The sequence below is a fragment of the Candidatus Poseidoniia archaeon genome, from assembly GCA_030748895.1.
Classification (GTDB): domain Archaea; phylum Thermoplasmatota; class Poseidoniia; order MGIII; family CG-Epi1; genus UBA8886.
In genome coordinates this window covers 1-53,072 of record JASMLC010000007.1, presented here as the reverse complement: position 1 = coordinate 53,072, position 53,072 = coordinate 1, and the positions used below count along the sequence as shown (strand labels likewise).

The following is a 53,072-nucleotide window of genomic DNA, read 5'->3' as shown; positions in this document are numbered from 1 at the left end:
TCGCGAAGGGCAAGCTCGGCAAGGAGGTCGTGATGGCCGACTTCGCCGAGGATGGCGAGATGCTCGATGCGATTGCGATTACGACCGGTAAAGGCTTTCAGGGCCACGTCAAGCGCTGGGGCGTCAAGCTGCTGACACACAAGAATTCCAAGCACCGCCGCATGATTGGTAACCTGGGGCCATTCAATCCCGGCTACGTCAAGCCGACCGTCCCGCAGGCGGGGCAGACCGGCTACCACCAGCGCACCGAGTTTAACAAGCGACTGCTGCGGGTCGGCGACAATCCTGACGATATCAACCCCAAGGGGGGCTTCCTGCACTACGGGCTGGTGCGAGGGCCGTATGCCCTGTTCCACGGCTCGCTCCCAGGACCGTCGAAACGACTGATACGCTTCCGCAAGGCAATTCGATTCCACGGCACCGCGGCCGACTCGAAGGTCGCCCCGGAAATCACGATGCTTTCGCAGGAATCTGCGCAGGGGGCCTGAAATGAAAGTCCCGGTTTACAGCATCAGTGGTAAGGCCGGGAAATCGAAGGCTGTGCTGCCGACCGTGTTTGACGGCCCGGTGCGCACCGACCTGATTCGCCGTGCGGTGCGAACCGCGCAGGCCAACCGCCGGCAGCCCTACGGGGCGATGATTGGCGCCGGTATGCGCCACTCGGCCGAGTGGCCCGGCAAGGGCCGTGGGATGGCGCGCACACCCAGAACCCCCGTCGGACGCGGAGCCGAGGCGCCCAACACCGTCGGCGGCCGCCGGGCGCATCCGCCCAAGCCATCGAAGGAGTGGGGGCTGAAGATGAACGCGCGCGAACGCCGTGTTGCGTTCCGCTCGGCGCTCGCAGCCACCGCCGACGCGACCGTAGTCGCCGGACGCGGTCACCGGCTGCCGGAGAAGGCGGCGACGCCTTTCGTCGTCAGCAAGGACATTGAATCTCTTGCAGCGAAGCACGAGGGCGAGTCGCTGACCCGCCGCGCGCAGAATCTGCTGGCGGCACTCGGGCTCGACGCCGAACTCGCGCGAGGCGCGGAGCGCAAGGTGCGCGCTGGTCGCGGCAAGCGGCGCGGTCGGCGCTACCGCCGCCCGAAGAGCACGCTGGTCGTGCTCTCCGAGTTCAACGGCAGCGAGCGTGCGTTCCGCAACCTTGGCGGAGTCGAAGTCACGACGACGGCGCAGCTCAATACCGAGATGCTCGCGCCGGGCGGCGACCCGGGTCGGCTGATGGTTATTTCGCAGCCCGCGCTCAAGGCGCTGGAGGCGCGACTGTGAGTTCGCATCGCGTTATCCTGAGCCCCCGTTCGAAGGAGCGCGCACTCTACATGCTCGATGACAACAAACTCGAGTTCTACGTTTCTCGCACTTCGACCAAGCCCGACATCCACGCTGCGGTGCAGGACCTGTTCCAGGTCGAGGCACTGAAAGTCAACACCCGCATCACGAAGGAAGGCAAGCTCGCCATCGTCACGCTGACAGCCGACCATTCGGCAGAAGACCTGAGCAACAGACTGGGGATTCTCTGATGGGCAAGCGCATCATGAACCGGCGGCGCGGGCGGGGTTTCCGCTATCGCGCGACCGACAGCCGCTTCAAGGGCAAGGTGCGCCACCCGCGCGCCAAGTCTTCCAGCGGCGTTGTCCAGAAGCTGCTCCACGACCCCGGGCGCTCGGCTCCCGTGGCGCAGGTGCGTGACGGCGATGGCGATTACATGATGCTGGCGCACGACGGGATGCGCGTGGGGCAGTCGGTGGATGCCGGCCACGGTGCCGAAGTCGCACGCGGCAACACCGTCTACATTGGCTCAATCCCCGAAGGGACACGCGTCTACAATGTCGAGCTGCAGCCGGGTGACGGCGGACGGCTGGCGCGCGCTGCAGGGCAGCGCGCGGTCGTCGTCTCGCACGGCAAACAGACGACTGTGCGACTCCCGTCGCGCAAGCACAAAACGCTCGATAACATGTGCCGTGCCACGATTGGCGCGGTCGCCGGCTCGGGCCGCGGCGAGAAGCCGATTGGCAAGGCTGGCAAGAATTTCCACCGCAACCGCTCACGCGCCCGCATCTGGCCCAAGGTCCGCGGCGTGGCGATGAACGCAGTTGACCACCCGCACGGCTCTGGCCGCAAGCAGACCATCGGCATCCCGTCGTCGGTCTCGCGCGACACGCCGCCCGGCCGCAAGGTCGGCCATATCGCGCCCAAGCGCACGGGGGCGAAGCGCTAATGGCCCGCCAGCGCAAGTCGGCGACGCCGAAGGCCGCGCGCAGGCGCGAGCGGAAGAGGCGCGCAGGCGTACAGGTCCGCCGCAAGAAGGAATACACCTACCGCGGGCTGACCGTCGACGCGCTGAAGGCGCTCTCGCTCGAGGAGTTCCTGGAGCTGATGCCGTCGCGCCAGCGCCGCTCGTTCACCCGCGGGCTGACGCGCGAGCAGGCGAAGATAATCTGGGATGCCGAAGCAGACCCCGACGCGGTAATCCGCACTCATCGCCGCGAAATGATTGTAATTCCCCAGTTCATCGGCCGCAAGTTTGCCATCTACGACGGGCATGAGTTCGTCGAGATAGAAGTGCAGCCGGAGATGGTAGGCCACTACTTCGGCGAGTTTGCGCAGACGCGCACACCGCCCACGCATACGGGGCCCGGCGTTGGGGCGACCCGTTCATCCAAGTTTATGCCACTCAAATGAAAGGCTATTCGTTCCCCTACGACCCCGAAATCCATGCCGCCGCGCGCGGCAAGGAGATGGCAATCTCCCCACGCCATGCGCGCGAAATCTGTCGCGCTATCCGCGGGATGGAACTCGAGCGCGCGCGCGGCTATCTCGGGCGCGTAATCGACATGCGCGAGCCGGTCCCGTTCACGCGACACGCCGGCAAGGTGGGGCACCGCAAGGGCAAGGGCCGCGCCGCAGGGCGCTACCCGCGCAAGGCGGCCGCCGCCATCCTGAAAGTCATCGAGTCGGCGCAGAGCAACGGCGAGACGATGCACCTTGACATTGACGAATGGCGCATCGTGCATGTCGCTACGTCGCGCGGACCCGCCTTCGAGGCACGTTTCCCGCGAGCGCGCGGCCGCGCCACACCCAAAATGCGCGAGACCGCCAACGTCGAAGTCGTGCTGGAGGGTATCGAATGACGACTATCGCGCGCGAGATGGTTGAGGAGCGCGTGCGGCGCATGCTGGTCCACGACTTCGTCCGCAAGGAGGTGGCGCGCGCCGGTTTCGGCGGGCTCTCCATCCAGCGCACCCCGCTGGGAACGCACGTCCGCATCCAGGCCGAGCGTCCTGGCATCGTCATCGGCCGCAAGGGCGTCGACATCAACCGGCTGACCGAGGAGATGGAGCGCACTTTCGGCTACGAAAACCTGCAGGTCGAGGCGGCCGAGGTGGAAACCTGGGCGCTGAACCCCGGCGTGATGGCGTCGAAGGTCGCCAACACGCTCGAGCGCGGCTGGAACTATCGCCGTGCGGGTAACTCAATGCTGCAGCGCATCATGGGCGCCGGCGCACGCGGCTGCCAGATTACGATTGCCGGCAAGCTGACCGGTCTGCGGCACCGCACCGAGAAGTTTATCGAAGGCCACATCAAGCACTGCGGCGAGCCCGCACTGGAGCTGATGAAGGTCGGCTACGCGCAGGCGAAGCTGAAGCCGGGCACCATCGGCGTCAAGGTCGTCATCATGCCGCCCGACGCGAAACTGCCGGCCGAAATCACCGTCGAGCCGGCCGCCGTGCCAGAGCCGCCCGCGGAAGCGGCGGACGCCGAAGCGGACGCAGAGGCCGCCCACGAAGGCGAGGCGCAGCCGGAAACGGACAAGGAAGCTGCGGAAGCCCCGGCCGAGGCAGCAGCCGAAGAGCCGCCCACGAAGGATGCCAAGGAGGATTCAAAGTGAGCCGCAAGGCCGCCGCACTGCGCGAGCTGGCGCCCGAGGAGCGCGTTGCGCGACTGGGCGAGCTGCGCAGCGAGCTGATGCACGAGCGCGGTGTCGCATCGATGGGCGGACAGCCCGCGTCGCCCGGCAAGATGCGTTCGCTGCGCAAGCAGGTGGCGCGACTGCAGACCGTGATGCGCGAACTGGGGGAACGCTATGGCTGACATCTGTTCCACCTGCGCACTGCCGGTCGAAATCTGCGTTTGCGAGGATATCGCGCGCGAGCAGCAGGAAATTCGCGTGCGCATCGAGAAGCGGCGCTACGGCAAGCTGATGACTGTACTCGAGGGGCTCGGCAGCGATATTGACATTCCCGACCTGCTCAAGACGTTGAAGACCAAGTGCGCCACCGGCGGCACCTACAAGGATGGTGCCATCGAGCTGCAGGGCAACCACACTCGCAACGTGAAGGTAATCCTGGGCGACATGGGCTTCCCGGTGGGTGACGCATGAGCATGGCTCAGCGCGAGTTCATCGGCCGCCGCGTCACCGTCGCGGAGCACAGCGACCCGTCGCTGCGTGGCCTTGCGGGGACGGTCGTCGACGAGACTCGTGAGACGTTACTGCTCGAGTCCGGCGGGGACCGCAAGCGCGTCGCCAAGCGCGGCGGCAGCTTCGACTTCGACGGCGAGACCGTTGCGGGCGACCGGATCGCGTTCCGGCCGCAGGACCGCACCCGGAGGTGCGCATGAGCAAGCCGCGCGACATCGGCGTCGACGTGCAGCCGCCCGCGCATGAGTGGGACGGCGACATGAACGACCCGTTCTACGGCACGCTCCCCGTACGGGGGCAGTTACTGCAGGGCGTCGTCGTCCGCGCGCGAGCGCAGCGCACGGTAGTGGTCAGGATTGAACGCCTGAAATACGATTCCAAGTACGAGCGTTACCAGCGCCGGTCGTCGCGCATCCAGGCTCACAGCCCGGCCAGCGTCGGCGCGCAGGAGGGGGATGCGGTGACTCTCATGGAGTGCCGCCCGCTCTCGAAGACCAAGTCGTTCGTGATTATCGAGCGGAGGGATGCATGAGGGCGGTCGCCGGCCGGCAGATGCGCGGTCTCCCGCAGGGGGCGCGTATCGACTGTGTCGATAACAGCGGCGCCAAGATAGTCGAAATCGTGACGGTCCTGAACTACAAGGGCGTCCACCGCCGCTCGCCATCGGCAGGCGTGGGAGACATGGTCATCGCGTCGGTCAAGAAAGGCACGCCGGAAATGCGGCGCCAGCTGGTGCGCGCAGTCATCGTGCGCAGCCGACGGCCGTTCCGCCGCCCCGACGGGACGATGGTGAAATTCGAGGATAACGCGGTCGTGCTGACCAACGAAATGGGCGAGACGCGCGGTTCCGGAATCAAGGGGCCCGTCGCCCGCGAAGCGGCCGAGAGGTGGCCGCGCATTGCCGCAACGGCATCTACTATCATATGAGCTCAAAACAACCCCGCAAACAGCGACTCGCCCGGCGTAACGCGCCACTCCACCGACGGCACCGCGAGATGGCGGCACCGCTCGACCGCGGGCTGCGCAAGCGGCAGGAAGAGCGCGGCTACATCTATCCCCGCTCGATTCCGGTCCGCACCGGCGACCGCGTGCTAATTGTGCGCGGCGAAGGGCGCGGCACCGATGGGCACCGCATCTCGCAAATCGACCGCCGCGCACGGAAGGTTTACGTCGACGGCTTTACTTACCACAAGTCGGACGGCACCGAGCTGCAGCGACCGATTGACCCGTCGAACCTGGTGGTAATCAACCCCGACTGGTCCGACGTGCGCCGGAGGCGCATCCTTGACCGCGTCAACGAAGGCGTCGAGTGGACCGAGGAGACTGTCGCCGCGCTGGAAGCGGCCGATGACGATTACGAAACCGAAGTTACCGGTGTCGACCCGCGCGCGGCGGAAGTCGACGACACGGAGGCCGACGCTGACGAAGAAGAGGCTGGCGACGACGAGGAAGCGCAGGACTGGAGCGCGCTCACCGTCCCCGAGCTCAAGGCAGCGCTGAAGGAGCGCAGCCTGCCCGTATCGGGCAAGAAAGCGGAACTGGTGGCGCGGCTGGAGGAATCCGCATGAGCGACCACCTGAAACGCATTACCGCGCCGCGTTCGTGGAACGTCGGCCGCAAGTCACACTTCTGGGCCACCAGACCAGCGCCGGGCCCCCACTCGCTAGAAGGGAGCGTCCCGCTGGTGATGGTTCTGCGCGACTACCTGCACGTCTGCGACAACGCACGTGAGGCGCGGCGGGTGCTCGCTGACGGCAAGGTGATGGTCGACCAGCGCGTCGTGCGCGACCCGAAGCGCAGTGTGGGGCTGATGGATGTTGTCTCGCTGCCCGCGGCCAAGGCCAATTTCCGTTGCCTGCTCGACCACCACGGCCGGCTGCATTTCTCCGAAATCAAGGCGACCGAGGCGAAGTGGAAGCTGCTGCGTGTCGAAGGCAAAACGACGGTGCGCGGCGGAAAGACGCAACTCAACCTGCACGACGGGAGCAACCTGCTCTCGGAGGACGCGGTTGCGACTGGCGACGTGCTGCAAGTGGCGTTGCCGGGCCGCAAGGTGAAGAAAATACTCAAGTTCGGCAAGGGCGCGCCGGCGCTCGTCACGGGCGGTGCTCACGTCGGCACGATTGCGCAGCTGGAAGAGGCTGTCGTAACGCGAAGCCCGCGGCCCAACATCGTCCACTTTGCCGAGTTCGAGACGCTGAAGCAGTATGCGTTCGTTGTCGGTGCCAAGAAGGCGCTCGTCACGGAGGTCTCCGCATGAACGCAATGCGCGAGCTGCGGATTGCCAAGGTCGTCCTGAACATCGGCGTCGGCGAGGCGGGCGACCGGCTCTCCAAGGCCGAGACTGTGCTGGGCAAGCTGACCGGCTGCCAGCCAGTACGCACGCTTTCGCGCACGCAGAACCGCGACCTGGGGCTGCGCAAGGGGATGCCCATCGGCTGCAAGGTGACGCTGCGCGGCGAGAACGCGCACCGCGTGCTGAAGAACGCGCTCTGGGTGCGCGAGAACCGGCTGCCGGCCTACTGCTTCTCCGCCGCAGGCGGACTCAACTTCGGTATTCCCGACTATACGGGCTTCGCCGACGAGAAATACGATCCTGACATTGGCATCTTCGGGCTGGACGTGGCGGTCGCGTTCGAGCGCCCCGGCTTCCGCATTGCACGCCGCAAGGTGGCGCGGCGCAAGGTTGGGCCCAACCACCGGCTGACGCGCGAGGAGTGCCAGGAATTCATGCAGCAGAACTTCAAGCTGGAGGTTATCGCGTGAAGACCAAGGAGCGCACTGTGTTCCGCGGGCGCATCAAGGGATGCCGTCGCTGCGGGCGCAAGCGCGGTATCGTGAGGCGCTACAAGCTACATCTCTGCCGGCAGTGCTTCCGCGACAAGGCGACCATACTGGGGTTCAAGAAATACTCATGAGACACGACCCATTATCCGATGCATTGGTGACCATCAAGAACGCTGAGCGCGTCGGCAAGCCCGATGCGCGTGTTCCCGCGTCCCGCCTGATTGGCGAAATCCTGCGGCTGCTGCAGGAGAAGGGCTACATCACCGGTTTCGAGCGGCTGGAGAACGGCCGCGGCGGTGAATTCCGGGTGCTGCTCAACGGCCGCATCAACAGCTGCGGGGCAATCCGGCCACGATTCTCGGTCAAGGTGCGCGAGATGGACCGCCACGAGGCGCGCTACCTGCCGGCCAAGGATTTCGGCATCCTGATTCTCACGACGCCGCAGGGCGTCATCAACAACGACCAGGCCAAGGCTGGCCACACCGGGGGGAGGCTGCTCGCGTATGCTTATTGAGGAACTGGTGCACACCATCCCGCTGCCGGAGGGCGTCAGCGCCAGCTACGACGGCGCTACGCTCGCGGTCGAAGGCCCGCGCGGCAAGCTTGAGCGCGACTTCAGCCACCCGCAACTCGGCATCCAGCCGGGCGACGGCGCGGTCGTCGTCTCCGGAAAGAAGCTGCGCAAGCGGCAGAAGGCGCTGCTCGGAACGTGGCGCGCGCACCTGTCGAACATGGTGAACGGCGTCGCATTCGGCTTCCGCTACCAGATGAAGGTGGTTTTCGCGCACTTCCCGATGAAGGTCTCCACCAAGGGCGACACCGTGGTAATCGACAACTTCCTGGGCGAGAAGGCGAGCCGGCACGCCGCGATTGTCGGCGACACGAAGGTAATCGCCAAGGGCGATTCCGTCACGATTGAGGGCAACGACCGCGAGGCGGTCGGCCAGACGGCAGCCAACCTGGAGCGCGCTACCATCGTCAAGGGGCGCGACATCCGCGTCTTCCAGGACGGCATCTATCTCGTCTCGAAAGGAGTAATGCATGACGCATAAGCCGAAGGCAAAGCCGAAGCTCGACGGAGAGGCCCGCAAGGCGCTCGCAAAACGCAACGCCGCCAGCCGCAAGCGGCCCGCCTTCAGGCGGCAGAACTGGTTCCGCTACAAGCGGCTCGGCATCGCCTGGCGCAAGCCGCGCGGGATGCACAGCAAAATGCGTACCCGCCGCAAGTATCGCCCGCCGGTGGTTTCGGCCGGCTATCGCGGCCCCGCCGCCGCGCGCGGGCTGCACCCATCCGGCTTCGTCGAAGTGCTGGTGCACCGGCCCGAGGAGCTGGAAGCGCTCGATGGCAAACTGGAAGCGGCGCGCATCGCCGCCACCGTCGGCGACCGCAAGCGCGAAGCGATTGAGGCGCGCGCAGGCGAGCTGGAAATTCGCGTGCTGAACAGCCGCGGCTACGAAAACGATTCTGAAGAGGAAGATGACGCGGATGAGGAGGAAGAGGAATGAATCTCGCCTACCAGCGCCGTGTTGCCGCCCGCCTGCTCAAGTGCGGGCTCGACCGGGTCTGGATTGACGACCGCACCGAAATCCAGGAGCGTATTGGCGAAGCAGTCACCCGCGATGACGTGCGCCACCTGATTGTCCAGAAGTTCATCCGCAAACACCAGAAGAAGGGCATCTCCCGCGGACGCGCACGCCATCGCGATGCGCAGCGTGCCAAGGGGCGGCAGCGCGGCCACGGCTCGCGCCGCGGCCACGGCAAGGCGCGCACGCCCAAGAAGGAGGCGTGGATGACGCGCATCCGTGCGCTACGCGACGAGCTGCGCACCCTGCGGGTAGCGGGCTCGCTCACCGCATCACAATATCGCCACTACTACCGTCGCGCCAAGGGTGGCATGTACAACTCGCGGGCGCACCTGCGCTCGCACATGCAGACCGACGGTGTCGAGGTGCAAAAATGAGGCAATTCCGCCGCCGCCGCGAAGGCGCAACCGATTACCGCAAGCGGCTGGCGCTACTCAAGTCGGGAGAGGCGCGCGCAGTCGTACGCGTCACCAACCGGCAGGTGCTCATCCAGCTGACCCGCTTCGCGAAGCAGGGCGACGAGGTTGTCGCCGCGGTCAGCTCGCAGCAGCTGGGCGCACTGGGCTGGAAAGGCTCCGGCACCAGCGTCCCCGCCGCCTACCTTGCGGGCTTGCTCGCAGCGCGCAACGCGCAAGCCGCGGGCGAGACGCGGGCGGTGCTCGACATCGGCCGCGTCACCCCCACCCCGGGCGGTCGCGTCTTCGCGGTGCTCAAAGGGCTCGTAGATGGCGGACTCGAAGTCCCGCACTCGAATACCCTTTACCCGGGCGAGGAGCGCATCCGCGGCGAACACATTTCCAAGGCGACCGCCAAGCAGGTCGAGAAGGTCTCTGCCGCTATCAAGGAGGCGAAGGCATGAGCCCGCCACCCGTGCGCAGGACCAGCACCAGCCCGCCACCGCGTGGCGGAGCCCGGACTGGCGGCCCCCAGCGCGGCGGTCCGCCCCGCCGGGGCGGACCGCCGCGTGACCGCGGACCGCGGCTGACGCCGGCGCAGCAGCGCCGCAAGGCGGCTTCCGAGCGCGTCGATACGTGGAAGACGAAGACCGAGCTGGGACGCAGGGTCGTCGCCGGCGAAATTACTACGATTCACGACGCTCTCACGGCGGGGCTGCCGCTGCGCGAGCCCGAAATCGTCGACATCCTGCTGCCCGACCTGAAGGAAGAAGTTATCGACATTCACATGGTCCAGCGCATGTCCGATTCGGGGCGCAGGGTGCGCTTCGCCGTGACGACTATGGTCGGCAACGGCGACGGCTGCGTCGGACTGGGTCGCGTCTCGGGCAAGCTGGTGCGGCCGACTATCCAGAAATCGCTCGACCGCGCCAAGCAGAACCTGATTGAAATCCGGCGCGGCAGCGGCTCCTGGGAGTGCTCGACCGCGGTCCCCAATTCACTGCCGTTCACCGTCGCGGGCCGCACCGGCTCGACACGTGTGACGCTCAAGCCGGCGCCGCCCGGCGTGGGGCTGGTGACCAACGACGTTGGCCGTATCATGCTCCGCATGGCGGGCGTCCAGGACATCTGGTCGTTCAGCAAAGGGCAGACGCAGACCATCTACAATTACGCCAGCGCAATGTTCAAGGCGCTCGAGAAGACCGCCAGCACGAAGCTGCTGCCGGGGCAGGAAGAGGCGCATAACATGCTGCTGGGGGCGGCGCCCGCATGACCTGGGCCGTCGTCCGCGTGCGCGGGCCGATTAACGTCAAACCCAAGGCGCGCGAAACGATGCGGTTGCTACGGCTGAACCGGGTCAACCACTGCGTGATGGTCCCCGAGGACGCCACCCATCTCGGGATGCTGCGACAGGTGAAGGATTACGTTACATGGGGCGAAGCCGATGCCGACACCGCCGAGCTACTGCTGGGCGACGCCGGGATGCTGGGCGGGCGCAAGCCGCTCGACAAGGCGGCGCTTAAGGAGGGCGGCTTCACGACGGTGAAGGCGTTCGCGAAGAAGGTTGCTGCCGGCAAGGCGCGGCTGCGCGACGTTCCCGGGCTGAAGCCGGTGCTGCGGCTCCACCCACCCCGCAGGGGCTGGGAGGGCATCAAGCGCTCTTTCACCGAAGGCGGCGCGCTCGGCTACCGCGGTGACGCCATCAACGCGCTGTTGAGGAGGATGACTCGTGGCGACGCGTAAGTCCATGCGGCGCGGCCGCACCCGCGGACGCGGCCACAAGAAAGGGCGCGGCGCCGGCCTGCGCGGCGGGCGCGGCAATGCTGGCGCGCACAAAACCAAGCGGGTGATGTACGAGCGCGTCGGACGCGTCTGGGGCCGTTCCGGCTTCACGCGGCCACCGGCGGTCGTCGCTGCCAGCGCGGTCCTGAACCTGAAGTTACTCGAGGAATCGCTCGACCACTGGGTCGCCGACGGCAGCGCGACGCAGAAAGGGAAGCTGTTCTCCGTCGACCTGGGTCCACTCGGCTTCGACAAACTGCTCTCGACCGGCGACCTGAGCCGCCCCTGCACGATTACCGTAAGCGCTGCCTCCGCCCGCGCCATCCAGAAGGTGGAAGCTGCTGGCGGAGAGGTGCAGCTTGGCTGACGACATTCCGCGTGAGCCGTCGAGGGCCCTCGGCCCCTGTATCGCAATAATCCTGTTCTACCTGCTCTGGTTCCGCTGGAAGGACCCCAGCACCGAGGCGGCGCTGCTGATGGGAGTCGGGGTGACCATCCTGACCTGGCTCACCTACATGGCTTCGTCGTATTCAGGCGAAGGGTCGAAGCTGCACGGACTGGCGCCGATTATCGAGCGCATGCCGAGCATCACCAAGCCGGACGGCCACGTCCATTTCCGGACCAAGATGACCTGGACGCTGGGCATCCTGATTCTCTATTTTGCGCTGACCAACGTCACGATGTACGGCCTCGGCAGCGACACCGTCGACCTGTTCACTCAGTACCGCGCCATCCTCGCCGGAGCATCGGGAAGCCTGATGCATCTCGGTATCGGGCCGATTGTAACCGGCTCGATTATCATGCAGCTTTTCACCGGCGCCAAGATTATCAACCTCAACCTGCAGGACGCCAAGGACAAGGCCATCTACCAGGGTACCCAGAAGGTGCTGGTAGTGGTGATGATTTTCGTCGAATCCATCCCGCAGGTCTTCGGCTTCCTCGAGCCCAGTGCATCCGTCGTCGGCGAACTTGGCCTTACGTGGGCCCGCATGGCGATTATCACCCAGCTGATTATCGGCTCGTACCTTGTGTTCCTGATGGACGAAGTGGTCTCCAAGTGGGGCATCGGCAGCGGCATCTCGCTCTTCATCGCCGCCGGCGTCAGCCAGGCGCTCTTCACCGGCACCCTCAACTGGGAAGCGGCACCCGGCTCGACCGGCCCTGACGCACCGCCGACCGGGACTATCCCCATGGTCATCTGGTACATCATGAATTCCTCGTCGCGCGAGCTGATGCAGGGCGGCTACGAGGCGATGCTGCTGGCGCCGCCCAACCCGGTCGTCGCGCTGGTCGGGACGCTCATCGTATTTTTCGTCGTGGTCTATGTCGAGTCGTCGCGCATCGAACTGCCGCTGGCGCACGGGCGCGTCCGCGGCGCGCGCGGACGCTACCCCATCCGGCTGATTTACGCCAGCAACATCCCGGTCATCCTGATGGCGGCGCTGCTCGCCAACGTCAATATGTTCGCGATGCTCTTCTGGTCGCATCCCACGATGTCCAAGTGGCCAATTATCGGGCATAACTGGATGATTGGCGCTTTCGATACCAGCCAGGGCAACCCGGTCCCGACTATGGGTGCTGCCTACTACCTCAACCGCATCAACGGCATGCAGGACTGGTTCCTGCCGCTCGCGAGCCCCAAGTATGAGAGTTACATGATCATTGGCGGCGTAAGCCACGAGCCGTACCAGCTGGCGCTGCATATCATCGTCTACATGGGAGTCATGATTCTGGGTTCGATGATGTTCGCCAAGTTCTGGATTGAGACCACCAACATGGGGCCACAAGCGGTCGCCAAGCAGATTCAGGGCTCGGGAATGCAAATCCCCGGATTCCGACGCGACCCTCGTATCGTCGAGAAGGTGCTCGAGCGCTATATCCCGACGGTGACTGTCTTCAGTGGCGCCATCGTGGGGCTGCTTGCTGCGGGAGCAGACATGGTCGGCACGACCGGCCAGTCGTCCGGTACGGGGGTGCTGTTGACGGTCGGAATCATGATACGCATGTACGAGCAAATCGGCAAGGAGCAGATGATGGAAATGCATCCGGTCCTGCGACAGTTCTTCGGTGAGGAGTGATGACTCGCGTCATCGGCGGCTCGACCATCGGTGAGGGCTGCTTCCTCGACTCCGACGTCGTCATCGGCTACCCGGCCGGCGACGAGCTGGCGCTGCTCGGCAGCGACCGCGAAGCGGAAATCGCCGGCGCGGCCGTCGGTGACAGGTGCACGTTGCGCTCCGGGACGCTCTACACACGCGCGCGGCTCGGCAGCGGCGTGCGCAGCGGCCACGGCTGGCTGGTGCGCGAAGATTCCACCGTTGGCGACGGCTGCCTTATCGGGACGGGCGTCACCGTCGACAACGACTGCCGCATCGGCGACTATTGCAGCTTGCAGACCGGCGTCTACATTCCCACCGGCTCGCGCCTCGGCGACCGCTGCTTTCTCGGTCCGAACGCGACGCTTACCAACGACCGCACCCCGCTACGGACCGACTACCGGCTCGAGGCGGTGACGCTCGGTGACGACGTGACCGTCGGTGCCAACGCGACGCTGATGCCCGGCATCAGCATCGGCGAGGGGGCTTTCATCGCCGGCGGCGCGGTCGTGACACGTGATGTGCCGCCATGGAAAATGGCGGTCGGCGTTCCAGCGCGGATTACGGAGCTGCCGGAAAACCTGAAGAAGCCCAACCGGCTCGGGGAGTGATGGGCGTCGTCGTCGTTACCGGTGTGCCGGGGGTGGGCAAGTCCACCGTCATGGCTGGCGCCAGCGAAGCGGGCTACGGAATCGTCAATTTCGGCGATGAGATGTTCGCCGTGGCGCAGGCCGAGGGCGTCGCCGACCGCGACCAGATGCGCACGCTGCCGGTCGACGCGCAGCAGCGAATGCAGAAGCTGGCGGGCGAGCGAATTGCGGCGATGGGCGACGTCGTCGTCGATACGCACGCCTCAATTCGCACCGCGCAGGGGTTCATGCCGGGACTGCCCGAGTGGACGCTGCGCGCGATGGCGCCGGCGATTATCGTGCTGGTCGAAGCCACTCCGGCCGAGATTGCCGGACGCCGTGCCAGGGATGCGTCCCGGCAGCGCGACGCCGACGACGTCGCGCTGCACCAGTCGGTCAACCGTGCCTTCGCTGCCGCCGGCGCAGTCATGGTCGGCGCGACCGTCGCCATCGTCGAGAACCACGACGGCGGGGTTGATGCGGCGGTGGCGCAGTTCCGGAGCCTGCTCGCGTGAGCGACGAGCAGCAGCAGCCCCCGGCGATGGGCGGCATGTTCCTGACCATGTTCCTGATGCTCTACATCATCATCAATCCCGGGCTGCGCGTAACGATGGGTGACGTGGCCGAGACGCTGCTCGAGCCACGCATCGGCTTCGGCGGCGCCTACCCGGCGGTCACAATCCTGCTGGCGGGAATGATAATGATTGGCGGCACGACCGCCATCCGCCACCTGCTGGTCGACTGGCAACAGATGGCCGAGGTACAACTCAAGATGCAGGCCTACAACAAGGCGCTGAGCGACGCGCGGAAGGAGGGGCAGCAGGCGCGGGTGCAGAAATTGATGAAGATGCAACCTGAAATCCTGATGCTCCAGTCGGGGATGATGTCCAACCAGATGCGCCCGATGGTCTTCACAATGCTGATTGCGATTCCGATCATCATGTGGCTCTACGAGTTCACGGCGGGACTGCCGGTGCAGGCACTCTCGCTGCCGTGGGAACCCCACTGGGAATTGCAGGAGCGGCTCTGGTTCCTGCCGCACTGGATTGTCATCTACTCGGTGATGGCGCTGCCGTTCGGCCAGATCCTGCTGCGCGGGCTGAAGCTGGCGAGCGCGCTGCCGCAGCTGCGCTTCGGGCGGCTGGAAGCCGAGCACGAGTAGCCGGGGCGCGGCGCGATTAAATCAACCGGAAACGGAGCGGGCGAGCGAAAGCCTCTCCACCCGCAGGATTTCGCCTTCGAAATCCTGCTCCCCGAACGCCTCGCGCTCCCACCCTCCCGGCAGCTCGCCCATCGCGCTTGAGAGCAGCAGCCAGACGCCGCCGTCCGGGCGGAGGTGGCGCGGCGCCCCGGCGAGCAGGCGGTGTGTGAACTCGGCGCCGGTCGGGCCGCCCTCGACCGCCAGCGCCAGCCAGCGGTCGTCGTATTCGCCGCCCGGCGGCAGGTAGGGCGGGTTGCAGACAATGGCATCGAAGCGGCGGTCGCCGACCGGCTCGAACAGGTCGCCTTGCAAGAACTCGATGTGGTGCCCTGCCACCCGGGCGTTCCGCCGCGCCAGCGCGATGGCGTGCGGGTTCAGGTCGGTCGCGGTGACCACTCCCCCGAGCGCGGCGAGCGTGAGCGCGACGATGCCGCTGCCGGTGCCCACTTCCAGGACAGCGCCGCGCAGCTCGGGGAAGCGCGTCGCCGCGCGCTCGAGTGTGGCGCAGAGCAGCCAGCTGTCTTCGGCCGGCTCGTAGACGCGGCCGTCCTTGCGAAGGTTCACGACGCGGTAGCGGTATAGTTATATAACCAATTGTGCAAGACTATAGTAATGGCCTGGAAGAAAGAGAACAGGCCGGCGCAGTTCCTGCTCTCGATTACCGCAGCGCACGGCGACGACTGGGCAGCGCTCAAAACTTCGGCCGCCGAACAGGGGCGGCCGGTCAGCGAGCTGGTGCGTGAAGCGATTTCCGACAAGGTCGGCGCGGGCGAGTCGCGCCGCGCGCTGGTGCTGAGCCCGCACACCGACGACGCCGAACTGGGGTGCGGCGGGACCATCGCCAAGCTGGTCGAGCGCGGCTGGTCGGTGCACGTCATCTACTTCAGCGCGGTCGCCGAGCGGTATCCCGACCTGGCCGACGAAGCTGCGGCGTCGGGAAAAATCCTGGGCGTCACGCATGAAATCCTTGATTTCTACACCCGCCAGTTTCCGCGCGACCGGCAGGAAATACTGCAGGCACTCTGCGACCATTCGTGCCTGCGCAGCTACGAACTCGTGTTTACGCCGGCGACGACTGACATCCACCAGGACCATGGCGTCGTGACCGCCGAGGCGCTACGCACCTTCCGGAATTGCACGCTGCTCGGCTACGAGCTGCCGTGGAATAATCTCGAAATCGAGCTCAACTGCTTCATCTCGCTCGAGGAGCGGCACGTGCGCAAGAAGCTCAAGGCGCTCGACTGCTACGACAGCCAAAAACACAACCCCTACTTCGACCCCAAGTTCTTCCGTTCCGTAGTCCGCATGCGCGGAGTCCAGCTCGCGGTGCCGTATGCCGAAGGCTTCGAGACGCTGAAGGTGCGGCTGGACGGCATGCTGTGAGCCGGGTCGCGATGCTGCTGGGGCACGACCTGCTCGAGCCGACCGTCGACACCCGCGTCTGGCGCGAGGCACTCTCGCTCATTGGCGCAGGCTACGAAGTGACTGTTTTCTGCTGGGCGCGGCGCGACGATTCGCTGCCGGCCGAGGAAATCCGTGACGGTGTCCGCGTGCGACGCATCTTCGCGTCGCTCGACAGCTGGCTGCCGGGGCGCATGTTGGCGTTCCGCAGTGCGATGCGGCAACTGGCCGAGGCGGCCGCCGATGAGCTGCCGGCGGTGGTGCACGCGCATGATCTGGAGACGCTGCCGGCCGCCTGCCGGGCAGCAGAGGAGTGCGACGCGAAAGTCATCTTTGACGCGCATGAGGACTGGCCACTGCTGGAGCGAGTGCAGGGTGCGGCGCTCGGCGCCTGGTTCGGCTGGCAGCAGCGCCGCTGGCTGCCGCGCGCCGATACGGTCGTGACCGTCTCGCCCGAGCTGGCAAAGCGGCTCGGTGGGGCGGAAGTGCTCTACAATTCCGAGCCGCTGGTGGTCGTCGAGGCGCCCGCGGGGGAAGACCTGCACGCGAAGCTGGGGCTCGGGGGGGTCGTCGCGGGCTATATAGGCGCGCTGCGGCGGCGAATTATCGAGCAGCTGCTCGACGCCGTCGCGCAAGTCCCGGAGGCGACACTGTTGGTCGTCGGTGGCCCGCCGAAGGGGCGCGCCGGCTACGCCGGACTACAGGAGCGGCTCGAAGCGTACGCCGCCAGAGTGGGCGCCAAGGCTGTCTTCGCCGGTCCGCTGGCGTACGACCGCATGGGCGATTGCTACCGCGCCTGCGACCTGCTGCTCGTAGGGCATTACGTCGCCGAGCCGCTGCGGCATGCCGCCGTCCCGAAGAAGCTGCTCGACGCGATGGCGTACTCCATCCCGGCGGTCGTCGGCCCCTACGAGGCGCGGCGCGCCATCGTCGAGCGGCACCGCTGCGGGCTGGTCGCCGATGACTGGCTGGCACCGTTGCACAAGCTGGTGGGCGACGCAGAATTGCGACACGAAATGGGCGCGCGCGGGGCCGCCGCGTGGCGCGCCCAATACTGCTGGGACCGCATGGAAGAGCGACTGCTGGCGCTCTACGCGGGACTGCTGGCGGCGCCGGAGGTGCCGTGAATAACCCACCGGTAATGGAGTCACGATGCGAATCCTGCTGACTGGGGTTGGCTGCCCCGGCGCGCACGCGCTGATTACCAGCCTGAAACGGCAGTCACCCGAACTCTGGATTGGCGGCACTGACGCTTCCCGTCAGGCGATTGGCCGCTGGCTCTGTGACGACTTCGCGCAGGCGCCGTGGGCGCACGAGGCGGGCTACGTCGACGCCGTCGTCGAACTGGCGCAGCGCTGGGAGGCCGAGGTTGTATTTCCACAGACTTCGTGGGAGATGTTTGAGCTTTCCGCGGCTGCGGACCGCTTCGAGGGTGTGGCGACGCTGCTTGCATCGCCACACAAATGGGTCGCCGCGTGCGAGGACAAATTCGCGATGTACGAAGCCCTGAAGGGCAAAATGGAACTACCACGCTACAAATTGGTCCACACGCTGGCGGAGCTCGAGGCGGCCGCTGCGACGCTGGGATTCCCGGAGCGCGATGTGGTTTTCAAGCCGCCGCGCGGCAAGGGCTCGCGCGGCGTGCGGGTGCTGACCGAGCATGCTGACCGCTACGAGCTGCTCTTCGAGGGGCGGCCCTTCGCGCGCTACATCTCACTACAGGAGCTGCGCACGACTGTTGGCGAGCGTGAAATCCCGCCGCTGCTGGTGATGGAATATCTCGAAGGCGAGGAACATAAAATCGACCCCGTTGCGCGCGGCGGCGAAGTACTGCTCGGAACTGTCAAGCGGCGGCTCAACTACGCCTCGGGGCTGGCAATGGGATTCGAGATGTTCGAGGCGCCGGAATTGCTCGCGTATGGTGCTGAGGTGCTGCGCCATATTCCGCTCGACTGGTGCGTCGACATCTCCACTCGCGGCGGGGTGCTGATGGAAATCAACCCACGCGTCTCGACATTCATCTACTCTGAAAACTGGTGCCCGCCCTGGCTGGCGCTACAGCTCGCGACCGGCCGTATCAGTGCTGACGAGGTGCGCGCGCGGCAGCCTGATGCGCCGGTCGGGACGCGCATGTTCCGCTACTACTGCCAGCAGGAATTTTAGGCCACAAAGCGGTATTAGGCACCCCCGAATCGCAGCGCGATGTTCATCATCAGCGGCTCCACCCACCAGCGGCTCGGGGTCGCCCTAGCGCAGGAAACTGGCGCCGAATTCTGTGGCGTCGTAAACAAGGCGTATCCCGACGGGGAACGCTACGTCCGCATCCTGCGGCAGGTGAGCGGACGCGACGTAGTAGTCATCCAGAATACCTTCCCTGACGAGAAAATCGTCGAGCTACTGCTGCTGCTCGAGGCCATCCACGAGGCTGGCGCCGCGTCGGTGACTACCGTCATTCCCTACATGGGTTACGCGCGGCAGGAGCGCATCTTCCAGGAGGGGGAGGCAATCTCCGCCCGCGCCGTAGCGCGCCCCATAGGGATGCGTAGCGACCGCGTCCTGACGGTCTCGGTCCACACGCCGGAGGTGCTCGACTTTTTCGGCTGCCCGGCCGAAGATATCGACGGGTTGCGCGAGGTAGTCCACTACCTGAAAGGTTTCTCGCCCGGACTGGTCGTCGCGCCCGACGAGGGGGCGCGCGAGCGGTGCTCGATCGCCGCCAAAGAGCTGAAGGCGCCGCTGCACGTGATGTCGAAAACCCGGCTGGACGACCGCACAGTCGAGACCAACTCGGGCAGGGTTTCGGTGAAGGGGCAGACTGTCGTGATACTCGACGACATTATCTCCACCGGTGGGACGATTGCGTCGTCGGCGCTACTCCTCAAGGACTGGGGCGCCAGCCAGGTGCTCGCGGCGTGCACCCACGGGCAGTTCATCGAAGATGCTGCCAACCGGCTGCGCGTCTGCGACGACATCCTCAGCTCTGACACGCTGGAAGGAGTGTACACCCGCTACTCGGTCGCGCCCGCCATCGCCGCCGCGCTCTGATGCTCTGGGCCGGCCCGCTTCTGACGCAGGACGGTTTTGTCGAGGGTTGGTTCGACCCCAACAGCGGCGACGAAGGTGAGGGACCCCCCCACGGCGACGTGCTGGAAGGCCTCATCCTGCCACCGTTCCGCAACTGCCATGCGCACCTCGGCGACACGCTGGCGCGCGACGAGGCGCCCGACGCGCCGCTGGCGGAGCTGGTCTGCCCGGGCGGCTTCAAACATCGCTGGCTCGAGACGGGGGGCGTGCCCGCCTCGATTGCGGCCGGGCTGCGCGAAGCGGCCGCCAGCGGCACCGCGCTGCTGCTCGACTTCCGCGAGGGGGGTGAAGCTGGTCTCGCGCAACTGGTGCAGGGCGCCGCGGACGCTGGCTGGGGCGTCGAGGAGGGAGCGCCACAGGTAATTCCGTTCGGCCGCGCCGTCGGGGGGCGGCCGCTGCCGGATCGCCATGCGGGGCTGCCGGGACTCGCGGACATGAGGCCGGGTGAGGGACGCCGCATGGCAATCGAAGCGCGCGTCGCTGGTGGTCTCGTCGCGCTCCACTTCTCCGAGGGCGAGCGCGAATCGGTCGCGCAGATGCTGGAGCTGGAACCAGATATACTGGTGCACCTCTGCCACGCTACGCGAGAGGACTTGCGCGCCATCGCCGATGCCGGCGTCGGCGTCGTCGCCTGCTCGCGCAGCAACGCCCGCTTCGGGCTGCGGCCGCCGCTGGCGGAGCTGCTGGCGCTGGGGGTTGACGTCGGGTTGGGAACTGATAATGGGATGCTTTGCACTCTCGATATGCTGGCGGAGTTGCGCTTCTGCCGCGAGGCGTTCCCGAACGTGGCGCCGGAAACGCTACTGCAAATAGCCTGGGGGGGGTTGGATGAAACCCTTAAGAAGGCAGGAAAGTGCGACCGGAGCAGTCCCCTGCCGGCAGGGAGGATACTGGTTTCGCAGCACAGGGCTGACCCGCTGGAGGCTGTATTCGACGCGCGGGCGAGGGTGCTGAAACTGAGGTATGTATGCGGATAAGACAGGTAATGACGAGCCCGGTCATCTGCGCTGAGGTGCCGGGTAACCGCACCGATGTGCTGCACCTGATGATTAAGCATCACGTTTCGGGCGTTCCGGTTGTCAAGGAAGATACTATGGAGCTAGCCGGGATTGTATCCCGGAATGATATTTTCAACAACACCGGTGAGGAGCAAATAGCGATGATTATGACTTCAGATGTCGTGACTGTGACACCGAATTCTACTGTGTTGTCAGCGGCGTATAAGTTTCTGGAGCGGGGGTTCAACCATCTCCCGGTCGTTGAGAAGGGAGGAGTCGTGGGTATAGTCACCCCTACTAACCTGCTCCCACTGGTCGCGGCGAATGGAGATGTGACTGTCCAGGATTGTCTCGCTGGCGGCTGCGTCCCACTCCACAGATCGACTCCTCTCGGCGCTGCGCTGCGCATCATGCGGCTCTCGGGCGCCCGCGCGATGCCGGTGCTGGGCGAGCGCGGGCTGCTGTGTGGAATTGTCACCGACCGCGATCTGTTTGACGCGACCGACGTTAGTGAGGGGGTGTCGGTTTCCGAAATAGGGTTGGCGGCTGACGAGGACCCCTGGTCCTGGGATGGATTGCGTGACATAATGCGCGTCTATCACTCTGAGAGGCGATTGTTCCTGCCTGATGTTCCAGTGGAGGAAATCATGGTTACGGATGTGGTGACTGCTTTCTATCGTAGCCCAGCTAGTGGTGTTGCCCAGATTATGCTCGATAGAGATTATGGGCAAGTCCCGCTGGTTGACGCTGAAGGGAAGTTGACTGGAATGATTTACTGCCAGGATCTCCTGAAGGTGCTCCTGGCGGCATGAATTTCAAGGAAGTAATGGCGCTCGCCAAGCGGCGAGGAATATTCCAGCCCGCCTACGAACCCTATGGTGGAGTTGCCGGACTGCTTGATTATGGTCCCATCGGGGTGCGGCTGCGACGTAAAATCCTCGAACTCTGGCGGCAGCAGTTTGTAATTGAAACTGGCGCGCTCGAGCTGGAGGGAGCTACTATCGGCCCGGAAGCGCTTTTCCGGGCGTCGGGCCACCTTTCAGAATTTGATGATTTGGTGGTTGAATGTAGCGAGTGTAAGAAACTGTACCGGGCCGACCGCCTCATCGAAGGAGGTGATGCGCTCGGGAAAAAGGCGCTCATCGCTGAAGTTGCAAAAAACACTTGTGGAGGCTGTGAGGGGGTGTTGGGCATGCCGCGTCCCTTCAACCTGATGTTTACCACCTCAATTGGCGCTGGCCGTGGCGCGGTTGGGTACCTGCGGCCGGAAACTGCGCAGGGTATTTTCCAGGCTTTCCCATGGCTCCTGCGTCAGAACCGGGGCAAGCTGCCGTTGGCTGCGGCGCAAGTCGGTCGTGCCTTTCGCAATGAAATCGCCCCGCGGCAGGGTCCGTTGCGATTGCGAGAATTCACCCAGATGGAAGTGGAATCCTTCTTCCTCCCGGGTGCGGAGGCGGATTTACCAGAGAATATTAGTGAAGTGGTGGTTTCACTCCTGCCTGATGTTGGTAAGGCTATCGAAGCTCCCGTTAGTAAAGCTCTCGCGAAAGGGATAATCGCTTCACCGCAGGTGGCGACCTGGCTGGCGCGCTGCTGTAAGTTCATCCTTGACTGTGGGGTGCCCCCAGAAAAACTCAGGTTCCGGCAGCATGGCCAGCACGAGATGGCCCACTACTCATCTGACTGCTGGGATGGGGAGGTGAAAACTTCAGCTGGGTGGATTGAGGTGGTAGGAATCGCGCACCGGGGTGATTATGACCTCAGGGCGCACGCGATAGCCAGCGGACGTGAAATGCGCGTTCCGGTGGGGGGAAAATCGCGGCTGGTCGAGCACTGGATTCCAGACAGGGGCGCTATCGGCAGAAAATTCAAGTCCGCTGCTAAATATATACTGGAACAACTTGAAGATGATGTTGCCCCGGGGGTGGTTGTTGAGGTGGGTGGAAAGAAAACAGAACTGGGTGTTGATTGTTTTACACAGAAGGCTGTTGCCGAACAGGAGATGGCGTTCCCATTGGTAGTTGAACCCTCGTTTGGACTGGACAGGTTGCTCTATTCGATTCTGGAAACAACATGGCGCTCTGAAGGCGACCGGGGGTGGCTGGCGCTGCCGGAAGCGATTGGGCCATATGTTGCACTCGTCGCACCATTAATGAACAGGGATGGAATGAGGGAACGCGCCAGGGGTGTTTGTGGAGAGCTGCGCCAGCGCGGTGTTGATGTCTACTTCGATGGTGGTGGTTCTATCGGTCGGCGCTATGCGCGCGCGGATGAAATTGGTGTGCCCCTGGCGATAACAATAGACCACCAGACCATGGATGATGGAACGGTAACGGTGCGAGAACGTGATACGATGAGTCAGGTGCGGAAGAGCGCTGAACGCATTTGATTGCCGTGGCGACCGGTGGCGTCGACCCCTGCCCGACGCCCGGTAGCTTTGGAAAGGGACACCCCTTCCTTTCCTCTGGAACTTTTATTTTTTTATTCGGCGGTTTGTTATGTTTTCCTTTTCTCGATAAATATATAATATAAAAAAGAGGTTTCCAGTCGAAATCAAGGGGTCCCGCTGGCTTTCATAGTGTGCTTTCCAATAATGTTAATCGTTTCTTCGAGGTTGGTTTTGTTGTTGAATTTGCTCCCTTTTCCCCCCCCACTGCTCCCTGTCGATTTCTCACCCCTGCTGCTCCGGGTGGCACCAACGAGCAGCGGCAGTGCCCTCTCCAGTTCATCAACAATTGTAACATGGGCTGCGCGTGCCGTGCGAGAGAGTGGATTGAGATCAATAGATATGACGGTTTTCCCCATATCAACCAGCGCCTGGCAGCGGTCACCGTCTTCCAGAGGCACCAACACCACATCTGCTGTACCGATGCCGGCGCGACAACATTTCCCCCGTTCAGAAGAAAGCCCCGGAATCTGGAAATCTGGTTTGGCACCAAGCGCGACGACGCCATCGGCCGCCATCAAGTCAACCAAACCACTGACGCGCTCTGGTGTTCGGTGGAATAAATTAACCTCTACCTGTGCCGGGATGGCTGCCGCGAGTTCAGCTATACTCTCCGCCGCGAGCGCCACCACATTACCATTGACAGAGATAACTGGCCGTTCGGCGTTAACCAGCAATTTCGCCGCTGCCGCAATCGCCCGCCGTGCCGGCGCAGTGGTTCGCTCTCCGAGCAGGTAATCGAACGCCTCTCCCCGCCCATGCGCAATCAGACCGGCACCAGCGACGAGGTCGCCGGCCGCGACCAGTTTCTCTCGCGCCAGTAGCGAGCAGTAGCGATGGTGGTCCCGAGGTATTTCAGTCACAACACCCCACCGGCGGGTGATATGTCAGCTTTGGCCACTGAAATCCACCCGACAACGTAACAATCCCCAATTCCCATTTCACAACCACCCCCACATCTCAAAACCACCTGCACAATAGCGTGGCATGCCCAAGTCCGCGATTGGCCAGCTGGAACAGATTGCCGGCCAGATTCACAAACAGCTAAACCTCGGAACGATTCCTGAGATGAACCTTCCCACCCGCAGTAAGGGTAACATAATCTTCGACCAGCAACAGCAAGTCTGGAAGTATGGAGAAGCGAGGACAACCCGCACAGCCAAGAAGCTGGATGGAGCGTATATGCTACTGCGCACCACTTACCTACTCGACTTCATCCGCGACATGGTTGGCCAGCAGAAATCATCCACATTAAGGGAACTCTACTACATCTCTGAAGGCTGGGATCTGGGCAAGTTCCACACACAGGATGAATCTAACAAGTTGATTGAGGACCTTGAAATCGTAACTAGCTTTCAGCGCGAGGACTTCAAGATTCGACCCGAGGAGGATGGTGCCAAGGTACTGGGCGACCTTACTTTAACGGAGATAAACCGCAAAGGCAAGCCGATGCGTATTAACTGCCGCGACGACGTTGGAGATACTGGCTACGCAATTCCCTACAACGTCGAACCAGATAAAATCACTTTCAACAACTCAGGCAGCGCGCGCTGCATCATCGCCATCGAGACAGGAGGAATGTTCGATAGGTTGGTTGAGAATGGGTTTGATGAGAGTCACGGCGCAATCCTGGTCCACATCAAGGGACAGCCAGCACGCTCGACGCGCAGGTTCCTGCAGCGGCTTAGTGATGAGACCAGCCTGCCGCTACTGGTCTTTACTGATGCAGATCCCTGGTCATACCGGATTTACGGCTCGATCGCCTATGGTGCCATCAAGACCGCTCACATTTCACACCTGCTCGCTACTCCAACGGCCCGCTATCTTGGCGTGACTCCATCCGACATAACAAATTACGAGCTTCCGCACGACGAGCTCACAGAGCGCGACCGGCAGGCGCTAAAGTCAATGCGTAGCGACCCGCGCTTTCTCAATGATTACTGGAGCTCGGAAATCGAGCTCCAGCTAGAACTGGGGCTCAAGGCTGAGCAGCAGGCTCTCGCCAAGTATGGCCTCGACTTCGTGACCGACACGTACTTGCCGGAGAAGTTGGCTGAAACTGGCCTCTGAAAGTCCTAGTTACCGAGAATGCGGTACATCCCGGTGCTGCATGTTGGGCAGCTGCCCTTCATCGCCTTGCGGCCGTTCTTCATGGTGACCTGAGCGGCGTTGGACATGGTTCGCTTGGACTTGCACTTGACACAGTAGGCTTCTGTCATGCGGGGGCACGCTCCGCAATAGTATAAAAATCAATCCCCCCGACGATAAAAGAGGTTTTCAGCCGCCAATGAGAGTGTTAATTCGGCCGGCGAGCGCATGGTCACGGTCGGTGATGCCCTTCGCATCATGGCTCCAACTGGCGATGTGCACCCTGTTCCAGCCATGGAGCAGGATGTCAGGATGATGGTTAAGTTCCTCGGCAATTTCAGCGACTCGATTCACGAATTCCAGCGCCGCCGCGAAGTCCTTGAATTCGAGTTCACGTTCGAGCCAGCCGTGTTCGCCATTCTCACCCCATCCATCTGGGAGCCCCATACAGCCCGAGTTGCAGGGGGGCTTTAGCCCCCTGCGCCGCAGTGCCCAAATAAGCCCCTTTAGTAGCGCAGCGTGGACAGGCGCATCCTGCTTCTGGTCGCGGCGGTTACCCTCACCGGGCTGTTGCCGGCCGGCCGGGAATTCTGGTACGACTATTTTCTGGCGCCGGTCGTCGCTGATGCTGAGGGCAGCAGCGGCGCGCGCTACAACATCTACAACACCGCGGCGTACGGGCTGCTCTTCTATCTGGCGTTCATCGCGCTCGAGGCGCAGCTGCGCTGGCTGGGGGTTCGCGCCGACTCGCGCTTCCTGCTGGCGGCGACGCCGCTGATGGTGCTGGGGGGCGCTGCGCGCACCCTCGAGGATGCCGGGCTGTTCCAGCCGCCGGTACAGTACCTCTTCATCTCACCGGTGATTTACCTCGTGCTGGGGGGGTGGGCCTACGCGCTGCTCTGGCTCGGAGGTCGCTTCCGCGACGCGCGGGTGCTGCCGCTGCCGGCCGGGCTGGCGCTGCTCGGCGCCTCTATCGGGGGTTACGGTGCGTGGTGGCTCTTCGCTCTCGAGGGGTGGCTCCATCCCGCAATCTGGTCGCTGGTTTCACTAGCGGTCGCTGCCGGCATCGCGGAGTATTACGGGTCGCGCCCCCTGCGCGACCCGGTCGCGCTGTTCGGGCTCGGTAACGGCATGGCGCTGCTGCTGGTGCTGCTCCAACTGGTGCAGCAGCCGGCGCCCAACAATGGTGTGCTACTGGAAGTGCCGTTAATCGCAGCAGGGTTGACGCTAATGGTTGCGGGCGCGGCGTGGCTCAAGGCCGAGCGTGGCGTGCCGCACCCCGGCTTCGTGCTCTGCGCGCTCTTCCTCGGCTGGCTGGCTTTCGCGGCGAGCGGCGGCCACGCCTTTGGGCTGGCGCTGGCCGCCGCCGGCTGCCTTGGGGCAGCGCTACGCTTCCCGCTGCGCAAGCTGCGTGCATTGCAGGCGGTGCAGCGGCCAGAATACCTCGCGCTCTACTTCGCGCACTTCCTCGACGGGTCGGCGACTTGGCTTGGGATTGACCGTTATGGTTACGTCGAGAAGCACGTGTTGCCGTCGGGCGCGATTGACTACTTCGGAACTGCGGCGGTGATGCTACCGCTCAAGTTCGGCATCGTGACCGCAGTTATCTGGGCGCTCGAGAGTGAGCGTGAGGAGCTGGACCAGCACATGCGCTACCTGCTACTGCTGTTCCTGATGACGTTAGGTCTGGCGCCCGGGACGCGCGATATCCTGCGGTTGGCACTGGGAACTTGAATTCAGGCGCTGCCGAAAACCATATAAGCAAAACACCGACACCTCACAACCCGACCACAACGGGGAGTGAAAGTATGGGCATGGAACGACAGATATCAGTAATGCTGAAGAACTGCCCTGGCCAGATGGCCGCCGCAGGCATCAACATTGACTACATCTATGGCTCCGCCGCGGGGCGCAAGTCGATACTGGTGGCGCGGGTTTCCAACCTCAAGGCGGCGCAGAAAGCGCTCGGTTGAAGGGAACCTTTAAAGGAGAGGCTCAGGTCGCGAAGCCATATGCGTGCGCTAGTGGCGCTGACGGCTCTCCTATTGCTCCTGTCGCCTTTGTCGGTCGAGACGGTGCAAGCCGCCGAGCCAGACTACGGCAGCGGCCAGTTCCACGAACTGGACCTTTACTTCTACGGTGACCTTGACGGCGGCAGCGGCAGCTTCAACACCACTGCGCCGACGAGCGACAGCGACACCGAGAGCGATTGCCCGCAGGACGGCAACCGCCTCGGCGTTACCGGCGGTCGTAATTGGGAGGACGTCGGCAGCTGGTTCAGCCCCGCCTTCAACACTAATGCCACCGCGCGCGGAACGGTCCCCTTCGAAATCTGGGCCATGGCGACTTCCGGCTCGGTCAAGGACGTCCAGTTCCGTGCGACGCTGGTAGTGCCGGACGGCCAAGGGTTCGAATCCCTTCAGAGCGAGACCGAGACCCGCACAGTCAACAACAATGCCTCACACTTCTCGACCAGCTTCTCGCTCGACGGCGAAAACCAGATTGACCGCGGTCAGACCATTCGAGTCGACCTCGAGTATTCGGGTGGCGACGACTGGTCGCCGTTCGGGAGCTCGAGCGACCAGATAGTGGTGCTCACATCCAGCCTGAACCACTCGGCCGGTATTTCACTCGAGCTGGACCACTTCCGCACCGAATTCCCGCGCATCGAAGTGGATCACGCGCGCGAAGTGGTTGAGGTAGAGGCGCGGCTGCTTTCGGCCTTTGGCAGCGAGGATTTGCAATCGGAGACCTGGGGCCTCGAGGTGCGCGGCACCAGCTCGGGCACGCACGTCACGGTCGCCGGGGGAGTGCTCGAAGACTCGAATGGCGAGTCGCTACGGGTGAAGTGGGAGTGGGCCTACAATGAGGATGAGGCGCCCAGCGATACCTACTACCTGACGGTGAGTTGTGGCGATATTCAGGACAACGAGTGGGAGAGTAGCGGCGACGAGCGTCTCTATCTGGTCGTCCACCAGAGCGACATCGACAACTACGTCGGTTGGGAAGATGTCTCAATCAATGGCGCGACCAATTCAACCACCGTAACCACCGGCAAGCCGTTCGCGATTGCTATCACCATTCGCACCGCTGGCGACCCTGCTATAGGTTACAACCCGGTGCCAGTCGTGGTTTACTACAGCCACAACAACGGCCCGCTCGTGCTGGCGCACGACACTTTCACATTCGTCACTCCCGGGGAGAGCAGCACAGTCAGTTTCGCGCTGGCGTTTGACAGTCCGGGCAGCTACACCCTACGCATCGTGCTCGATGAAGAAGATTATGCCCTCGAAACCGACGAGACCAACAACATGGTCGAATATTCGCTGACCGTCGCAGACGGGGATAGCGGCCTCGTCTCGGGCGACTGGTTCGAGAGTCTACAGGACCTCGACACGATGACCCTCGGCATCGGCGGCGTTGCCGTGCTGGTAATCCTCGGTGTGGTGATGGCGCTGCGCCGCTCCCGGAGCGATGATATGGTGTGGGATGACGACGACGAGTTCTGACCTGCGCTTCCCGCCCGCGGACGAGACGCATTACGTCTACGACAAGGAGGCGGTCGGCGAAGGCTCGCGCTACGGCGAATCGACGGTCGGCAATGTGGAGGAACGCACTTGCCGCAGCTGCGGCAAGTCGTTCAACTGGGCCTTCAAAGTTGGCAACGCGATGACCGATTCGACGCCGGCCGGTGTCGCGCACGCGGTCGACAACGGCGCCAGTCGGGGCTACTGCACGATTGAGTGCTTCATGGAGGGCGATTCCGACCTCGAACAGGCGACGCTCGACCGCGACTCCGCTGGGCTCTGGGCGCTGGCGAAGCGCAACTGGTTCGGGCTGAAAGTGTTGCGCGGACTGGGCCGCTAGTCGCGAATTCCGTCTTCCAGTATCTGCACTACCGCTTCCCCGTCGGGGAGATGTGGCGAGTCAACGAGTCGGAAGATGCGCTTGCCTGCCTTGCCGCGTCGGATATAGATCCTGAATTTTGAGGTGTGGCCGACGATGTGGCCGCCAATAGGCTTGGTCGGATCGCCGAAGAAGGCGTCCGGCTTGGAGTGCACCTGGTTGGTAACTGCTACCACGGCGTTGTGCAAGTCTGCAAAGCGCCCCAGCGACTCCATATGGCTGTTGATTTTGCCCTGCCGTTCGGCAAGGACGCCGCGGCCGATATACTCTGACCGGAACGCACCGGTCAGCGAATCGACGACCAGCATCCGGATGGGCCGCTCCTCGGCCAGCTGCTGGGCTTTCTCGACCATCAGCATCTGCTGGTGTGAGTTGTAGGCGCGACCAACGTGGATGCGCGCCAGAGCCTCGTCCGGGTCCAGGTCGAGCGCTTTCGCCATCGAAACGATGCGTTCGGGTCGGAAGGTGTTTTCGGTGTCGATAATCACCGCCTCTGAGTTGAGGCCGCCCTGCTCTTCAGGTAGTTGCACAGACACCGCTAGCTGATGGACAATCTGGGTTTTTCCCGAGCCATACTGGCCGTAGAACTCGCTAATCGCCTGCGTCTCGATGCCGCCCCCCATCAGCGTATCCAGCTCGCTCGAGCAGGTGGTAACCTTGCCGACGGTACTGCGCCTCTCGAGCAGCTCCGTGCCGGTCAGGAAGCCGCCGATGTCGGCCAGCTTACGCGCCGCGGCGATGATGCTGGCGCAGCTCGAATCGCCGATGCCGGCCGCGTCCGAGAGTCGCGAAGGCGACTCGGTCGCAATCGACTCGAGCGTGCGGTAGCCCGCCTCGCGCAGTTTCTCGGCGATGGCGGGGCCGACGCCGGGCAGGTCTTCGATGGATTCTTCTTTCTTGTCCATCAGCGCCTCCGGGGGACGGTTGCCAGTGGTAGTTCGGCTTCCCGCAGCCAGTCAAATTCGTGCGGGTCTTCCCAGCGCGGGGCGATAGCCTCGAGGAACTTACGTACAGACTTGCTCGGCATCATGCCACCCGGAACTTGTTGAACGCCGGCTGGTAGGTCAGCCCCTGATCGTTGAGCGAGTCGATGACCTCGTCGAGGCGCGAGCCGTCGATGCCGGCCGCCGCCGCGGAATCGCGCAGTGTCTCGTAAATTACACCTTCTCCGTCGCCTTTCTTGTCGAGTGAGCCTATGAGTTCGAGCACGGCCGTCTCGGCATCCGTGTCGCCTTCCGGTTCCCCGTCAGGCGCTGCGGCAGGCGCCGAAGGCGATGTCGCAGTCGCGGCCTCAACAGGCGCTGCGGCAGGCGCCGAAGGCGATGTCGCAGTCGCGGCCTCAACAGGCGCTGCGGCAGGCGATTCATCGCCTACAGGGGCGTCCTGCTCCGCTATGGGCGCAGGCGCTTCCGGTGCCACCGGAGCCGCTTCCGGTTCCGTCACGGCCGCTTCCACGTTGCTGGCGGTCTCGAACTCGCCGGTGAACTGCGCCGTGCTCGGCGCAGTTGTGTCGCCGCTGAGATTCCGTAGGCAGTCGTAGAGCAGTCCGGCGTAGGATTCGGTCGATACTGTCTCGTATTTTTCCTGCGCCAGGCCGAGCCCTTCCTTTTCGCGGTTGCTCAGCTCGGTTTCGTCGCTTTTCAGGCGGCGCATAAGTGATTCACACGCCTTGATAGCCCAGACCGAGACTTCCTGCTCGCTGACCGCGCGCACGTTCTCGGGCTGGACGCTGACGTAGACCGAGTCGCTGTCGTCAGGCGAATAGGCACGCACCCTCCCGACGGAGATTACGTGCGCGGGGGTCTCGATTTTTGAGAGCGCCGCAGCGCCTTCGGGGTTGTACTGCCCGGCACGCAGGTAGTAGGTGTCGCCGTGAGGGTCAACCATGCGCGCCATGTAGAATGGGTCCGCCTCGCTGCCGCGATTCTCGACATCGGTCAGGATGCCGCCGATGAGCACGCGCGAGAGTTTTGACCCCATCTCTGAAATAAGGTAGGTGGGCGAATACTCGCGGTCCTCGACATGCGTTTCATGGGCGCGCGAAAGCTCCTGCGCCAGTACCGGAAGGGCCGGTTCCCTGCGACGCGCCATTCAGGCCTCCAGCGCCGCCAGGAATTGCCTGGCGACAGAGGGCACGTCGAGGTTGTGTGCCGGCTGGCACTTACGCGCGAAGAACATCAGGCCGTAGTCGTCGGAGCGGGTGTACCCCTCCACCGTTAGCGGTTTGAGCAGGAGTGCCTGCTCCAGCTCTTCGGTCAGCGCCTCAGCCGAGTAGTTCTCGCGCACCAGCTCAAGGCACGAATCGAGGTCGCGCCCCAGCACCTTCTCGGTCAGCTCGCGGTTAAGGAACAGCTGTAGTGAACCGGTGCCGTCGTCGAAGAGCAGTTTGGTCCGTAGGTCGGGCTGTCCCTCCTGCTCACCGTGAACCATGCACTGCCGGCTGCGGAGCACGCGGTTGCATTCAGGGCAGCGGAAAATCAGTCCGCTGCCCTCGCGCACTGCCAGCACGTGCCCCTCCAGGAGCGCGTCGCTGGCGCCGCCGCGCTCGTCGAGCAGGTCGATGGTGTAGGTGGTCCCCACCGCCAGTTCTTCCAGCGACGGGAGTTCGGCGTCGACCGTACCCACTGCGGTGTTCTCGTTGATTTGCAGCTCGGGGATGCCCTGCCACTCGCGCACGTAGGCGTTGCCGATTTCGTAGACGGTATCGGCCTGTAGTTTGTGGTCGTGCCAGGCGGTGAAGCGGCAGCTACCGCTGGCGTCCGCCAGCGTCCCGCTCCAGAGAGCTTTCGGCTCGCCGCGTACGGTCACCTCGCGCTCCTGCACATCCAGGATGCGCACGGTCAGCGCGACCGAGCCCATGCCGTTACGCAGTCCTGCAACGTCGCTCGCCGAGTCGGCGGACGGGCTTCCGGCCGTCGGCACATCTAGCGCCGCCAGCGTTTCGTCCTCAACCTCCCTTACCCGGCAACGGTCGCCCAGGTTCAGGTCGACGCGGTCTTTCCACCCCTTGGAATAGGCGTTGGTGACCTCGAGGATAGTTCCCGGCTCGGCCGTGAACTCGTCACGCCAGACGGTGAAGCGCAGGGTAGCGCTACCGTCGGTGATCTGCCCCTCGAAAATGGTCTTCTGTGAGCCATCCTTCAGGTTGATTTCCTTCGAGAACATAGACACGACCTTCGCGCGGAAGCTGACTGATGACTCGTCCGCCTTGATGTCAGCCAGCGGCATGAATGCGCTGGCCTGCAACGTGCGGGGGTCGCCGTAGTGCTTCCGGACAATCGCCTCTTTGGCGGTTGCCAGGTCGATGCCGTAGTTCTCCACGTATTGCTTCAGTTCTTCGACAATCGTGGCTTCGTCCAGTTTGTTTTCCAGGGCCTCTGCAATGTCCTTGACATGCGGGCCAAAGTCGGTTTCGTTTGCTTGCATTGGAGTGTCTCCTTTGTTTGCGCCCCAGGACTCCACCCCGGGACAACCCACTCACCCCCACTAGGGGTTATAAACTTAATGGTGTTTATGTGATTTACCCTTTTTGGGTATTCGGCTATTGAGGGTGAAAGGGTGCATCTCAACCGTTATATGGAGGCCAGTCTCGGCGCAGCCGATGAGGGTAGACGAACTGACCCCGCGCAGCAGCCGTATCACCATGGCAGTCAAGGTACTGTCGATGGACGAGCCTCGCGATATCGAGAGCGGCGGGCGGGTATGTGAAGGACTGGTAGGCGATGAAACTGGCACGATCGTGATGAGTTTCTGGGATGATGAATGTGATAAGGTAGCGGTCGATGAGACTATCTGGCTCAAGGACGCGCGCGCCAGCCTGGTGCGCGGTTCGCTCCGCCTCAGCCTCGGCAAGTTTGGCTCGCTGGATGAGCCCGGCCGGGAAGTGGCGAGTGTCCGTGACGACCTGAACCTTTCCGACCTCGCGTATGCGATGCCGCGGCCGGACCGCGGACGCGGCGGCGGCCGGGGCGGAGGTGGCGGCGGCGGTAAGCCGGGCGGCGGCAAGTGCTTCAATTGCGGCAAGCCGGGCCACATTTCTCGCGAATGTCCGGAAGGTGGTGGCGGCAAGCCGGGCGGCGGCAAGTGTTTCAACTGCGGCAAGCCGGGCCACATCTCCCGCGAATGTCCGGAAGGCGGCGGCGGTAAGCCGGGCGGCGGCAAGTGCTTCAACTGCGGTAAGCCGGGCCATATCTCCCGCGAATGCCCCGACCGGGGGAACTGAGCTGGCGCGACGCGGGCGGCACCGCAGGCGCGGCCCCAAGAAGGCGCAGCCTCCGCGACGCAAGGAGAAGAAGCCGCAGAAGCGGCAGATTCGACAGCGCATGCTGAATCCAGCGCGCCGCACTGAGACGATTTACTTCCTGGACGAGGCGCTGCAGGAGTCCGATCTGGGCGAGAAAGAGACCGAGCCGTTCATCGCCACGCTGGTAGCGCTGGCAACGCGCGAGACGCTGGGCGCGGCGGCGGATATGCTGGAAGAGAAAACCGGGGAAGGCATCATCACCCCTGACATGAGCGAGCGGCTGCTCCGGATTATGAGCCGCTTTTCCGTAATGCGGTGAGTTTTTTTAGCGCCCGCCGTGCGGCGGCACCTGATGTCCAGCGACGACGAAGCTGCGGATGACGCTTCTCCTGAGGAGGAACAGCCCCCGGCGGGGCCGCTGCGCCAGCCTATCGTGGCGGTGCTGGGTCACGTCGACCACGGGAAGACGTCTCTGCTCGACTGGGTGCGCGGCACCGCGGTCGTAAGCCGCGAGGCGGGCGCCATCACGCAGCACATCGGCGCGACCGAGGTGCCGTTCGAGACCATCAGTGACATTTGCGGCGCGCTGCTGCCGGAGGAGAATATCCGGCTGCCCGGGCTGCTCTTTATCGATACTCCCGGCCACCACTCCTTCAGCACGCTGCGCGCGCGCGGGGGACAGCTGGCGGACCTGGCGGTGCTGGTGGTCGATATCATGGAGGGCTTCAAGCCGCAGACCATAGAGTCGCTGCAGGTGTTGCGGCGGGCGCAGACGCCCTTTATCCTGATGCTAAACAAGATAGACCGGCTCCCCGGCTGGCGCACCCACAAGGGTACTTTCGCCGCCAACCGGCAGGAGCAGTCGCAACTGGCGCAGGAGGGACTACAGGAGCGCATCTGGGAAATCATACGCGAGCTGGGCAGGCACAATTTCGATTCGGCGCTCTACTCCGAAGTCGAGGATTTCCAGAAGACGATTGCGCTGGTGCCCACGTCGGTCCGCGACAGCGGCGAAGGCGTCCCCGAGCTGTTCATGCTGCTGATGGGACTGGCGCAGCGCTACCTCGAGGGGCGCCTGGCACTGAAGGAGGGGGTTGCCGAAGGCACCGTGCTCGAGGTCAAGGAGGAGCGCGGGCTTGGCAAGACGCTCGGTGTCATTATCTACAATGGCGTCCTGCGCGCCAGCGACACGCTGGTTATCGGCGCGACGCCCGAGCCGCTGGTGACGCGCGTGCGCAGCCTGCTGCAGCCGCGGCCGCTGGACGAAATTCGCGACCCGCGCCAGCAGTTCAACACGGTCACGGAGGTCGCCGCCGCCGCCGGCCTGAAAGTGGTCGCGCCCAACCTTGAAGGGGCCATCGCCGGCGCGCCCTTCTACGGAGTCCCGCAAGGCGACGATGTCGCGCCGGTGCTGGAGCGGCTTTCGGGGGAGATGGAGAGCAACGTCGCGCTAGAAGACCGCGGGCTGGTAGTGCGCGCCGACGCCATCGGCTCGCTCGAGGTGCTCGCCTACGAACTACAGGCAGCCGGCGCGCCAATCATGCGCGCCGCGGTCGGCGACGTTTCGCGCCGCGACGTGAGGCTGGCGGAGACCGCACCGGCCGAGCAGCGTGCGGTCCTGGCGTTTGGCGTCAACGTGCTGCCTGACGCGCGCGCAGCGCTGGTCGAGAGCGAAGCGAAGCTCTTCGAGGCCGATGTAGTCTACCATCTGGTCGAGGAGTACGGCGAGTGGCTGCTGGAGCTGAAGCGCGAACAGGCGCGGGCGCTACGCGAGGAGTTCCCACATCCCGGCAAAATCGAATTCCTCGAGGGCCATACTTTCCGCACACGCGACCCCGCTGTTTTCGGCGTGCGCGTGCTGGCGGGACGCATCATGGTTGGCCAGAAAGTGCTACGTGCCGACAACCACGTTATCGGGCGCATCCGCTCGATGCGCTCCGGGGAGCAAGGGCTCAAGGAGGCGACGCAGGGCGACGAAGTCGCGATTGCCGTGACCGAGGCAACCGTCGGCCGGCAAGTAAACGAGGGGGATATACTTTATATAGAGATGGACGAGCGCGATGTGGTGCGCCTGCGCGACGAAAACGTCAAGCTGACGCCCGATGAGGAAGACGTCATTACCGAGTTGCAACGTATCAAGAAGGCGGCTTCCCCGTTCTGGGGTCGTTGAAACCGCGTACCAGCGCCGGCACCGCGCTGCTAGTGCAATGCCTTACTTCCTTTGGCAGGAAGCGGCGGTAGGGGCGGTGCCCCAGCCGGTTGTCGTAGAGCAGCACCACACCGCGGTCAGTCTCGTTGCGGATGCAGCGGCCGGCCGCCTGCAGCACGCGGTTGACCGAGGGGTAGGTCTGCGCGTAGAGGCGCCCCTTTCCGTTTCCGAACTTTCGCTCGAAATACTCTTCCAGCTTTTTCTGCTCGAGCGACGGCGGCGGCACCGGTATCCCGACGACGACGACGGCGGCGAGCAGGTTGTCGGGATAGTCGACACCTTCGCCGAAGATGCCCCCCATCACCGCCAGCAGCAACGCGTCGCGCTGCTGCAAGCGCCCGAGCAGCGCCGTTCGCTTTGTGGGGGATGCGCCGCGCTCCTCGAGCAGCAAAGTCTTACCATGGTCGCCCAGCCTGGCAGCGACGTCGTCGCGCAGCGCGTAGCTCGGGAAGAACGCCGCGACGTTGCCCGGTGTCGCCTGCGCCACGGCCGTCAGCGACGCCGCCAGCTTGCGGTAGAGCGGGTCGCCGCGGTTGCGGTAGAGCGTCGAGACGTCATCGACGCAGAGTAGCAGCCGGTTTTCGGACGGGAAGGGTGAGCTGTAGGTCGCCTTGCGGGAGCGTTCCGCGCCGAGCCCCAGCAGGTCGCGATAGAAACCGCACGGCTTCAGCGTGCCCGACATCAGTACCGAGCCGCGCACGGCGCGGAAGACCGGCGCACTGATTGACGCGGGGTCGAGCAGCCGCAGCGAGAGCTTGCGCTGCCACAGCTTGTCGCCGCCGTGCGCCAGCCGCAGGTCGCTCCCTTCCTTCAGGAAACGCCAGTGATGCAGGAAATCCGCGACATCACCCATGCGCGCCACCTTGCCGCGCTGCAGCCGGCGCTGCGCCGACCGCTCGAGCAACCTCACGAAGCCATCCAGGTCGGTCAGTTTCTGCTTCAGCGCCGCGTCGAGCATGCGGCTGACGCTACCACCGTCAATCTCCTTCTCGCCTTTGTGGTCGGTCAGGCTCTCGACCAGCCGCTCCAGGATTGAGAGTTGCGCGCGCAGCGCTTGGCTCGCCTCACGCTGCGCTTCGCGGATGCGCTGCAGCGAGAGCGTCGGTGACGCGGAGAGCCGAATGCGGTCGGGCAGGTTGTGTGCCTCGTCGACAATCAGCAGCACCTCCTCCAGCGGCCGCTGGATGCGTTCCCACACCACATCAGACCACGGCGTGAAGAGATAGTTGTAGTCGCAGACCAGCACGTCGCATTCCTGCGCCGCCTCGAGCGCAACGCGGTGCGGACACTGCACCTCTTCGTGGCAGAGCGCCTTCAGGCCGGCGGCCGAGAGCGGCTCGTCGAAGACCTGCGGCAGGAATTCGGGGCGGTAGCCGGCGTGGTAGCGGCAGTCGTTGTTGCGCACCAGCGCGGTGCAGACAGCCTGGAAAACGCCGTAGCGGCTCTCGTCCAAATCGTCGCGCGGACACATGTCCTGCTTGGAAATCACGTCCACGATTTTCAGCGGTTGCTGCGTGTGAATCCGTTTCAGCGTCTCGACGAAAATAGCGTGCTGTGTCTGCCGTGACGTCAGCGCCACCACCAGCAACCCTCGCTCTTGCGCCACCTCGACCGCGGCGGTCAGCGCCGCGGCGGTCTTCCCCAGCCCGGTGGGCGCGTGCGCCAGCAGGTGCTCGCCGGCGGCGAACGACGTGCGACAGTCAGCCAGCATCGCATCCTGCCCTTTGCGGAGCTCCGGGAATGGGAACAAGGAGCGCCCCACGCCGGCGGGGCAAAAAGACTCTTTATGCTGGCCATGGGGGTGTATGAAGGAAATAGTCGAATCTCCCAACGCGCCACCCCCCATCGGCCCCTACTCGCAGGCGGTCGCCGACGCCGGGCTGCTCTTTATGAGCGGGCAACTCGGTCGCCAGCACGACGTCGCAACGCTCGAAGCTGGCGTCGCGGAGCAGACCCGCCAGGCCATCCGCAATCTGCAGGCGGTGCTGGCGGAGAGCCAGCTGGCGCTGGCGGACGTAGTCAAGACCACGGTCTTCCTGATAGACATGGATGACTTCGGCGCGATGAATACAGTTTATATAGAGATGTTCGGGGAGGAGGCGGCGCCGGCGCGCTCCACTGTCGAGGTAGCGCGGCTGCCGCTGGACGCGCTGGTCGAGATAGACGCCATCGCCGTGCTGCGGTAGATGGACGCCGCCCACCGCGCGGTCGCCTGGATGCTGCTCGCCAGCGTCGCGTTCGGCACCGGCAGCGCGCTGGTGAAGTGGACCGCCGGCCATGCGGGGGTCGCGACGGTGATTTTCGGTCGCAGCCTGATAATCACACTGGCGCTGCTGGCGTGGTCGCGGCTGCGCGCGACGTCGCTGCGGGTCGGCGACCGGAGGCTGCTGCTCTGGCGCTGCACAGTAGGCCTGTCGGCGATGGCGTGCTACTTCTACGCGGTGCAACAGATTTCGCTCTCGAACGCGGTGACGCTGCAATACACCGCACCACTCTTCGTTGCGCTCTTCTCAGGCGCGATGCTCCGCGAGCATGTATCGTCGCTGGTCTACGGCTGCATTGCGCTCTCGTTCGCCGGCACCGTGCTGATAGTCTCGCCTTCGCTGCGCGAGGTCGATATCGACGCGCTGGTCGCGCTGATTTCGGGCGTGCTCTCGGCGTTCGCCTATCTGGCGGTGCGCGGGCTGCGCACCAGCACATCGCCTGACGGGGTCGTTTTCTGGTTCGCGCTTTTCTGCACGGCCGCGACGCTGCCGTTCGCCGCCAGCGAACTTCCGCGGCTGGCGCTGCCCGAGGCGCTCGCGATTATCGGTGTCGGCATCTGCGCTGGTGTGGGGCAGACCGGGATGACGCGCGCCTACCAGGCGGCCCGCGCCGCCTACATCGGCGCCTTCTCCTACGCGACGGTGCTCGTCGGCGGGATTTACGGTTGGCTGCTCTTCCAGCAAACGCTCGTCTGGGGCGACGCCCTGGGCGCGGCGCTGATTGTCGGGAGTGGCGGGCTGCTGGTCAGCAGCGCGCCGGAAGCGAAGCCCGAAGGCGGGCAGCTGCCGTAGGAAATCAATACGGCGTTACTGGAGCAGGAATAACTCGTCGCTTTCAGGCGACGCGGGTAATCATCTCGGGCGTAATACCGTGCTCAGTGACGGCGTAGATTAGCACCGCTGCTTTCTCCGGGTGGTTGCGAATCTTCTTGATAATCATGCGATTCTCGAACTCGGCCGCCATACGCCCTACTTCGAGCTCGATAATGACGTCGGCGACAGCTTCAATCTGGCTCTGCGTCTTCGAATCGTGCGCGTCCTGCGAGACAGTGTAGAGCACGAGGCCGCCGTTCGCCTGCGCGTATTCCTTGATAGTCCGCATCGATGAGAGCACCTCAGCCAGCGAGTAGTATTGCAGGAAGAAATCGAGCGAATCGACGACGACCCGGAAGGGCGAGCGTAGCTTCGAGATTTCGTACGCCATGTCGGAAACGAAATTAATCTGGTCCGCGGTCGCGCCGTAGGCACCGACATTGCGCAGCTCGCTTACCGAAAGCCCTTCCTGCTTGAAGCGGGAGGCCTGCAGGTCACGCGCCAGTACCTTCTCGAAATACTGGGTGCCGACGTTGACAATCCGCATGTCGGTGGGCCAGTTGTAGTGCTCAAAGGTCTCGACCAGTTCCTCGGAGGTTTCGTCAGTTGAGAAATAGACAACATTTTCAGCACCGATACCAGAGGCGGCATACTGCTTGGCGAGCAGTTCCTTACCTGCCCCGGAGGTACCTTCAATCAGGATCGAGCTCCCCATCTTGAATCCCTTGCCCTCGAGCAGCGCCGCGTCGAGGCGGGGGATACCGGAGGTTACGATTTCAGCCATCTGTTTTTTCGATGTAGCGGTCGGTCAGGGTCTTCAGCATTGAGGCCAGGTCTTCACTGGTCTGCTCCTCTACCGTAAGCATCATGGTATACGTCTTGCGGAGCCGCATGGTGTTGGCGAGGACGTTAATGAATTCCTTCAGGACCCGGTTCTCGGAATAGATAGTGAGGCCGTTAACCGAGTCAAACATTACGAAGTGTCGCTTGGCCTTGATGCGCCGCTCCAGCAGCCCAATATTGAGCAGTACCGACTCGAGCATTGTGGGCGATTCGATGAACATGGTGCGCGGGTCATCAGTCTCGCCACCTACGGTCAGCGATATCATATCGACAAAGTAGAGGTCGCCCAGGTCAGCCTTGATCCCCTCAAGGTCGGCGATGATACTTCCTGAGGGGCGAGTCGTGGTGATGTAGATGCCACCCAGCTTCTTGCTCAGCAGGTGCTTTACGATTTCAATCGACGTGGGGCGATAATCGTCAGAGTTGAGTGAAACCGTTGTCAGGGCGTCGCCCTCCTTGATGCTCTTAACCACCTGCTTGAGGACGCTCATGTAAACACCTGCCCCGTGTCCTGCCCCCACTTGAGCAATGGCACGATACTGAGTCCTATCGGCGTCAGCTCAACCAGCTGCCGCGAGCGCGAGTGCTTGGCACCCCGCATCTTGACCACTTGCAGCGTTCGCAGCAGGTCCCCCTGCCGCTGGACGTTCCCCATCAGGACCACTCCGTCGGCGACCGCTTCTTCGACGCCAAAGATGGAGTAGGTCTGCGTACGCGCATCGACGACAGTTTCCGAGATTAACATGGTGGTGCAGCCGAAAGTGGCCAGGAACTGCCCCAGCCGGAAAATGAAGTTACGGATGGCCCCCTTGTCGGGGAGTTGATAGCAAATGGCGGTAATCGAGTCAATCACCAGTCGCGTAATCTGGAGCTCATCGACGATATCCTCGAACGCCCCCAGCAGTGCCTCCATGTCCTTGGAAGTGTAGGAACCATCGAGCCGCTCGACTCCCAGCCGGTCATTGATAATCCCGAGGTCGAAGACGTTCAGTTTCCCCTCAGTAACCAGCGAGTCTTCGAAAAAGCCGTAGGTACGCAGGTTCTCAAGCATTTTGGAAGAGGGCTCGGTGACCGAGATGTAACAGGTATTCTCGCCCCGCTTGGCGCCGTTAATCAGGTATTCCATCGCCAGCGTGGTTTTCCCCGAGCCGACAGTGCCCGCCAGCAGGGTAGTGTTGCCAATGGGAATGCCGCCGTTGAGGATGCGGTCCAGCCCCTCAATATGGGTTCTGGATTTCTCGCGCGGACGGCCGCCGCGGGGGTCCAGCATCACCCTCTTCGGTTTCATTTTTTCGTCCGCCACGATCAATCCTCGATAATATACTGGTCGATAAGGTACTGGCGGACCCGCTTTTTCAACGTTCTCTCGGTAATTCCTTCTTCCTGAGCAGCGTCGTGGACATTCTGCAGTTCTCGCTGCACCTCTACCGGGAGCTCGGCCCACTCGACCGGAGGCTTCTTCGGCAGCAGCCCGCGCAGGTCAACCGGGTTGGCGTCAGCGAAGACCGAGGCGAAGCGCTCGCGCACGCGTTCCTCGAAGTATTTTTCCGCCTCCCGCTCGCATTCGTTATAGGTCTTGACCAGCTGCTCCTCGATGACTGGCCCGAGGTCTTCCATGAAGACTCCCGTGGGCAGGAAAGGATGGTACCAGCTACCATCCTCGTGCAATACGTCCAAGTGGGTGCGGTTGTAGGCGTCAATCAGCGGTGTCTCGTACTCTTCTTTCGCCATGCGCTGCCCCGGAGCGGCTCGAAGACCGGCTCTTATAAGAGGTTAGCCCCCGCCCAGTAGCGGCAGCACGTAGTAGATGGCGAGCACGGTCCCCATCAGCGCCTCACCCACAATCAGCCCGGTCGCAATCATGTAGGTGTTGAGCAGCTTCAGCGTGCGCCCCTTCTCGCCGAGCCCTTCGCGCTCGACCGCCGGCTCCAGCACTTTCAGCTCCCACAGGTCGCGCAGCGCCCCGCCGACGACCATCGGCAGCGTCACCACCATCGGCAGGTACATCCCCAGCCCGAAGGCGGTCCCCATCCCGGTCAGCAGCTCCATGAAGACGCCGATGCCGAAACCGAGCGAGAGCAGCTGCCACGGCGTCTCGCCGCCGAGCATGATTTGTGCGAAGGCCGCGAAGGCATTCGCCTGTGGCGCGTAGAGTACCAGCTCCCCGCGTGCCAGCGCCAGCGAGAGGATTCCCGCAAACAGCGCCGAAACAATCGTGCCGGGGATGATGCCGACCAGTTCGGTCTTCATGATGTGCATCGGGCGGTTGCCGACATAGAGCGCCGCCTTGTAGTCGCCAATCACGGTTCCCGACATCGAAATCGCGCCGCCGAAGACGGTCGTGCCGACCAGCGAGAGCAGCGCTGCGTCGCTAGCGGGCAGCCCGAGCAGGTTCTTGAAAATCAGCACCAGCATCAGCAGTACGATGAACGAAGTGCCCGATACGGGTTCGATGCTGGTCTCGCCCATTACCTTGACGGCAATCGCGCCCAGCGCGAAAGTCGTGAGGCAGAGCACCAGCGCGAAAACAAAGGAGGGGATGAAGCCGAACTCGGTCGCGAATACCAGCGTAATCCCGACCAGCGTCACCACCAGCATGACGGGGATATGCGTCACCGGCCACTCGTACCAGCCTTCGCCTTCGACGTAGTCTCGCCGCGCGACGTCATCGCCGCCGGCAAAGATGGCGATAACGTCCGCCGCGGTGGTGCGGAAGACCGGCGCCATCTTCAGCAGCGCCGTGATGCCGCCGCCCAGGATGGCACCAATCGCCATCGGGCGCGCAACGTAGGCGTACGACTTCAGCGACGCCGCAGGATAGGCGGAGACGGCGTGGTAGAGCCCGTCGACCGGGTAATAAAAGGGATAATCGAGGGCGAATGCCATCGGCGTCACGACAAACCACGTGAAAAACGTCCCGAGGCTCACCAGCATTGCGACACGGAATTTCATGAACCAGCCGATGGCGCCCATCAGCGGCGTGAACTCGAAGCCGAGCCAGGTGTAGTTGGTGATTCCCGAATCGAACGGCACCATCAGGTCGCCGCCTTCGTAGTAGCGTTCGACCCCCAGTCCGTGCGCTCCCTTGTCGAGCACCGAGGTGCGAATCGGGTCGCCTGCGGCGTCAACCGCGCCGGTGGCGAAGACCGGGAAGTCGCGCAGGAAAGTGAAGATGCCGACCAGCAGGGTCGAGATGCCGACCAGCCAGATTGAGTGGCGGGCGCTCTCGACCGAGCCGGTTGAGGTCTCGCGCGCGATGTCCATCAATTTTACATTGGCTTCGAAGCCCGGCAGCGGCAGCGGGTCCTCGACCAGCCACACTCTCCGAAAGATGATGAAGTAGAGCACGCCCAGCATCCCGCCCAGGATTGAGGCCACCAGCGCCACTCCCGCCAGTACCCACGACTCGGGCAGCAGCAGCGAGGCGTCAATGAGGTGGCTGCCGTCTGGCAGGCGGTATTTCGAGGAGTAGGCGAGCAGATAGATGGCAGGATACGTAAACACGAAACCGGTGCAGACCATTGAGGCGCCGGTCGAAGCGGAGGCGGAGAGGTTCACCTCGCCCGGGGTCCAGCGCAGCGCCATCGCCGTAAGGTAGGCGACGTACCACGAGCCGGAGACGATCATCCCGACCTTGAGCCCGACGTACTGGTTGATGACCGCGAACAGGATGCCGATGACCAGCCCCAGCATAATCTGGTCCCATTTCCAGGTCGTCGAGCCAAAGCCTTCGGTGCGCGACTTCTCCTCGAGATACTCCTCCAGCACCTCGGTGTTGAAGTTGGAGTACATTTCGGGGTCGAAGTAATCGAGCGTCCCCTCTTCGATAGCGCGCAGCCCTTCGGGGGTCGGCGGCTGCCGATACGGTGACGTCCTTACTTTTGTCATGCGGGAACGGCTCTGCACACGGTACCGCGGTTAAACCGGTTTGGGGGCGGGCTCGACCAGTTCCAGCAGCACCCCCCCAGTGTCGCGCGGGTGGAAGAACGCGACGCGCGTCCCCTCGGCGCCGTCGCGCGCCGCGCCGCCCAGCGGCTCCAGCCCAGCGGCGCTGCAACGTTGCAGCGCCGCCGCTAAATCAGGGACCTCGAGCGCGACGTGGTGCAGCCCCGGCCCCTGCCGCTCGAGAAAGCGGCCGACGGGAGAACCGTCCGCGAGCGGCTCGAGCAGCTCCACCTCGGCACCGCCGGCCGACAGGTGTGCAGTGCGCACTCCCTCGCTGGGAACGTCCTCGGTGTGCCGCAGCTCCAGCCCCAGCGCTTCCCACAGCGGCAGCGCGCTATCGATGGATTCGACCGCGACCGCCACGTGTCGCAACCGCGCCTCTTCGCCCACGCGGCGCGAAGGTCGCGGCTAATTAGGTATTACGGCCCCACCGCACCGGCGGCGAACTCGCGCATCAGCGCCGCGAGCGCCTCGGCGCCTGCCTGCGGCATCGCGTTGTACATGCTGGCGCGGACGCCGCCGACCGAGCGGTGGCCGCGCAGCCCCACCATCCCGCGCTCTGCGGCCGCTCGCAGGAACTGCGCCTCCAGTTCTTCCGTGGGGAGCCGGAAGACGACGTTGAGCCGACTGCGGTCGCGCTCGTGCGCGATGGGTGAGCGGTAGAAACGGTCGCTGGAGTCGATTGTTTCGTAGAGCGCGCCGCTGCGCTGCTCGCAGCGGCGCGCCATCTCCGGCAGGCCGCCCTCGCGCTGCACCCAGCGCAGCGTCTCGCGCAGTGCGAAGATGGCGAAAGTCGGCGGCGTGTTGAGCCGGCTCCCCTTCGTGGCGTGCAGGTTGTAGTCGAGCATCGGCGGCTGCCCCTCGCGCGCGGTCGCGAGCAGGTCGCGGCGCAGCACGACCAGCGTCACACCGGCAAGGCCGAGATTTTTCTGCGCGCCAGCGTAAATCGCTCCGAAGTCGTGCATGGCGAGCGGCCGCGACATGATTTCTGAGCTCATATCGGCGAGCAGGCAAGGATGCTGCGGGAAGTCGCGCCACTGCGTCCCGGCGATGGTGTTGTTAGCGCAGATGTGCAGGTAGTCAGCACCGGCCGACACCCAGCCGTCGGGGATGCGGTCGAAGTTCGTCACCGCGCTGCTGGCGACAACGCGCGTCTCGCCATACTGCGCGCCCGCGTCGGCCGCCTTCTGCGCCCAGCTACCGGTGACGACGTAGTCGCCCCGCGTGCGCAGGAAGCTGGCGGGGAGCATGCTGAACTGCAGGCTCGCGCCCCCCGGCAGGAACAGCACCGCGAACTCGTCGCCCGCGCCCAGCAGCTCGCGCACGCGGCGCTCGGCGTCCTCGATGATGCGCGTGAAGGCGGGACTGCGGTGGCTGGTTTCGCCGATGCCGATGCCGTCCTCGTAGTCGAGCAGCGCCGCCGCGCAGCGCTCACGCACCGTGTCGGGCAGTAGCGCTGGCCCGGGGCCGAAATTCCAGATCACGCGCTCTCCAGCAGCATCGCCGGCAATTCCCGCAGCTCCGTAATGTAATGCTCGCACGCCGCCTCGACCGCACGCCGCCGTACGACGCCGCCGAAGCCGATGAACATGGCGACGTCGTCGCGCGTCTCCAGGTCGGTGATGCCGTCGCCGACGAAGGCGCAGGCGCCGCCGTCGGCCATGATGGTCGCGACCACCTCGCGCTTGCCGCCGCTGCGGGTGAGCGGCCCCGCCTCGAAGCCCGCGTAGTTGCCGTCGCGGTCGAACCGTAGTTCGACTGCGTGCAGCCGTTCCGGCGGCACGCCCAGAGCAGCGGCCAGCGGCAGCAGCGCCTGTTGCAGGCCGGCCGAGACCAGGTGTACTGCGACCCCCGCCGCCCCCAGCGCGGCGACCGCTTCGGCTGCACCATCGACCAGCGCGGTGACGTAGACGTCGCCCAGCCTGCTGAGCGCCTCGCGCTTGGGCCGCACCAGCTCCAGCCGGCGAGCGTAAACCTCTTCGAGCGGCAGCTCCCCCTCCATCGCCTGACGGGTCAGCGCCGCAACGTCGGCGCCCGCCTGCGCCGCGAGCCAGTCGATGCCCTCGATTTGCGAGAGTGTCGAGTCGCAGTCAAAGCAGACGTGGGTGAAGCGCATCAGTCAGGCAGCGAGACGGTACGTATTCGGCCGATGCCGTCGACCGCGGCCAGGGCATTGCGCACGCCCTCGTTGAGTGGCGCGTCAAGGTTGTAGATTGCCAGGGCACCGCCGTCGTGGCGGCCGAGTTGCAGCCGCGAGATGTTGACGCCGTGCTCGCCGAGCAGCGTGCCGATGCGACCGAGCATCCCGGGGCGGTCCTGATGCCAGGTCAGCAGCAGCTCGCCTTCGGGGATGGCGTCGAGCAGGAAAGCGTCCAGCTCGACCATCCGCAGGTGCCGTCGCCCGATGAGCGTCCCCGACGCGAAGTGCGTCCCGCCGTCAATCTCGGCCTCGATGCGCAGCAGGTTGACGAAATCGCGCTTGAGCCGGTCCTGCCCACCGCTAAGCGCCACGTCCATCTCTCCGGCCAGCTTTTCGGCGTTGACCTGCGTTACCGCCCCTTCGGCGAGCGGCCGCAGCGCGCCAGCAAGGGCAGCGACCTGTACCGGTCGCTGCCCCGCCTGCGCCAGGTCGCCCTGCGTCGTCACCTTCAGCGCCGTGAGCGAGCCGGGGAACGCCTGCACCAGCAGCGCCCCCAGCCGCTCTGCCAGCTTCAGGAACGGCGCCAGGAACTGCGCCTCGCCCGCGGGCACGTGCGGCACGTTGATGCCATTGAGCACCAGCCCGGTCTCGAGACAGGTCAGGATTTGCTGCGCCAGGTCGGTCACCACCGCCACCTTCGCCTCGCGCGTTGAAGCGCCCAGATGCGGTGTCAGGATGACGTTGTCGAGCCCCAGCAGCGGATGCGCTTCGTCGAGCGGCTCGCGGTCATAGACGTCGAGCGCCGCGCCCGCCAGGTGGCCGCTCTCGAGCGCCGCCTGCAACGCCGCCTCATCGACCAGCCCGCCGCGCGCGCAGTTGACCAGCCGCGCTCCCGGCTGCATCTGCGCGAACGCCGCCGCGTTCATGAGATGGCGCGTTTTGGCGACCAGTGGCGCGTGCAGCGTCACGATTTCGCTCTCGGCCAGGCAGCGCTCGAACGAGACCAGCTGGACCCCTTCGGGCGGCTCCTTGAGAAACGGGTCGTGCGCCAGCACCCGCATCTTCAGCCCCAGCGCGCGGTCGGCCACGACGCGGCCGATGCGCCCCAGCCCGACGACGCCGAGCGTCTTGCCGCGCAGCTCGATGCCGACCAGCCGCGGCTTGGCCCAGTCGCCCTCACGCAGCAGCCGGTCGCCGAGCGGGATGCGCCGCGCGAGCGCCATAATCATCGCCAGCGTATGCTCGGCGGTCGTGACGGCGCCCGACTCGGGCGTGTTCATTACCGCGATGCCGCGCTCCGTCGCCGCCGCCACGTCGATGCTGTCGACGCCAATCCCGGCGCGCCCGATGACCACCAGCGAGTCGGCCGCCTCCAGCGCGCGCGCGGTCACCTTCGTCGCCGACCGCACCACCAGCGCGTGGCAGCCCGGCAGCGCCGCGCGCAGCTCCGCCTCCGACAGGCCGGCGTGCACGCTCACCTGCGCCGCGGAGCGCAGCAATTCGACCCCTTCGGGAGCGACCTCGTCGGCCACCAGAATGCGCCACTCAGCCATGGAGCGCCGCCGAACTCAGGCGTGATAAAAGGCTGCCGCAAGGATTACTTTTTTCGCAACCATTCCGCAACCGTAAGCAGCGTGATGTTATGTTTTGGTCAAGGTTTTGCGGCCGGCTTTGCCGGCCGACAAAAGCGCGTGGTGCTCCCGCCGGGATTCGAACCCGGGTGTTCGGCTCGAGAGGCCGAGATGATGGGCCGGACTACACCACGGGAGCGCCGGCCCGGCTGCGGGCTTTCACCTTAATAGTTTTCGTCCAGCCAGCGCGCCGTATCATAGATGGCAGCGCGGCTGCCGAACTGCGGCGCCCAGCCGAAGCCGCGCAGCCGCTCGATTGCCAGCAGCATCCGCTTCACGTCGCCCTTCCAGCCGCGTCCGCCGTCGACGCCGCCGGTGAAGCTGTACTCGACTCCGTCGAGGCCGAGCGCCTCGCAGACTGCGTCGGCCACCGTCACGACGTCGATGCCGTCCTCCGAGCCGACGTTGAGCGCGGCGAAGCCGCCGGCGGCGCACGCCGCGACGGGCGCGACCGCGAGCATCCCGGCGATGCAGTCGGCGACGTGGAAGTAGGACTTGAACTGCTTTCCGTCGCCGAGGATTTCCAGCGCCCCGGAATCGGCGCGCAACTTGTGGAAGAAATCGAAGGTGACGCCGTGGTTGCTGCGCGGGCCGACGCAGTTGGCGAAGCGGAACGAGATGGCGCGCCCGCCCTCCTCCTCGCAGAAGCGCTCGATGAGCTGCTCCGCCGCGAGCTTGCTCTGGCCGTAGGCCGAAATCGGTGCCAGCGGCTCGTATTCCTCGGGAGTCGGCACGACGCTCGCCTCGCCGTAGACGGTCGAGGTCGACGTGAAAACAATGTCGCGCACTCCGCAGCGCGCCATCGCCGCCAGCACGCAGCGCGTTGCGTCGACGTTCTGCCGGAACATGACTTCGGGCGCGTCGATGCCGGTGCGCACCTCGGGGTTGGCCGAAAGGTGCCAGACTATGTCTATTCCGTCGAGCAGCGCGTCGAACTCCTCGTCGAGCAGGTCCAGCTGATGGAACTCGATGGCGTCGCGCACGCCCACCAGGAAGTCGAGGCTCCCCGACGAGAGGTTGTCGAGCACGCTGACGCGGTCGCCCCGCGCGACCAGCGCGCCAACGAGGTGCGAGCCGATGAAGCCGGCGCCGCCAGTGACCAGCGAACGCGTCACCCCTCGTCCTCCGTTTCGCCTTCGGGCTTGTCGGCGGACGGCGTCTCCCGCTCGCTCTCGGGCAGGAATGTGTCGAGCACGGTCGCGGTGGTCTTCGAGATGACCTGTCCGGTCCCCTCGACGGCGCGGAAGACGCCGCTGGTCGCCGCGCCCGCAAGGTCGGCCGCGGCGCCGACCGGGGCGCCGATGATGCCCTCGCGGTGGAGCCCCAGCGCCTCCTGGAACTCGTCGAGGCTCAGCTCGTCCCAGTGGCGGAAGGTGTACCAGAGGGTGACAATAATCAGCGCCACCACCAGTGCAATCAGCAATCCGTAAGTGCTCATCTGCCCGGCGAGCCCGAGGCCGAAGACAATTGAGGCGGAAATGATGAACGACCCGAGGACGCCCCCAATCGCCACGGCCGAGAGGATGCGGTAGGGGGTCATCGACATCGAGCGGCCGAGCAGGGTGCCGCCGACCGAGCCGGAGCCCTGGAACGGGAACATCACGAAGAGCATGATGCCGGCGAACGCCAGCCGCTCAATCCACGGCTGCGCGGTCATGATTTCGTGGCCCTTGGCCTGCACCCGGCGGATGCCGCCGCCGACGAACGGAATCTTACGCGCAAGGTCGAAATTCCACGCCAGGAAGATGCCGACCATGATGTCGACGAAGGCGGTTGCCAGCGCCAGCACCCATGGGTTGATTCCGGCCGCAATCCCGAGTGGGATGACGGTCCCCTTGCCGAGTGGCGGGACGAAGTAGAGCAGCATCAGCTGCGAAACCAGCAGGAAGTCGCGGGTTGGAATGGCGAGGAAAAGCAGCAGGAATCCGCCCGCGGTGGCGAGTATCGGCATGCTGAAGCGCGTCACCGCCAGAATTACCGCATGGCCACCGACAGCGTAGACCAGCAGCATCGCGCCCGCCAGCACGAATGAGTTGAAGCCGACCGACCACCAGAAGGTGGGCCGCACCACCTCGGGCTCAACCACCAGCAGTTCGCGGCTGAGGTTGACCGGCTGCTCGCCGAAAGGCGTCGTGAATCCCTCGCCTGTGACGTTGCCGGCAACCCAGGTCGAGTTGGCGACCGACCCGGCACCGCTACCTTCAGCGATGACTGTGACGTCCATGTAGATTGAGGCGCCGACTGGTAGCCGCTGCTCCAGATTTCCCGCTGCACGGACCGTGGCGCCGCGGAGGGTCATGTAGGTGTAACCCAGCTCCTCTCCGTCGGCGACGTTGGTGACCGGCGTGTTGAGCAGCGTGAAGTTGGTGACGCGCGTCTGCTGGAACAGCACCACGTCCAGCTGCGATTTCTGGAAGCTGCCGTTGGTCAGCTGCGCATGGTCGAACTTGATTCCGCGCAAGCTGCTCTGGAGGCTGACGGTGCTTTCCCAGACCGTGCTGCGAACCACCATCTGGTCCACGGCAGCATGTTCCAGTCGCGCCTCTTCGAAGACCGAGTTCTGCAATAGCACTTCGGAGAGCACGACGTGCGAGAACACCGAGCCGCGAATCGTGACGTTGTGGAAGGCGACACGCTCGAAGTCGCAGTTGATGAAGAAGCCATACTCGAAGACGACGTTCTCGAAGACGACATCCTCGAAGTCCACTTCGTTGAACAGGAACCCGCTGACAGAGAGATTGCTGAAGTATTGCTGCCGCACCAGTCGTGCACTCGAGTAGTTGGCCGCCGCACTCGATGACTGGCCGAAGAGCGACTCGAGCGAGCCGTTCGCCAGCATGGTCCCGTCGGCCGCTTGCGGCGCCGGAACCAGTTGTGGCCAGCCCGCCTCCTCGAGCGGGGCGTAATACTCGATGGACTCGATGTTGCCCTGCAGCAGGAAAGTGTCGCCGGGCGCGAAGTCGGGATAGTCGCCGTCGGTGGTGTAGCGCGCGAGGCTGCCGTGGTCGACCGCGGCCACGTACCAGTAGCCACTGCGGTCCTGCCCGAGCGCCGCCTGAGGCCAGCCCGCGAGACTGACGCCGAGCAGGATTAGCAGCACACCCAGCGCCAGTAGCGGCCGCGAGGCGGCGCGGACGCGTGCGACGAATATCCAGAAGGCGTCGACGACGAAGTCAATTTCGTCCTTCTCGCGCCGGCTGACCTTGACCAGCACCTCTTCCTGACGCGCGCGCCACGCAATCGGCCTCTCGCCCAGCTCGTGACCCGGCAGCGGCGCCTGCGCCTCGGGGTCGACCGGGGCGGGCGATTCGGTTTCCGGCGGCTGCTTCTCGCTGGACATTCGCCCCCGCACCCCTTCCGAGCGTTTAATCCTTGCCTTCAGCCGCCCGAGGCGACCAGCACCACGCGCACGCCCCTCTCCGGCAGGCGCGAATTGAGCGCGATTGGCCGCAGCGGTTCGCCCTCGGCGAGCACCAGCACGCCGTCCGGGTGCAGCTCCAGCGCCGCGATCAAATCACTTGCGGTCGCCTCCTCCGCCAGCTTGACCTCGCGCTCCTCGCCGCCGACGGTTACGCGCCGCTTCATGCGACGCCAGCGGTGGACGGGATTAACGCTTGGCGGCGGCAGCATGCGCTGCCGCCGCCGCCTCCGGCTTAATGCTTATCATCCGCCTTTGCTGGCGCCTGCGCGCCAGGATCGCCTAGTCCGGTAGGGCGGTGGTCTCGAAAACCACTGGGGTCTCCCCACGGGGGTTCGAATCCCTCTCCTGGCGCCATGCGCCGCCCGCGGCGCATGGCGCTCCGACAGTGATTCCGAACTCACAATTTTGGTGAAGCTTTTCTCAAAAGGTTCGTTCGGAACACTCTCCTGGCGCCACGTCATTTAAACTCTAATTTCAGAACAGGTTCTCGATGACCGCTACTTAAACCGCTTCGCGTACTTTTACCGCCAGTCCCTGCCCGCCGAGCGCAATCTCCCCCGGCGCGATTTCCAGTCTCCCGACCGCGACCAGCTCGTCCGCCTCGGTAACCACCAGGCATTCGTCGCGGCAGCGCAACCCGGGGTCGCACGCAAGCACGAACTTGCCGAAGACGTTGCGCCCCTGCTGGTTGAACTCGGCCGAGTCTGCGTGCACGACGACGCGCTGGCGCGGCGCCTCATTCGCGCCGTGCAGTGCGCGCGCGCCGGCAGCGCGGAGCGTGAAGAGCCCATGGCGCACGTTGCCGGACGGCCGCAGCGGCGCGGTGTCGGCGAGCGTTTCGGGGACGGCGCCGAAGAGCGGATGCTCGAAGCTCGCACCGCCGGTCGCCGTGCGGGTCAGCCTGCCGCGCGCAAATCGCAGGAGCGGCTCGCGATTCGCGGTCGGCTGCCGCGGTCGGAAGGCGGGCTCCCACTGCTCGAGCCAGTCTCCGTGCGACTCCAGCGCCGCGAGCGCGTCGCCCACCTCAGGCCGCCCGGCGGCGCGTGCGACGACGTCGCGTCGGCGACGCTACTACTGCACGGCCCCATTGACGACCACGACGCCGAGTGGCCCGCAGAGCCAGCGCCGGGACCGGTCGCAGCCAGCGGCGCTGGCTGCGACTGGCGCATGACGGCGGAGCCCGAACCCGGCACCTTCCAGTATCGCTGGCAGGTGACCATGGCCGACGGGGAGCAGTTCAACGTCAGCGGCTACTACGAGCTCCAGCCGGAAACGGTCGCGGTGCAGGCGCCTGTGTTCGAGGCGACGGGCGCGCTGGCGGTAATGCTGGCGGGCGTGGCGCTGGTGGCGTGGACCATCCGGCCGCTCTCCCCCGAAAACTGAAGGGCGCAAGCGGCAATCCTTAAAGCGCTCCCTTCGTGGACCGCCCGCGTGGGCCGGTAGATCAGTCTGGAAGATCGCCTCCTTGGCATGGAGGAGGGCGCGAGTTCAAATCTCGCCCGGTCCACCATGCGCGGTATCGCATGGAATTCTCATCATCCCAGGTTGAATCGACGCTGCTGAAGGCGGGCGCGCTGCTCGCCATCATGCTCGCCTCGGGCTGGATGGCGCGATGCGGCGTGCGGGTCAATTACACGCGCAAGCTGAACCACGTCGCGATTTTCTTCCTGCCGGTGGCGATTGACCGGCAGCTGGATGTCGCCACCTTTGCCGACATCGAATACCTGCTTACCAGCTCCGCCATCGTGACGCTTTCGCTGCTGGTTTTCTGGGAGCCGATTCGCAGCCGCTTCCCGCCCTACCAGCTGATGTTCGAAGCCTTCGACCGGCCCGAGGACCGCCCCTACACGCTGGTCTGGATTTTCAGCCAGTTCGTCGCCGGCTTCATGGTCATGCTGCCTGCCATCTGGTACTTTGGCGAAATCGGCCTCGCGGGGCTGGTCATGATTCCGCTGCTGATAAACGCCGTCGGTGACGGCCTCGCGGAGCCGATTGGCGTGCGCTGGGGCCGGCACGAATACCACACGCGTGCGCTCGGCACCGACCGCACCTACGTGCGGACGCTCGAAGGCAGCGGCTTCATCCTGCTGACGGGGCTCGTGATTATCGCGCTGCACGCGCCGCACTTCAGCGCGCTGCAGTTCGCGCTCGCGCTTGCCATCGTCCCGCTGGCGATGACCCTCGCCGAGGCGTTCTCGCCGCACACCTGGGACACGCCGTTCCTGATGGCGACCGGGTATGGCGGGTTGCTGCTGGTGATGCAGTTCTAGCAGGTTTCAGATGTATCTAAACTAGAGGCGAGATTTTTTGTGAACAGTATTTCTCGAGGATGACCCCCTCCGAGGACTTGTCTTATTCTTCTGTTTCTTCGTCGGAGTCTTCTCGCTCTTCATTATCTTCTTCGTCACGGTCTTTATCGTCCCTGTCGTCTCTTTCGCGGTCGCATCCCCGAATCAACGCTTCTAATTCTTCACAGGCTACTTCGTCACCTTCTTCACAGGCTTCTCCGAGTTCAGCCATCCTGACTCTGATCTCTTCCCATACCTCATCGTCATGAGCCGTTCCGTTTTCTTTGTCACGACCTTCTTTATCTCGTCCAAATCTTTCTTTCCACTCTTCCATGGTCAGACAGGCTTCATCATCACCGCGTTCTTCACGCTCTTCGTCAGACCAGTTTTCTCGGTCCCAGTGTTTATCATCCCTTGACCAGTTCTGTTTATCTTCGTCAGACCAGTTTTCCCGGTTC

70 protein-coding genes and 3 tRNA genes (1 of these 73 running past the window's edge) are annotated in these 53,072 nt (G+C 64.4%); 49 read left to right on the top strand and 24 right to left on the bottom strand.

Annotated features, from left to right (window positions below; all coding sequences use genetic code 11):
• The 28 genes from QGG57_04215 to QGG57_04080 all read left to right on the top strand — a co-directional run.
• Positions 1-488: the 3' end of a 50S ribosomal protein L3 gene (locus QGG57_04215; protein ID MDP7007375.1), read on the top strand. The gene continues 523 nt to the left of window position 1, outside the view; the window shows 488 of its 1,011 coding nt (coding positions 524-1,011); its start codon lies off the left edge, out of view; its stop codon occupies positions 486-488.
• 1 nt (position 489) lies between these two features.
• The gene (gene rplD / locus QGG57_04210) at positions 490-1,269 is read left to right on the top strand and encodes a 50S ribosomal protein L4 (protein ID MDP7007374.1); all 780 of its coding nucleotides are present in this window, start codon (positions 490-492) and stop codon (positions 1,267-1,269) included.
• Entirely contained in the window at positions 1,266-1,520 is a 255-nt protein-coding gene (rplW, locus tag QGG57_04205) for a 50S ribosomal protein L23 (GenBank protein MDP7007373.1), read from the top strand. The genes rplD and rplW overlap by 4 nt, the downstream gene beginning before the upstream one ends.
• Positions 1,520-2,218 carry a 50S ribosomal protein L2 gene (locus QGG57_04200; GenBank protein ID MDP7007372.1) on the top strand — a complete coding sequence of 233 codons (699 nt, stop codon included), beginning with the start codon at positions 1,520-1,522 and terminating at the stop codon, positions 2,216-2,218. Before rplW ends, QGG57_04200 begins: the two co-directional genes overlap by 1 nt.
• Positions 2,218-2,682 (top strand): 30S ribosomal protein S19, encoded by a 465-nt coding sequence (locus QGG57_04195; protein ID MDP7007371.1) that lies wholly within the window; start codon positions 2,218-2,220, stop codon positions 2,680-2,682. Before QGG57_04200 ends, QGG57_04195 begins: the two co-directional genes overlap by 1 nt.
• The gene (locus tag QGG57_04190; GenBank protein MDP7007370.1) at positions 2,679-3,131 is read left to right on the top strand and encodes a 50S ribosomal protein L22; all 453 of its coding nucleotides are present in this window, start codon (positions 2,679-2,681) and stop codon (positions 3,129-3,131) included. Before QGG57_04195 ends, QGG57_04190 begins: the two co-directional genes overlap by 4 nt.
• Positions 3,128-3,889: a 30S ribosomal protein S3 gene (locus tag QGG57_04185; protein ID MDP7007369.1), complete on the top strand. Its 762-nt coding sequence runs from the start codon at positions 3,128-3,130 to the stop codon at positions 3,887-3,889. Before QGG57_04190 ends, QGG57_04185 begins: the two co-directional genes overlap by 4 nt.
• Positions 3,886-4,092, top strand: coding sequence for a 50S ribosomal protein L29 (gene rpmC, locus QGG57_04180; GenBank protein ID MDP7007368.1), 207 nt, complete (start codon positions 3,886-3,888; stop codon positions 4,090-4,092). The genes QGG57_04185 and rpmC overlap by 4 nt, the downstream gene beginning before the upstream one ends.
• Positions 4,085-4,381: a translation initiation factor gene (locus QGG57_04175; GenBank protein MDP7007367.1), complete on the top strand. Its 297-nt coding sequence runs from the start codon at positions 4,085-4,087 to the stop codon at positions 4,379-4,381. Before rpmC ends, QGG57_04175 begins: the two co-directional genes overlap by 8 nt.
• Positions 4,378-4,620: a ribonuclease P protein subunit gene (locus QGG57_04170; GenBank protein MDP7007366.1), complete on the top strand. Its 243-nt coding sequence runs from the start codon at positions 4,378-4,380 to the stop codon at positions 4,618-4,620. The genes QGG57_04175 and QGG57_04170 overlap by 4 nt, the downstream gene beginning before the upstream one ends.
• Positions 4,617-4,952 carry a 30S ribosomal protein S17 gene (locus QGG57_04165; protein ID MDP7007365.1) on the top strand — a complete coding sequence of 112 codons (336 nt, stop codon included), beginning with the start codon at positions 4,617-4,619 and terminating at the stop codon, positions 4,950-4,952. Before QGG57_04170 ends, QGG57_04165 begins: the two co-directional genes overlap by 4 nt.
• Positions 4,949-5,347 carry a 50S ribosomal protein L14 gene (locus QGG57_04160; protein ID MDP7007364.1) on the top strand — a complete coding sequence of 133 codons (399 nt, stop codon included), beginning with the start codon at positions 4,949-4,951 and terminating at the stop codon, positions 5,345-5,347. Before QGG57_04165 ends, QGG57_04160 begins: the two co-directional genes overlap by 4 nt.
• On the top strand, positions 5,344-5,988 hold the full coding sequence (gene rplX, locus QGG57_04155) for a 50S ribosomal protein L24 (protein MDP7007363.1): 645 nt from the start codon (positions 5,344-5,346) through the stop codon (positions 5,986-5,988). The genes QGG57_04160 and rplX overlap by 4 nt, the downstream gene beginning before the upstream one ends.
• Positions 5,985-6,680, top strand: a complete 696-nt coding sequence (locus QGG57_04150; GenBank protein MDP7007362.1) for a 30S ribosomal protein S4e — start codon at positions 5,985-5,987, stop codon at positions 6,678-6,680. Before rplX ends, QGG57_04150 begins: the two co-directional genes overlap by 4 nt.
• On the top strand, positions 6,677-7,186 hold the full coding sequence (locus QGG57_04145) for a 50S ribosomal protein L5 (GenBank protein ID MDP7007361.1): 510 nt from the start codon (positions 6,677-6,679) through the stop codon (positions 7,184-7,186). Before QGG57_04150 ends, QGG57_04145 begins: the two co-directional genes overlap by 4 nt.
• Positions 7,183-7,338: a 30S ribosomal protein S14 gene (locus tag QGG57_04140; GenBank protein MDP7007360.1), complete on the top strand. Its 156-nt coding sequence runs from the start codon at positions 7,183-7,185 to the stop codon at positions 7,336-7,338. The genes QGG57_04145 and QGG57_04140 overlap by 4 nt, the downstream gene beginning before the upstream one ends.
• Entirely contained in the window at positions 7,335-7,721 is a 387-nt protein-coding gene (locus tag QGG57_04135) for a 30S ribosomal protein S8 (protein MDP7007359.1), read from the top strand. Before QGG57_04140 ends, QGG57_04135 begins: the two co-directional genes overlap by 4 nt.
• A complete protein-coding gene (locus QGG57_04130; protein ID MDP7007358.1) occupies positions 7,711-8,259 on the top strand; it encodes a 50S ribosomal protein L6 in 549 nt (182 codons plus the stop codon). Before QGG57_04135 ends, QGG57_04130 begins: the two co-directional genes overlap by 11 nt.
• Complete coding sequence (locus QGG57_04125; GenBank protein ID MDP7007357.1) at positions 8,249-8,713, top strand: 50S ribosomal protein L32e; 465 nt, start codon at positions 8,249-8,251, stop codon at positions 8,711-8,713. Before QGG57_04130 ends, QGG57_04125 begins: the two co-directional genes overlap by 11 nt.
• A complete protein-coding gene (locus QGG57_04120) occupies positions 8,710-9,168 on the top strand; it encodes a 50S ribosomal protein L19e (GenBank protein MDP7007356.1) in 459 nt (152 codons plus the stop codon). The genes QGG57_04125 and QGG57_04120 overlap by 4 nt, the downstream gene beginning before the upstream one ends.
• Entirely contained in the window at positions 9,165-9,650 is a 486-nt protein-coding gene (locus tag QGG57_04115) for a 50S ribosomal protein L18 (protein MDP7007355.1), read from the top strand. The genes QGG57_04120 and QGG57_04115 overlap by 4 nt, the downstream gene beginning before the upstream one ends.
• Positions 9,647-10,459 carry a 30S ribosomal protein S5 gene (locus tag QGG57_04110; GenBank protein ID MDP7007354.1) on the top strand — a complete coding sequence of 271 codons (813 nt, stop codon included), beginning with the start codon at positions 9,647-9,649 and terminating at the stop codon, positions 10,457-10,459. The genes QGG57_04115 and QGG57_04110 overlap by 4 nt, the downstream gene beginning before the upstream one ends.
• Entirely contained in the window at positions 10,456-10,929 is a 474-nt protein-coding gene (locus QGG57_04105; protein ID MDP7007353.1) for a 50S ribosomal protein L30, read from the top strand. Before QGG57_04110 ends, QGG57_04105 begins: the two co-directional genes overlap by 4 nt.
• Entirely contained in the window at positions 10,916-11,335 is a 420-nt protein-coding gene (locus QGG57_04100) for an uL15m family ribosomal protein (protein ID MDP7007352.1), read from the top strand. The genes QGG57_04105 and QGG57_04100 overlap by 14 nt, the downstream gene beginning before the upstream one ends.
• A 148-nt stretch (positions 11,336-11,483) precedes the next feature.
• On the top strand, positions 11,484-13,046 hold the full coding sequence (gene secY / locus QGG57_04095) for a preprotein translocase subunit SecY (protein ID MDP7007351.1): 1,563 nt from the start codon (positions 11,484-11,486) through the stop codon (positions 13,044-13,046).
• The gene (locus tag QGG57_04090) at positions 13,046-13,675 is read left to right on the top strand and encodes a DapH/DapD/GlmU-related protein (GenBank protein MDP7007350.1); all 630 of its coding nucleotides are present in this window, start codon (positions 13,046-13,048) and stop codon (positions 13,673-13,675) included. The genes secY and QGG57_04090 overlap by 1 nt, the downstream gene beginning before the upstream one ends.
• Positions 13,675-14,208, top strand: a complete 534-nt coding sequence (locus QGG57_04085; protein ID MDP7007349.1) for an adenylate kinase — start codon at positions 13,675-13,677, stop codon at positions 14,206-14,208. Before QGG57_04090 ends, QGG57_04085 begins: the two co-directional genes overlap by 1 nt.
• Positions 14,205-14,855: an EMC3/TMCO1 family protein gene (locus tag QGG57_04080; protein MDP7007348.1), complete on the top strand. Its 651-nt coding sequence runs from the start codon at positions 14,205-14,207 to the stop codon at positions 14,853-14,855. The genes QGG57_04085 and QGG57_04080 overlap by 4 nt, the downstream gene beginning before the upstream one ends.
• 21 nt (positions 14,856-14,876) lie before the next feature.
• On the opposite strand, the gene QGG57_04075 is transcribed toward QGG57_04080, so the two are convergent.
• A complete protein-coding gene (locus tag QGG57_04075; GenBank protein ID MDP7007347.1) occupies positions 14,877-15,458 on the bottom strand; it encodes a methyltransferase in 582 nt (193 codons plus the stop codon).
• 48 nt (positions 15,459-15,506) lie between these two features.
• Between QGG57_04075 and QGG57_04070 the strand changes: the two genes are divergently transcribed.
• From QGG57_04070 to glyS, 7 genes are read left to right on the top strand one after another with little or no spacing between them, the layout of a single operon-like run.
• Positions 15,507-16,277, top strand: a complete 771-nt coding sequence (locus QGG57_04070) for a PIG-L family deacetylase (protein ID MDP7007346.1) — start codon at positions 15,507-15,509, stop codon at positions 16,275-16,277.
• Positions 16,274-17,422 carry a glycosyltransferase gene (locus QGG57_04065; protein ID MDP7007345.1) on the top strand — a complete coding sequence of 383 codons (1,149 nt, stop codon included), beginning with the start codon at positions 16,274-16,276 and terminating at the stop codon, positions 17,420-17,422. The genes QGG57_04070 and QGG57_04065 overlap by 4 nt, the downstream gene beginning before the upstream one ends.
• A gap of 25 nt (positions 17,423-17,447) precedes the next feature.
• Entirely contained in the window at positions 17,448-18,458 is a 1,011-nt protein-coding gene (locus QGG57_04060) for an ATP-grasp domain-containing protein (protein ID MDP7007344.1), read from the top strand.
• A 39-nt stretch (positions 18,459-18,497) separates the two neighbouring features.
• On the top strand, positions 18,498-19,340 hold the full coding sequence (gene prs / locus QGG57_04055) for a ribose-phosphate diphosphokinase (GenBank protein ID MDP7007343.1): 843 nt from the start codon (positions 18,498-18,500) through the stop codon (positions 19,338-19,340).
• Complete coding sequence (locus QGG57_04050) at positions 19,340-20,356, top strand: amidohydrolase family protein (protein ID MDP7007342.1); 1,017 nt, start codon at positions 19,340-19,342, stop codon at positions 20,354-20,356. The genes prs and QGG57_04050 overlap by 1 nt, the downstream gene beginning before the upstream one ends.
• Positions 20,347-21,189 (top strand): CBS domain-containing protein, encoded by an 843-nt coding sequence (locus QGG57_04045; GenBank protein MDP7007341.1) that lies wholly within the window; start codon positions 20,347-20,349, stop codon positions 21,187-21,189. The genes QGG57_04050 and QGG57_04045 overlap by 10 nt, the downstream gene beginning before the upstream one ends.
• Positions 21,186-22,766: a glycine--tRNA ligase gene (glyS, locus tag QGG57_04040; protein MDP7007340.1), complete on the top strand. Its 1,581-nt coding sequence runs from the start codon at positions 21,186-21,188 to the stop codon at positions 22,764-22,766. The genes QGG57_04045 and glyS overlap by 4 nt, the downstream gene beginning before the upstream one ends.
• Positions 22,767-22,930: 164 nt before the next feature.
• On the opposite strand, the gene QGG57_04035 is transcribed toward glyS, so the two are convergent.
• Entirely contained in the window at positions 22,931-23,686 is a 756-nt protein-coding gene (locus QGG57_04035; GenBank protein MDP7007339.1) for a phosphopantothenate/pantothenate synthetase, read from the bottom strand.
• A 124-nt stretch (positions 23,687-23,810) separates the two neighbouring features.
• Between QGG57_04035 and QGG57_04030 the strand changes: the two genes are divergently transcribed.
• The gene (locus QGG57_04030) at positions 23,811-24,893 is read left to right on the top strand and encodes a DNA topoisomerase IV subunit A (protein ID MDP7007338.1); all 1,083 of its coding nucleotides are present in this window, start codon (positions 23,811-23,813) and stop codon (positions 24,891-24,893) included.
• A 5-nt stretch (positions 24,894-24,898) separates the two neighbouring features.
• Here QGG57_04030 and QGG57_04025 read toward each other — a convergent pair whose 3' ends face one another.
• Complete coding sequence (locus QGG57_04025; protein MDP7007337.1) at positions 24,899-25,042, bottom strand: DUF5679 domain-containing protein; 144 nt, start codon at positions 25,040-25,042, stop codon at positions 24,899-24,901.
• A gap of 58 nt (positions 25,043-25,100) precedes the next feature.
• Positions 25,101-25,358, bottom strand: coding sequence for a 4a-hydroxytetrahydrobiopterin dehydratase (locus QGG57_04020; protein MDP7007336.1), 258 nt, complete (start codon positions 25,356-25,358; stop codon positions 25,101-25,103).
• Positions 25,359-25,430: 72 nt separating this feature from the next.
• Here QGG57_04020 and QGG57_04015 point away from each other — a divergent pair, with 72 nt between their 5' ends.
• The 4 genes from QGG57_04015 to QGG57_04000 all read left to right on the top strand — a co-directional run bounded on the left by QGG57_04015 (position 25,431) and on the right by QGG57_04000 (position 28,778).
• Positions 25,431-26,645, top strand: coding sequence for a DUF63 family protein (locus QGG57_04015; GenBank protein MDP7007335.1), 1,215 nt, complete (start codon positions 25,431-25,433; stop codon positions 26,643-26,645).
• A 74-nt stretch (positions 26,646-26,719) separates the two neighbouring features.
• The gene (locus QGG57_04010; protein MDP7007334.1) at positions 26,720-26,884 is read left to right on the top strand and encodes a hypothetical protein; all 165 of its coding nucleotides are present in this window, start codon (positions 26,720-26,722) and stop codon (positions 26,882-26,884) included.
• 39 nt (positions 26,885-26,923) lie between these two features.
• Positions 26,924-28,420: a CARDB domain-containing protein gene (locus QGG57_04005; protein MDP7007333.1), complete on the top strand. Its 1,497-nt coding sequence runs from the start codon at positions 26,924-26,926 to the stop codon at positions 28,418-28,420.
• Positions 28,401-28,778, top strand: coding sequence for a hypothetical protein (locus QGG57_04000; protein MDP7007332.1), 378 nt, complete (start codon positions 28,401-28,403; stop codon positions 28,776-28,778). The genes QGG57_04005 and QGG57_04000 overlap by 20 nt, the downstream gene beginning before the upstream one ends.
• On the opposite strand, the gene radA is transcribed toward QGG57_04000, so the two are convergent.
• Genes radA through QGG57_03980 form a run of 4 tightly spaced genes read right to left on the bottom strand, consistent with a single transcriptional unit; the run spans position 28,775 to position 32,243 of the window.
• Positions 28,775-29,722, bottom strand: a complete 948-nt coding sequence (radA, locus tag QGG57_03995; GenBank protein MDP7007331.1) for a DNA repair and recombination protein RadA — start codon at positions 29,720-29,722, stop codon at positions 28,775-28,777. The genes QGG57_04000 and radA overlap by 4 nt on opposite strands.
• A complete protein-coding gene (locus QGG57_03990) occupies positions 29,722-29,844 on the bottom strand; it encodes a hypothetical protein (protein MDP7007330.1) in 123 nt (40 codons plus the stop codon). Before QGG57_03990 ends, radA begins: the two co-directional genes overlap by 1 nt.
• Complete coding sequence (locus QGG57_03985; protein ID MDP7007329.1) at positions 29,844-30,908, bottom strand: hypothetical protein; 1,065 nt, start codon at positions 30,906-30,908, stop codon at positions 29,844-29,846. Before QGG57_03985 ends, QGG57_03990 begins: the two co-directional genes overlap by 1 nt.
• Positions 30,909-32,243 (bottom strand): hypothetical protein, encoded by a 1,335-nt coding sequence (locus tag QGG57_03980; GenBank protein MDP7007328.1) that lies wholly within the window; start codon positions 32,241-32,243, stop codon positions 30,909-30,911.
• Positions 32,244-32,418: 175 nt separating this feature from the next.
• On the opposite strand from QGG57_03980, the gene QGG57_03975 reads away from it, so the two are divergent.
• The 3 genes from QGG57_03975 to infB all read left to right on the top strand — a co-directional run bounded on the left by QGG57_03975 (position 32,419) and on the right by infB (position 35,230).
• Positions 32,419-33,039: a hypothetical protein gene (locus tag QGG57_03975; GenBank protein MDP7007327.1), complete on the top strand. Its 621-nt coding sequence runs from the start codon at positions 32,419-32,421 to the stop codon at positions 33,037-33,039.
• A 100-nt stretch (positions 33,040-33,139) separates the two neighbouring features.
• Positions 33,140-33,379: a hypothetical protein gene (locus tag QGG57_03970; protein ID MDP7007326.1), complete on the top strand. Its 240-nt coding sequence runs from the start codon at positions 33,140-33,142 to the stop codon at positions 33,377-33,379.
• A 33-nt stretch (positions 33,380-33,412) separates the two neighbouring features.
• Positions 33,413-35,230, top strand: coding sequence for a translation initiation factor IF-2 (infB, locus tag QGG57_03965; GenBank protein ID MDP7007325.1), 1,818 nt, complete (start codon positions 33,413-33,415; stop codon positions 35,228-35,230).
• Here the strand turns inward: infB and QGG57_03960 are convergent.
• A complete protein-coding gene (locus tag QGG57_03960; GenBank protein ID MDP7007324.1) occupies positions 35,196-37,019 on the bottom strand; it encodes an ATP-dependent DNA helicase in 1,824 nt (607 codons plus the stop codon). The genes infB and QGG57_03960 overlap by 35 nt on opposite strands.
• A 55-nt stretch (positions 37,020-37,074) precedes the next feature.
• On the opposite strand from QGG57_03960, the gene QGG57_03955 reads away from it, so the two are divergent.
• Positions 37,075-37,455, top strand: coding sequence for a Rid family detoxifying hydrolase (locus QGG57_03955; protein MDP7007323.1), 381 nt, complete (start codon positions 37,075-37,077; stop codon positions 37,453-37,455).
• On the top strand, positions 37,456-38,325 hold the full coding sequence (locus QGG57_03950; GenBank protein ID MDP7007322.1) for a DMT family transporter: 870 nt from the start codon (positions 37,456-37,458) through the stop codon (positions 38,323-38,325).
• Between the two features lie 43 nt (positions 38,326-38,368).
• On the opposite strand, the gene QGG57_03945 is transcribed toward QGG57_03950, so the two are convergent.
• The 13 genes from QGG57_03945 to QGG57_03885 all read right to left on the bottom strand — a co-directional run bounded on the left by QGG57_03945 (position 38,369) and on the right by QGG57_03885 (position 50,490).
• A complete protein-coding gene (locus QGG57_03945) occupies positions 38,369-39,130 on the bottom strand; it encodes an RAD55 family ATPase (protein ID MDP7007321.1) in 762 nt (253 codons plus the stop codon).
• Positions 39,123-39,680, bottom strand: a complete 558-nt coding sequence (locus QGG57_03940) for a hypothetical protein (GenBank protein ID MDP7007320.1) — start codon at positions 39,678-39,680, stop codon at positions 39,123-39,125. The genes QGG57_03945 and QGG57_03940 overlap by 8 nt, the downstream gene beginning before the upstream one ends.
• Positions 39,677-40,477, bottom strand: a complete 801-nt coding sequence (gene gvpD, locus QGG57_03935; protein MDP7007319.1) for a gas vesicle protein GvpD — start codon at positions 40,475-40,477, stop codon at positions 39,677-39,679. The genes QGG57_03940 and gvpD overlap by 4 nt, the downstream gene beginning before the upstream one ends.
• Before the next feature lie 17 nt (positions 40,478-40,494).
• Positions 40,495-40,920, bottom strand: coding sequence for a hypothetical protein (locus QGG57_03930; GenBank protein MDP7007318.1), 426 nt, complete (start codon positions 40,918-40,920; stop codon positions 40,495-40,497).
• A gap of 42 nt (positions 40,921-40,962) precedes the next feature.
• Positions 40,963-43,077, bottom strand: a complete 2,115-nt coding sequence (locus tag QGG57_03925) for an OPT/YSL family transporter (GenBank protein ID MDP7007317.1) — start codon at positions 43,075-43,077, stop codon at positions 40,963-40,965.
• A 30-nt stretch (positions 43,078-43,107) separates the two neighbouring features.
• Positions 43,108-43,524 carry a methylmalonyl-CoA epimerase gene (mce, locus tag QGG57_03920; GenBank protein ID MDP7007316.1) on the bottom strand — a complete coding sequence of 139 codons (417 nt, stop codon included), beginning with the start codon at positions 43,522-43,524 and terminating at the stop codon, positions 43,108-43,110.
• 29 nt (positions 43,525-43,553) lie between these two features.
• Positions 43,554-44,618 (bottom strand): 3-phosphoserine/phosphohydroxythreonine transaminase, encoded by a 1,065-nt coding sequence (serC, locus tag QGG57_03915; protein MDP7007315.1) that lies wholly within the window; start codon positions 44,616-44,618, stop codon positions 43,554-43,556.
• Positions 44,615-45,250, bottom strand: a complete 636-nt coding sequence (locus QGG57_03910) for an HAD-IB family phosphatase (GenBank protein ID MDP7007314.1) — start codon at positions 45,248-45,250, stop codon at positions 44,615-44,617. Before QGG57_03910 ends, serC begins: the two co-directional genes overlap by 4 nt.
• The gene (gene serA / locus QGG57_03905) at positions 45,250-46,827 is read right to left on the bottom strand and encodes a phosphoglycerate dehydrogenase (GenBank protein MDP7007313.1); all 1,578 of its coding nucleotides are present in this window, start codon (positions 46,825-46,827) and stop codon (positions 45,250-45,252) included. The genes QGG57_03910 and serA overlap by 1 nt, the downstream gene beginning before the upstream one ends.
• Positions 46,828-46,966: 139 nt before the next feature.
• Positions 46,967-47,044, bottom strand: a tRNA-Glu gene (locus QGG57_03900).
• 25 nt (positions 47,045-47,069) lie between these two features.
• Positions 47,070-48,020, bottom strand: coding sequence for an NAD-dependent epimerase/dehydratase family protein (locus tag QGG57_03895; GenBank protein ID MDP7007312.1), 951 nt, complete (start codon positions 48,018-48,020; stop codon positions 47,070-47,072).
• Positions 48,017-50,245, bottom strand: coding sequence for a small multi-drug export protein (locus QGG57_03890; GenBank protein ID MDP7007311.1), 2,229 nt, complete (start codon positions 50,243-50,245; stop codon positions 48,017-48,019). Before QGG57_03890 ends, QGG57_03895 begins: the two co-directional genes overlap by 4 nt.
• A 38-nt stretch (positions 50,246-50,283) precedes the next feature.
• Positions 50,284-50,490, bottom strand: a complete 207-nt coding sequence (locus tag QGG57_03885) for a hypothetical protein (GenBank protein ID MDP7007310.1) — start codon at positions 50,488-50,490, stop codon at positions 50,284-50,286.
• 104 nt (positions 50,491-50,594) lie between these two features.
• On the opposite strand from QGG57_03885, the gene QGG57_03880 reads away from it, so the two are divergent.
• Positions 50,595-50,680, top strand: a tRNA-Ser gene (locus QGG57_03880).
• 147 nt (positions 50,681-50,827) lie between these two features.
• Here QGG57_03880 and QGG57_03875 read toward each other — a convergent pair.
• Positions 50,828-51,349 carry a pseudouridine synthase gene (locus QGG57_03875; GenBank protein ID MDP7007309.1) on the bottom strand — a complete coding sequence of 174 codons (522 nt, stop codon included), beginning with the start codon at positions 51,347-51,349 and terminating at the stop codon, positions 50,828-50,830.
• On the opposite strand from QGG57_03875, the gene QGG57_03870 reads away from it, so the two are divergent.
• The 3 genes from QGG57_03870 to QGG57_03860 all read left to right on the top strand — a co-directional run bounded on the left by QGG57_03870 (position 51,317) and on the right by QGG57_03860 (position 52,596).
• Complete coding sequence (locus tag QGG57_03870; protein ID MDP7007308.1) at positions 51,317-51,709, top strand: hypothetical protein; 393 nt, start codon at positions 51,317-51,319, stop codon at positions 51,707-51,709. The two genes, QGG57_03875 and QGG57_03870, sit on opposite strands and share 33 nt — an antisense overlap.
• Before the next feature lie 50 nt (positions 51,710-51,759).
• A tRNA-Ala gene (locus QGG57_03865) sits at positions 51,760-51,836 on the top strand.
• 13 nt (positions 51,837-51,849) lie between these two features.
• The gene (locus QGG57_03860; GenBank protein ID MDP7007307.1) at positions 51,850-52,596 is read left to right on the top strand and encodes a hypothetical protein; all 747 of its coding nucleotides are present in this window, start codon (positions 51,850-51,852) and stop codon (positions 52,594-52,596) included.
• An 82-nt stretch (positions 52,597-52,678) separates the two neighbouring features.
• On the opposite strand, the gene QGG57_03855 is transcribed toward QGG57_03860, so the two are convergent.
• On the bottom strand, positions 52,679-53,072 hold a 394-nt coding region (locus QGG57_03855; protein MDP7007306.1), incomplete at its 5' end, for a hypothetical protein.

Excerpts from the sequence above, each read along its gene's own strand:
- rplD (MDP7007374.1), top strand. The coding sequence starts at position 490 with ATGAAAGTCCCGGTTTACAGCATCAGTGGTAAGGCCGGGAAATCGAAG.
- QGG57_04200 (MDP7007372.1), top strand. The coding sequence starts at position 1,520 with ATGGGCAAGCGCATCATGAACCGGCGGCGCGGGCGGGGTTTCCGCTAT.
- QGG57_04195 (MDP7007371.1), top strand. The coding sequence starts at position 2,218 with ATGGCCCGCCAGCGCAAGTCGGCGACGCCGAAGGCCGCGCGCAGGCGC.
- QGG57_04190 (MDP7007370.1), top strand. The coding sequence starts at position 2,679 with ATGAAAGGCTATTCGTTCCCCTACGACCCCGAAATCCATGCCGCCGCG.
- QGG57_04185 (MDP7007369.1), top strand. The coding sequence starts at position 3,128 with ATGACGACTATCGCGCGCGAGATGGTTGAGGAGCGCGTGCGGCGCATG.
- QGG57_04175 (MDP7007367.1), top strand. The coding sequence starts at position 4,085 with ATGGCTGACATCTGTTCCACCTGCGCACTGCCGGTCGAAATCTGCGTT.
- QGG57_04170 (MDP7007366.1), top strand. The coding sequence starts at position 4,378 with ATGAGCATGGCTCAGCGCGAGTTCATCGGCCGCCGCGTCACCGTCGCG.
- QGG57_04165 (MDP7007365.1), top strand. The coding sequence starts at position 4,617 with ATGAGCAAGCCGCGCGACATCGGCGTCGACGTGCAGCCGCCCGCGCAT.
- QGG57_04160 (MDP7007364.1), top strand. The coding sequence starts at position 4,949 with ATGAGGGCGGTCGCCGGCCGGCAGATGCGCGGTCTCCCGCAGGGGGCG.
- rplX (MDP7007363.1), top strand. The coding sequence starts at position 5,344 with ATGAGCTCAAAACAACCCCGCAAACAGCGACTCGCCCGGCGTAACGCG.
- QGG57_04150 (MDP7007362.1), top strand. The coding sequence starts at position 5,985 with ATGAGCGACCACCTGAAACGCATTACCGCGCCGCGTTCGTGGAACGTC.
- QGG57_04145 (MDP7007361.1), top strand. The coding sequence starts at position 6,677 with ATGAACGCAATGCGCGAGCTGCGGATTGCCAAGGTCGTCCTGAACATC.
- QGG57_04135 (MDP7007359.1), top strand. The coding sequence starts at position 7,335 with ATGAGACACGACCCATTATCCGATGCATTGGTGACCATCAAGAACGCT.
- QGG57_04130 (MDP7007358.1), top strand. The coding sequence starts at position 7,711 with ATGCTTATTGAGGAACTGGTGCACACCATCCCGCTGCCGGAGGGCGTC.
- QGG57_04125 (MDP7007357.1), top strand. The coding sequence starts at position 8,249 with ATGACGCATAAGCCGAAGGCAAAGCCGAAGCTCGACGGAGAGGCCCGC.
- QGG57_04120 (MDP7007356.1), top strand. The coding sequence starts at position 8,710 with ATGAATCTCGCCTACCAGCGCCGTGTTGCCGCCCGCCTGCTCAAGTGC.
- QGG57_04115 (MDP7007355.1), top strand. The coding sequence starts at position 9,165 with ATGAGGCAATTCCGCCGCCGCCGCGAAGGCGCAACCGATTACCGCAAG.
- QGG57_04110 (MDP7007354.1), top strand. The coding sequence starts at position 9,647 with ATGAGCCCGCCACCCGTGCGCAGGACCAGCACCAGCCCGCCACCGCGT.
- QGG57_04105 (MDP7007353.1), top strand. The coding sequence starts at position 10,456 with ATGACCTGGGCCGTCGTCCGCGTGCGCGGGCCGATTAACGTCAAACCC.
- secY (MDP7007351.1), top strand. The coding sequence starts at position 11,484 with ATGGCTTCGTCGTATTCAGGCGAAGGGTCGAAGCTGCACGGACTGGCG.
- QGG57_04090 (MDP7007350.1), top strand. The coding sequence starts at position 13,046 with ATGACTCGCGTCATCGGCGGCTCGACCATCGGTGAGGGCTGCTTCCTC.
- QGG57_04085 (MDP7007349.1), top strand. The coding sequence starts at position 13,675 with ATGGGCGTCGTCGTCGTTACCGGTGTGCCGGGGGTGGGCAAGTCCACC.
- QGG57_04070 (MDP7007346.1), top strand. The coding sequence starts at position 15,507 with ATGGCCTGGAAGAAAGAGAACAGGCCGGCGCAGTTCCTGCTCTCGATT.
- QGG57_04060 (MDP7007344.1), top strand. The coding sequence starts at position 17,448 with ATGCGAATCCTGCTGACTGGGGTTGGCTGCCCCGGCGCGCACGCGCTG.
- prs (MDP7007343.1), top strand. The coding sequence starts at position 18,498 with ATGTTCATCATCAGCGGCTCCACCCACCAGCGGCTCGGGGTCGCCCTA.
- QGG57_04050 (MDP7007342.1), top strand. The coding sequence starts at position 19,340 with ATGCTCTGGGCCGGCCCGCTTCTGACGCAGGACGGTTTTGTCGAGGGT.
- QGG57_04045 (MDP7007341.1), top strand. The coding sequence starts at position 20,347 with ATGCGGATAAGACAGGTAATGACGAGCCCGGTCATCTGCGCTGAGGTG.
- glyS (MDP7007340.1), top strand. The coding sequence starts at position 21,186 with ATGAATTTCAAGGAAGTAATGGCGCTCGCCAAGCGGCGAGGAATATTC.
- QGG57_04030 (MDP7007338.1), top strand. The coding sequence starts at position 23,811 with ATGCCCAAGTCCGCGATTGGCCAGCTGGAACAGATTGCCGGCCAGATT.
- QGG57_04025 (MDP7007337.1), bottom strand. The coding sequence starts at position 25,042 with ATGACAGAAGCCTACTGTGTCAAGTGCAAGTCCAAGCGAACCATGTCC.
- QGG57_04020 (MDP7007336.1), bottom strand. The coding sequence starts at position 25,358 with ATGGGGCTCCCAGATGGATGGGGTGAGAATGGCGAACACGGCTGGCTC.
- QGG57_04010 (MDP7007334.1), top strand. The coding sequence starts at position 26,720 with ATGGGCATGGAACGACAGATATCAGTAATGCTGAAGAACTGCCCTGGC.
- QGG57_04005 (MDP7007333.1), top strand. The coding sequence starts at position 26,924 with ATGCGTGCGCTAGTGGCGCTGACGGCTCTCCTATTGCTCCTGTCGCCT.
- QGG57_04000 (MDP7007332.1), top strand. The coding sequence starts at position 28,401 with ATGACGACGACGAGTTCTGACCTGCGCTTCCCGCCCGCGGACGAGACG.
- radA (MDP7007331.1), bottom strand. The coding sequence starts at position 29,722 with ATGGACAAGAAAGAAGAATCCATCGAAGACCTGCCCGGCGTCGGCCCC.
- QGG57_03990 (MDP7007330.1), bottom strand. The coding sequence starts at position 29,844 with ATGCCGAGCAAGTCTGTACGTAAGTTCCTCGAGGCTATCGCCCCGCGC.
- QGG57_03985 (MDP7007329.1), bottom strand. The coding sequence starts at position 30,908 with ATGGCGCGTCGCAGGGAACCGGCCCTTCCGGTACTGGCGCAGGAGCTT.
- QGG57_03980 (MDP7007328.1), bottom strand. The coding sequence starts at position 32,243 with ATGCAAGCAAACGAAACCGACTTTGGCCCGCATGTCAAGGACATTGCA.
- QGG57_03975 (MDP7007327.1), top strand. The coding sequence starts at position 32,419 with ATGAGGGTAGACGAACTGACCCCGCGCAGCAGCCGTATCACCATGGCA.
- QGG57_03970 (MDP7007326.1), top strand. The coding sequence starts at position 33,140 with ATGCTGAATCCAGCGCGCCGCACTGAGACGATTTACTTCCTGGACGAG.
- infB (MDP7007325.1), top strand. The coding sequence starts at position 33,413 with ATGTCCAGCGACGACGAAGCTGCGGATGACGCTTCTCCTGAGGAGGAA.
- QGG57_03955 (MDP7007323.1), top strand. The coding sequence starts at position 37,075 with ATGAAGGAAATAGTCGAATCTCCCAACGCGCCACCCCCCATCGGCCCC.
- QGG57_03950 (MDP7007322.1), top strand. The coding sequence starts at position 37,456 with ATGGACGCCGCCCACCGCGCGGTCGCCTGGATGCTGCTCGCCAGCGTC.
- QGG57_03945 (MDP7007321.1), bottom strand. The coding sequence starts at position 39,130 with ATGGCTGAAATCGTAACCTCCGGTATCCCCCGCCTCGACGCGGCGCTG.
- QGG57_03940 (MDP7007320.1), bottom strand. The coding sequence starts at position 39,680 with ATGAGCGTCCTCAAGCAGGTGGTTAAGAGCATCAAGGAGGGCGACGCC.
- gvpD (MDP7007319.1), bottom strand. The coding sequence starts at position 40,477 with ATGAAACCGAAGAGGGTGATGCTGGACCCCCGCGGCGGCCGTCCGCGC.
- QGG57_03930 (MDP7007318.1), bottom strand. The coding sequence starts at position 40,920 with ATGGCGAAAGAAGAGTACGAGACACCGCTGATTGACGCCTACAACCGC.
- QGG57_03925 (MDP7007317.1), bottom strand. The coding sequence starts at position 43,077 with ATGACAAAAGTAAGGACGTCACCGTATCGGCAGCCGCCGACCCCCGAA.
- QGG57_03910 (MDP7007314.1), bottom strand. The coding sequence starts at position 45,250 with ATGCGCTTCACCCACGTCTGCTTTGACTGCGACTCGACACTCTCGCAA.
- serA (MDP7007313.1), bottom strand. The coding sequence starts at position 46,827 with ATGGCTGAGTGGCGCATTCTGGTGGCCGACGAGGTCGCTCCCGAAGGG.
- QGG57_03890 (MDP7007311.1), bottom strand. The coding sequence starts at position 50,245 with ATGTCCAGCGAGAAGCAGCCGCCGGAAACCGAATCGCCCGCCCCGGTC.
- QGG57_03885 (MDP7007310.1), bottom strand. The coding sequence starts at position 50,490 with ATGAAGCGGCGCGTAACCGTCGGCGGCGAGGAGCGCGAGGTCAAGCTG.
- QGG57_03860 (MDP7007307.1), top strand. The coding sequence starts at position 51,850 with ATGGAATTCTCATCATCCCAGGTTGAATCGACGCTGCTGAAGGCGGGC.